General features: G+C 71.7%; 52 protein-coding genes and 1 pseudogene (1 of these 53 cut by a window edge). 20 read left to right on the forward strand and 33 right to left on the reverse strand.

The window, feature by feature from the left end:
• Nucleotides 1–310: 310 nt before the first annotated feature.
• The 3 genes from BCD48_RS02840 to BCD48_RS02850 are packed head-to-tail and all read right to left on the reverse strand — an operon-like array spanning nt 311 to nt 2,101.
• The gene (locus BCD48_RS02840; protein ID WP_071046656.1) at nt 311–643 is read right to left on the reverse strand and encodes a DUF2218 domain-containing protein; all 333 of its coding nucleotides are present in this window, start codon (nt 641–643) and stop codon (nt 311–313) included.
• Between the two features lies 1 nt (nt 644).
• Entirely contained in the window at nt 645–1,385 is a 741-nt protein-coding gene (locus tag BCD48_RS02845; protein ID WP_071046657.1) for an ABC transporter permease, read from the reverse strand.
• On the reverse strand, nt 1,382–2,101 hold the full coding sequence (locus BCD48_RS02850; protein ID WP_071046658.1) for an ATP-binding cassette domain-containing protein: 720 nt from the start codon (nt 2,099–2,101) through the stop codon (nt 1,382–1,384). The genes BCD48_RS02845 and BCD48_RS02850 overlap by 4 nt, the downstream gene beginning before the upstream one ends.
• A 265-nt stretch (nt 2,102–2,366) precedes the next feature.
• Between BCD48_RS02850 and BCD48_RS02855 the strand changes: the two genes are divergently transcribed.
• Entirely contained in the window at nt 2,367–3,551 is a 1,185-nt protein-coding gene (locus tag BCD48_RS02855; protein WP_241841466.1) for a sensor histidine kinase, read from the forward strand.
• Nucleotides 3,548–4,207 (forward strand): response regulator, encoded by a 660-nt coding sequence (locus BCD48_RS02860; protein ID WP_083418086.1) that lies wholly within the window; start codon nt 3,548–3,550, stop codon nt 4,205–4,207. Before BCD48_RS02855 ends, BCD48_RS02860 begins: the two co-directional genes overlap by 4 nt.
• Before the next feature lie 196 nt (nt 4,208–4,403).
• Here BCD48_RS02860 and BCD48_RS02865 read toward each other — a convergent pair whose 3' ends face one another.
• The 3 genes from BCD48_RS02865 to BCD48_RS02875 are packed head-to-tail and all read right to left on the reverse strand — an operon-like array spanning nt 4,404 to nt 7,921.
• A complete protein-coding gene (locus tag BCD48_RS02865) occupies nt 4,404–6,731 on the reverse strand; it encodes a heavy metal translocating P-type ATPase (protein WP_071046659.1) in 2,328 nt (775 codons plus the stop codon).
• A 33-nt stretch (nt 6,732–6,764) separates the two neighbouring features.
• Nucleotides 6,765–7,712: a DUF8832 domain-containing protein gene (locus tag BCD48_RS02870; RefSeq protein WP_071046660.1), complete on the reverse strand. Its 948-nt coding sequence runs from the start codon at nt 7,710–7,712 to the stop codon at nt 6,765–6,767.
• On the reverse strand, nt 7,712–7,921 hold the full coding sequence (locus BCD48_RS02875) for a heavy-metal-associated domain-containing protein (protein WP_071046698.1): 210 nt from the start codon (nt 7,919–7,921) through the stop codon (nt 7,712–7,714). Before BCD48_RS02875 ends, BCD48_RS02870 begins: the two co-directional genes overlap by 1 nt.
• Nucleotides 7,922–8,165: 244 nt before the next feature.
• Here BCD48_RS02875 and BCD48_RS45330 point away from each other — a divergent pair, with 244 nt between their 5' ends.
• Nucleotides 8,166–8,492 carry a DUF305 domain-containing protein gene (locus tag BCD48_RS45330; protein WP_241841467.1) on the forward strand — a complete coding sequence of 109 codons (327 nt, stop codon included), beginning with the start codon at nt 8,166–8,168 and terminating at the stop codon, nt 8,490–8,492.
• A 256-nt stretch (nt 8,493–8,748) separates the two neighbouring features.
• Here the strand turns inward: BCD48_RS45330 and BCD48_RS02885 are convergent, their stop codons facing one another.
• The 6 genes from BCD48_RS02885 to BCD48_RS02910 are packed head-to-tail and all read right to left on the reverse strand — an operon-like array spanning nt 8,749 to nt 16,677.
• On the reverse strand, nt 8,749–12,354 hold the full coding sequence (locus BCD48_RS02885) for a protein kinase domain-containing protein (protein ID WP_241841468.1): 3,606 nt from the start codon (nt 12,352–12,354) through the stop codon (nt 8,749–8,751).
• Nucleotides 12,321–13,691, reverse strand: coding sequence for a protein kinase family protein (locus BCD48_RS02890; protein ID WP_071046661.1), 1,371 nt, complete (start codon nt 13,689–13,691; stop codon nt 12,321–12,323). Before BCD48_RS02890 ends, BCD48_RS02885 begins: the two co-directional genes overlap by 34 nt.
• Complete coding sequence (locus tag BCD48_RS02895; RefSeq protein ID WP_241841469.1) at nt 13,688–14,497, reverse strand: hypothetical protein; 810 nt, start codon at nt 14,495–14,497, stop codon at nt 13,688–13,690. Before BCD48_RS02895 ends, BCD48_RS02890 begins: the two co-directional genes overlap by 4 nt.
• Complete coding sequence (locus BCD48_RS02900; RefSeq protein WP_071046663.1) at nt 14,494–15,336, reverse strand: vWA domain-containing protein; 843 nt, start codon at nt 15,334–15,336, stop codon at nt 14,494–14,496. The genes BCD48_RS02895 and BCD48_RS02900 overlap by 4 nt, the downstream gene beginning before the upstream one ends.
• 34 nt (nt 15,337–15,370) lie before the next feature.
• Nucleotides 15,371–16,042: a hypothetical protein gene (locus tag BCD48_RS02905; protein WP_071046664.1), complete on the reverse strand. Its 672-nt coding sequence runs from the start codon at nt 16,040–16,042 to the stop codon at nt 15,371–15,373.
• Entirely contained in the window at nt 16,039–16,677 is a 639-nt protein-coding gene (locus BCD48_RS02910) for a hypothetical protein (protein WP_241841470.1), read from the reverse strand. Before BCD48_RS02910 ends, BCD48_RS02905 begins: the two co-directional genes overlap by 4 nt.
• Before the next feature lie 230 nt (nt 16,678–16,907).
• Between BCD48_RS02910 and BCD48_RS02915 the strand changes: the two genes are divergently transcribed.
• Nucleotides 16,908–17,291 (forward strand): response regulator, encoded by a 384-nt coding sequence (locus BCD48_RS02915; protein ID WP_071046665.1) that lies wholly within the window; start codon nt 16,908–16,910, stop codon nt 17,289–17,291.
• On the opposite strand, the gene BCD48_RS02920 is transcribed toward BCD48_RS02915, so the two are convergent.
• Together BCD48_RS02920 and BCD48_RS02925 are read right to left on the reverse strand one after the other, a co-directional pair.
• A complete protein-coding gene (locus tag BCD48_RS02920; protein WP_071046666.1) occupies nt 17,183–17,974 on the reverse strand; it encodes a response regulator transcription factor in 792 nt (263 codons plus the stop codon). The genes BCD48_RS02915 and BCD48_RS02920 overlap by 109 nt on opposite strands.
• A complete protein-coding gene (locus tag BCD48_RS02925) occupies nt 17,971–19,845 on the reverse strand; it encodes a sensor histidine kinase (RefSeq protein ID WP_241841471.1) in 1,875 nt (624 codons plus the stop codon). The genes BCD48_RS02920 and BCD48_RS02925 overlap by 4 nt, the downstream gene beginning before the upstream one ends.
• Nucleotides 19,846–20,464: 619 nt before the next feature.
• Here BCD48_RS02925 and BCD48_RS02930 point away from each other — a divergent pair.
• Nucleotides 20,465–21,229: an IclR family transcriptional regulator gene (locus tag BCD48_RS02930; protein WP_071046667.1), complete on the forward strand. Its 765-nt coding sequence runs from the start codon at nt 20,465–20,467 to the stop codon at nt 21,227–21,229.
• A gap of 406 nt (nt 21,230–21,635) precedes the next feature.
• On the opposite strand, the gene BCD48_RS02935 is transcribed toward BCD48_RS02930, so the two are convergent.
• Nucleotides 21,636–22,622, reverse strand: coding sequence for a M56 family metallopeptidase (locus BCD48_RS02935; protein ID WP_083418088.1), 987 nt, complete (start codon nt 22,620–22,622; stop codon nt 21,636–21,638).
• A gap of 1 nt (nt 22,623) precedes the next feature.
• The gene (locus BCD48_RS02940) at nt 22,624–22,995 is read right to left on the reverse strand and encodes a BlaI/MecI/CopY family transcriptional regulator (protein ID WP_071046668.1); all 372 of its coding nucleotides are present in this window, start codon (nt 22,993–22,995) and stop codon (nt 22,624–22,626) included.
• 861 nt (nt 22,996–23,856) lie between these two features.
• Between BCD48_RS02940 and BCD48_RS02945 the strand changes: the two genes are divergently transcribed.
• From BCD48_RS02945 to BCD48_RS02970, 6 genes are all read left to right on the forward strand, one after another.
• Nucleotides 23,857–24,135, forward strand: a complete 279-nt coding sequence (locus BCD48_RS02945; RefSeq protein WP_131803741.1) for a hypothetical protein — start codon at nt 23,857–23,859, stop codon at nt 24,133–24,135.
• 13 nt (nt 24,136–24,148) lie between these two features.
• The gene (locus BCD48_RS02950; protein WP_131803743.1) at nt 24,149–24,667 is read left to right on the forward strand and encodes a DUF6153 family protein; all 519 of its coding nucleotides are present in this window, start codon (nt 24,149–24,151) and stop codon (nt 24,665–24,667) included.
• Between the two features lie 175 nt (nt 24,668–24,842).
• A complete protein-coding gene (locus BCD48_RS02955; RefSeq protein ID WP_071046671.1) occupies nt 24,843–25,472 on the forward strand; it encodes a DUF305 domain-containing protein in 630 nt (209 codons plus the stop codon).
• A gap of 666 nt (nt 25,473–26,138) precedes the next feature.
• A complete protein-coding gene (locus BCD48_RS02960) occupies nt 26,139–27,281 on the forward strand; it encodes an urease accessory protein UreH domain-containing protein (protein WP_071046672.1) in 1,143 nt (380 codons plus the stop codon).
• A gap of 54 nt (nt 27,282–27,335) precedes the next feature.
• A complete protein-coding gene (locus BCD48_RS02965) occupies nt 27,336–27,557 on the forward strand; it encodes a heavy-metal-associated domain-containing protein (RefSeq protein WP_083418090.1) in 222 nt (73 codons plus the stop codon).
• 260 nt (nt 27,558–27,817) lie between these two features.
• A complete protein-coding gene (locus BCD48_RS02970) occupies nt 27,818–28,498 on the forward strand; it encodes a hypothetical protein (protein WP_071046704.1) in 681 nt (226 codons plus the stop codon).
• A gap of 35 nt (nt 28,499–28,533) precedes the next feature.
• On the opposite strand, the pseudogene BCD48_RS02975 reads toward BCD48_RS02970, so the two are convergent.
• The 3 genes and pseudogenes from BCD48_RS02975 to BCD48_RS02985 all read right to left on the reverse strand — a co-directional run.
• Nucleotides 28,534–28,755, reverse strand: a pseudogene (locus BCD48_RS02975) (HipA domain-containing protein); the annotation flags it as partial.
• Between the two features lie 145 nt (nt 28,756–28,900).
• Nucleotides 28,901–29,467: a DUF421 domain-containing protein gene (locus BCD48_RS02980; protein ID WP_241841472.1), complete on the reverse strand. Its 567-nt coding sequence runs from the start codon at nt 29,465–29,467 to the stop codon at nt 28,901–28,903.
• Between the two features lie 177 nt (nt 29,468–29,644).
• Nucleotides 29,645–29,875, reverse strand: coding sequence for an SDR family oxidoreductase (locus tag BCD48_RS02985; protein ID WP_071046674.1), 231 nt, complete (start codon nt 29,873–29,875; stop codon nt 29,645–29,647).
• Between the two features lie 548 nt (nt 29,876–30,423).
• On the opposite strand from BCD48_RS02985, the gene BCD48_RS02990 reads away from it, so the two are divergent.
• Nucleotides 30,424–31,941: a carboxylesterase/lipase family protein gene (locus BCD48_RS02990; protein ID WP_071046675.1), complete on the forward strand. Its 1,518-nt coding sequence runs from the start codon at nt 30,424–30,426 to the stop codon at nt 31,939–31,941.
• Here the strand turns inward: BCD48_RS02990 and BCD48_RS02995 are convergent.
• The 3 genes from BCD48_RS02995 to BCD48_RS03005 all read right to left on the reverse strand — a co-directional run bounded on the left by BCD48_RS02995 (nt 31,892) and on the right by BCD48_RS03005 (nt 33,768).
• On the reverse strand, nt 31,892–32,536 hold the full coding sequence (locus BCD48_RS02995; RefSeq protein WP_071046676.1) for a hypothetical protein: 645 nt from the start codon (nt 32,534–32,536) through the stop codon (nt 31,892–31,894). The genes BCD48_RS02990 and BCD48_RS02995 overlap by 50 nt on opposite strands.
• A 165-nt stretch (nt 32,537–32,701) precedes the next feature.
• Nucleotides 32,702–33,130: a hypothetical protein gene (locus BCD48_RS03000; protein WP_071046677.1), complete on the reverse strand. Its 429-nt coding sequence runs from the start codon at nt 33,128–33,130 to the stop codon at nt 32,702–32,704.
• A gap of 47 nt (nt 33,131–33,177) precedes the next feature.
• Nucleotides 33,178–33,768 (reverse strand): P-loop nucleotide/nucleoside kinase family protein, encoded by a 591-nt coding sequence (locus BCD48_RS03005; protein ID WP_071046706.1) that lies wholly within the window; start codon nt 33,766–33,768, stop codon nt 33,178–33,180.
• A gap of 403 nt (nt 33,769–34,171) precedes the next feature.
• Between BCD48_RS03005 and BCD48_RS03010 the strand changes: the two genes are divergently transcribed.
• On the forward strand, nt 34,172–35,056 hold the full coding sequence (locus BCD48_RS03010; protein WP_071046678.1) for a hypothetical protein: 885 nt from the start codon (nt 34,172–34,174) through the stop codon (nt 35,054–35,056).
• 690 nt (nt 35,057–35,746) lie between these two features.
• On the opposite strand, the gene BCD48_RS03015 is transcribed toward BCD48_RS03010, so the two are convergent.
• On the reverse strand, nt 35,747–36,628 hold the full coding sequence (locus BCD48_RS03015; protein ID WP_071046679.1) for a helix-turn-helix domain-containing protein: 882 nt from the start codon (nt 36,626–36,628) through the stop codon (nt 35,747–35,749).
• Nucleotides 36,629–36,814: 186 nt separating this feature from the next.
• On the opposite strand from BCD48_RS03015, the gene BCD48_RS03020 reads away from it, so the two are divergent.
• On the forward strand, nt 36,815–37,591 hold the full coding sequence (locus tag BCD48_RS03020; protein WP_071046680.1) for an SDR family oxidoreductase: 777 nt from the start codon (nt 36,815–36,817) through the stop codon (nt 37,589–37,591).
• 88 nt (nt 37,592–37,679) lie between these two features.
• Here BCD48_RS03020 and BCD48_RS03025 read toward each other — a convergent pair whose 3' ends face one another.
• Nucleotides 37,680–37,895, reverse strand: coding sequence for a maleylpyruvate isomerase N-terminal domain-containing protein (locus tag BCD48_RS03025; RefSeq protein ID WP_071046681.1), 216 nt, complete (start codon nt 37,893–37,895; stop codon nt 37,680–37,682).
• A gap of 135 nt (nt 37,896–38,030) precedes the next feature.
• Here BCD48_RS03025 and BCD48_RS03030 point away from each other — a divergent pair, with 135 nt between their 5' ends.
• Nucleotides 38,031–38,861: a nucleotidyltransferase domain-containing protein gene (locus BCD48_RS03030; protein WP_071046682.1), complete on the forward strand. Its 831-nt coding sequence runs from the start codon at nt 38,031–38,033 to the stop codon at nt 38,859–38,861.
• 476 nt (nt 38,862–39,337) lie between these two features.
• Nucleotides 39,338–39,670 carry a hypothetical protein gene (locus tag BCD48_RS03035; RefSeq protein WP_071046683.1) on the forward strand — a complete coding sequence of 111 codons (333 nt, stop codon included), beginning with the start codon at nt 39,338–39,340 and terminating at the stop codon, nt 39,668–39,670.
• A 122-nt stretch (nt 39,671–39,792) separates the two neighbouring features.
• Here the strand turns inward: BCD48_RS03035 and BCD48_RS03040 are convergent, their stop codons facing one another.
• The 3 genes from BCD48_RS03040 to BCD48_RS03050 all read right to left on the reverse strand — a co-directional run bounded on the left by BCD48_RS03040 (nt 39,793) and on the right by BCD48_RS03050 (nt 43,619).
• Nucleotides 39,793–40,485 (reverse strand): flavodoxin family protein, encoded by a 693-nt coding sequence (locus BCD48_RS03040; protein WP_083418092.1) that lies wholly within the window; start codon nt 40,483–40,485, stop codon nt 39,793–39,795.
• A 177-nt stretch (nt 40,486–40,662) separates the two neighbouring features.
• Nucleotides 40,663–41,571 (reverse strand): sigma-70 family RNA polymerase sigma factor, encoded by a 909-nt coding sequence (locus BCD48_RS03045; RefSeq protein WP_071046684.1) that lies wholly within the window; start codon nt 41,569–41,571, stop codon nt 40,663–40,665.
• A gap of 86 nt (nt 41,572–41,657) precedes the next feature.
• The gene (locus BCD48_RS03050; protein ID WP_071046685.1) at nt 41,658–43,619 is read right to left on the reverse strand and encodes an MFS transporter; all 1,962 of its coding nucleotides are present in this window, start codon (nt 43,617–43,619) and stop codon (nt 41,658–41,660) included.
• A 446-nt stretch (nt 43,620–44,065) separates the two neighbouring features.
• Here BCD48_RS03050 and BCD48_RS03055 point away from each other — a divergent pair, with 446 nt between their 5' ends.
• The gene (locus BCD48_RS03055; protein ID WP_071046686.1) at nt 44,066–44,524 is read left to right on the forward strand and encodes an MEKHLA domain-containing protein; all 459 of its coding nucleotides are present in this window, start codon (nt 44,066–44,068) and stop codon (nt 44,522–44,524) included.
• A 115-nt stretch (nt 44,525–44,639) separates the two neighbouring features.
• Here BCD48_RS03055 and BCD48_RS53105 read toward each other — a convergent pair whose 3' ends face one another.
• Both BCD48_RS53105 and BCD48_RS03060 read right to left on the reverse strand, forming a co-directional pair.
• A complete protein-coding gene (locus BCD48_RS53105; RefSeq protein ID WP_241841473.1) occupies nt 44,640–44,792 on the reverse strand; it encodes an ArsR/SmtB family transcription factor in 153 nt (50 codons plus the stop codon).
• A complete protein-coding gene (locus BCD48_RS03060; RefSeq protein ID WP_241841474.1) occupies nt 44,789–45,448 on the reverse strand; it encodes a DUF5937 family protein in 660 nt (219 codons plus the stop codon). Before BCD48_RS03060 ends, BCD48_RS53105 begins: the two co-directional genes overlap by 4 nt.
• A gap of 305 nt (nt 45,449–45,753) precedes the next feature.
• Here BCD48_RS03060 and BCD48_RS03065 point away from each other — a divergent pair, with 305 nt between their 5' ends.
• Complete coding sequence (locus BCD48_RS03065; protein WP_071046687.1) at nt 45,754–46,053, forward strand: hypothetical protein; 300 nt, start codon at nt 45,754–45,756, stop codon at nt 46,051–46,053.
• 96 nt (nt 46,054–46,149) lie between these two features.
• Here the strand turns inward: BCD48_RS03065 and BCD48_RS03070 are convergent, their stop codons facing one another.
• Nucleotides 46,150–48,327 carry a protein kinase domain-containing protein gene (locus BCD48_RS03070; protein WP_071046688.1) on the reverse strand — a complete coding sequence of 726 codons (2,178 nt, stop codon included), beginning with the start codon at nt 48,325–48,327 and terminating at the stop codon, nt 46,150–46,152.
• Between the two features lie 1,156 nt (nt 48,328–49,483).
• Here BCD48_RS03070 and BCD48_RS03075 point away from each other — a divergent pair.
• Together BCD48_RS03075 and BCD48_RS03080 are read left to right on the forward strand one after the other, a co-directional pair.
• Complete coding sequence (locus BCD48_RS03075) at nt 49,484–49,948, forward strand: 2,4'-dihydroxyacetophenone dioxygenase family protein (RefSeq protein ID WP_071046689.1); 465 nt, start codon at nt 49,484–49,486, stop codon at nt 49,946–49,948.
• A gap of 5 nt (nt 49,949–49,953) precedes the next feature.
• Nucleotides 49,954–51,282: a cytochrome P450 gene (locus BCD48_RS03080; RefSeq protein ID WP_071046690.1), complete on the forward strand. Its 1,329-nt coding sequence runs from the start codon at nt 49,954–49,956 to the stop codon at nt 51,280–51,282.
• 121 nt (nt 51,283–51,403) lie between these two features.
• On the opposite strand, the gene BCD48_RS03085 is transcribed toward BCD48_RS03080, so the two are convergent.
• The 3 genes from BCD48_RS03085 to BCD48_RS03095 all read right to left on the reverse strand — a co-directional run.
• Nucleotides 51,404–53,971, reverse strand: coding sequence for an FHA domain-containing protein (locus BCD48_RS03085; protein ID WP_071046691.1), 2,568 nt, complete (start codon nt 53,969–53,971; stop codon nt 51,404–51,406).
• Between the two features lie 632 nt (nt 53,972–54,603).
• A complete protein-coding gene (locus tag BCD48_RS03090) occupies nt 54,604–56,112 on the reverse strand; it encodes a DUF2993 domain-containing protein (RefSeq protein WP_241841475.1) in 1,509 nt (502 codons plus the stop codon).
• Between the two features lie 352 nt (nt 56,113–56,464).
• Nucleotides 56,465–56,962 carry the 3' portion of an SDR family NAD(P)-dependent oxidoreductase gene (locus BCD48_RS03095; protein ID WP_083418095.1) on the reverse strand. It continues 270 nt past the right edge of the window, so the window shows 498 of its 768 coding nt (coding positions 271–768); the start codon falls outside the window, past its right edge — the gene reads right to left on this strand; the stop codon is at nt 56,465–56,467.

The following is a 56,962-nucleotide window of genomic DNA, read 5'->3' on the forward strand; positions in this document are numbered from 1 at the left end:
CCGTATCCACTCCGAACGCCAGCACCGCTGGGGCCACACCAGAAACGCCGCCTGATCAACAAGAACCGACCCGCATTCGCGGACAACGCACTAGCACCGTCGCCGCACGCCATCGTGCTGGCGGGGTGAGCCGGCCCCACGGGACTGATCGCCGACCTGTCCGACGCCGGTCCCTGACGTGGCACCCGATGCAGATGGTCGTCCAGTGCACGCGAATTCAGCCCGGAGACCCACGGGGACCAGAACGAAGCCCGGGAACTAGCTCGTAGGGCCAGATGCGGTGAGCGCCGACGGAGCGATCCGGCGGGGGTTAGTCCGCCAGCCAGGTCAGTCTGAGTCCTTCTCTGCCGCCGATGGTCTCCAGGCGGCGGGTGAGTGCCATCTTGATCTGTTCGAGGCTCTCTGTGTCCGCGGCGTCGGCTGACAGGACGAGGGCGTTGTCGGTGGCCTCGAGCCGGCAGGTTCCGCGGTCGAACTCGAGCAGGCCGATGTTTCCGGTCTGGGTCACGGTCTGGATCCGCGGCATGTCATGGCCGCTGTGGCGTGCCTGGTGGCGGTTGTGGATCGCGTCGAGGTGGCCGCATAGCTGGGTGAGGTAACGGGGCGCCCGGTCCGTGGCGATGCGCGCGTCGGCGGTGGGCATGTCAGGCGACGTCGCGTCGGGAGGTCGCCGCCGTGGCGGCAGCGAGCGTCACGACGGTGTAGGCCGCCAGGAGTGCGGCGGCCAGGCCGGGGGTGTGCAGTGCGCCGTCGCGGTTCGCGCCGGCCAGCGCCTGGGCGAGCGCGCCGGGAACGAACCGGTGCACCTTCGGGAGGTCCATCAGCAGGTTCTCCACGAACAGCAGCCAGGCGAACAGCGTGACGAGGGACGGTACCTGTGCGCGCAGGACCGTGCCGATGGCCAGGCCCACGACGGCGAGGAGTCCGCCGCCGAGCGCGCCGCCCGCGAGGAGCTGCGCGTAGTCGCTGGCCGTCAGTCGGATGGTCAACCCGCGCAGGTCCAGGGCCACCCAGCCGACACCCGCGACGGTGCCGGTCGCGACCAGCCCGACGAGCACCCCGGCGGCGAACACCGACAGCGCCTTCGCCCTGATCACGGTCCCTCGGCGCGGGGTCGCCAGGAACGTAGGACGGATAGTACCGCTGCGGATCTCGGCCGTGATCGACAATGCGCCGAGCAGGGCGGCGAACAGCGCGCCAAGATTGATGGCGACGTCGATGAAGATGCCACGCTGGTCGGGTCTCGTGGCTAGTCGGCTCGTCGAGAGACCGACGGCATGCAGCGTGACGGCGAGCGCGGCCAGCCCGACGAGGGCGACGAGAACGACCGCCAGCGTCGGTGTCGTGGTGAGCTTGGTGAGTTCGGAGCGTAGCTGCCGTCTCATGCCGTCGCCGCCGTGGTGAGCGCGAGGTAGGTGTTCTCCAGGGAGCCGTCCTGGGCGAAGTCGCCGATCGGCTGGTCGGTGACCAGGCGGCCGCGGTTGATGATAAGGACGCGGTCGACGGTCTGGGTGACCTCAGCCAGGACGTGGCTGGAGACGAGCACGGTCCCTCCCTCGTCGGCATAGGTGCGTAGGAAGGCGCGCAGCCAGTGCACACCGGCTGGGTCGAGCCCGTTGATGGGCTCGTCGAGGACGAGGAGCCGCGGGTCGCCGAGCAGGGCGGCGGCGAGCCCGAGTCGCTGGCGCATCCCGAGCGAATAGGTCCGCACCGGCCGTCTGCCCATCCCGGTCAGTTCGACGGTCTCCAGCGCCTCGTCGACCCGGACGGGGTCGATGCCCGCGGCGAGGGCCAGCACCCGCAGGTGGTCGCGGCCGGACCGGGCCGGGTGGAAGTCGCCGGACTCGAGGACCGCCCCGACGGTGCCGGCGGGATCGGCGAGCTCGGCGAAGGGCAGGCCGAGGACGTGGGCGGTGCCGCCGGACGGCGACGCGAGTCCGAGCAGGATCCGCAGGGTGGTCGACTTGCCGGCGCCGTTGGGCCCGAGGAACCCGGTGATCTGGCCACGGTCGAGGGTGAACGTCAGGTCGTCGACGACGGCCTGGCCGCCATAGCGCTTGGTAAGCCCTTCGACGGCAACGACAGGTGGCGTGTCGCTCATGGGCGCCGCCGCCGGACGACAAGAAACACCGCGAGCGCGACCACGACGACGATGCCGAGGACCGCGACATGGAGAACGGGGCGGTCCGCGAACCCGGAGGCTGTCGCGGATGCCGTCGAAGCCGAAGTCATCACCCGCCGAACGCTAGGTTCGCGGGCAGCTTCGGGAAACGCCCTGACGGCTGATCTCGGGGGTCCTCGGCGCGTCGACCGGCATCCCCCCGCGGGGGGATTCGGGAACGGCCTGGGCGAACTACGCTCGCGACGTGGCGACCGAGGCCGGTGTGTGGCACTTCTTCACCTCCTCCCCGGCCGCCGCGTCGGCCCGGCCGAGTCGTCCCCGCATCGAGGACGCGGTGATCGCCGGAGTGACGTTGGGCGGCTGGTTCGTCTTCCTCTCCCGCGGCGATCGTCTCGAGGCCGCCGACCTGAGCCTGTTGGCCGCCTCGACGCTTCCTTTGGCCGGGTGGCGGATCTCACCGCGCGGGGTGTTCGCCGCCAGTACGGTCGCGGCGATGGGACTGGCCGCGCGCGGCCTGGGGCTGTGGCCGCCGCTCGGACCCGCCGTCGCGCTCTACCTCCTGACGGCCGGCAGGGACGCGGCCTCGCCGTGGTCGCGGCGCGACGCGTGCACCGTCCTGGGGCTGCTGGCCGGCTACCTCGCACTCCTGGTCGTCAGCGCCGGGTGGGTGCCGACGAACCTGGGCCACACCGTGTTCGGCTGCGCGGCGGCGTGGTTCGCCGGCGAGCGCAGCCGCCTGCGCCGCCAGCAGATCGCCGACCTGCACGAACGCGCGCACCGCTCGGCCGAGTCGGCGGCGACGGACCTGCGGCTTGCCGTCGCCGAGGAACGGGCCCGGATCGCGCGCGACCTGCACGACTCGGCGGGGCATGCCCTGAACGTGATCACGGTGCGCGCCGGGGCCGCGCGGCTACGGGGCGACCCACGCCGCGCGCTGGCCGCGCTGGCGGACATCGAGACCGTCGCGCGCGAGACGGTCGCCGACATCGACCAGATCGTCGGCTCGTTGCGCGCCGTCGAGGTGCCCCCCGCGACCGTGGAGGCGCCGGTCGGCCTGGCTTCGGCGGACACGCTCGTCGCGCGGCATCGGGCGGCCGGCCTGCGGGTGACCATGTCTCGAGAAGGCAACCCGGGCTCCCTGGGCAGGGCGTCCGACCAAGCGGCCTACCGTGTCCTGCAGGAGGCGCTGACCAACGCCGCGCGGCACGGCGCCGGGTCCGCGGCCGTCATGATCTCGACTGACTCGGATGGCTGCGCGTTGACCGTGACCAACCCCGCGAGCGAAAGCGCCGACGTCACCGCCGGCGGCCACGGCATCGTCGGCATGCGCGAGCGCGCGAGCCTGCTCGGCGGCACGCTGACCGCCGGGCTCAGGGGCGGCGAGTTCCGGGTCGTGCTGCGGTTGCCGCGATCCGGGCGAGCGCCGTGACCAGGATCGTCATCGCGGACGACGACCATCTGATGCGGGCGGGGCTCGTCGAGCTGGTCACCGCCGACCCGTCGATCGAGGTCGTGGGCGAGGCGGCGACCGGCCGGGAGGCCGTGTCGCTGACGCGACGGCGGCGGCCGGATGTCGTGCTCATGGACGTCCGGATGCCCGACCTGGACGGCATAGCGGCGACCCGCGAGCTGGCCAGCTCCGTGCCCGATACCCGGGTCCTGATCCTCACCACGTTCGAGCAGGACGACTACGTGTTCGGGGCGCTGCGGGCCGGCGCCTCGGGCTTCCTGCTGAAGCGGACCCGCCCCGAGGAGCTCATCGCCGCCGTGCACACCGTCGCCGCCGGCGACGCGCTGCTGTCCCCGTCGGTGACCCGCCGAGTCATCGACCGCCTGGCCCGCCAGCCCGTGCCGGAGCTGACCGGGGCGCGGGCGCTGGCGGACCTCACCCCGCGCGAACGGGAGGTCCTCGAGCTGATGGCGCGGGGCCTGTCCAACCGCGAGATCGCGCGCCGGCTGGTGGTCGAGGAGTCCACCGTCCGCACCCACGCCAAGCGGGTCCTGGCGAAGCTCGGCCTACGTGACCGGATCCAGGCAGTGATCTTCGCCTACGAAACCGGGATCAACCAGCCGGGCAGGAAATGACCCGCCCAACACCACCAACACTTCCCGCACCATCGTCCGCGACGTCTCGACTGGGCCAAGGTGGCCGGGATTTCTGACCATCACCGGGCATTCGGTGATCTCATCACCGGCGACGGCCGCAAGCGGCGGCCCCGTGGTTGGCGGCGCCTGACCGCCGCGGCGCCTCGACAGGCGCTTCCTCGCGGAACGCTGTGCTTCACGCATCTACGAGGCGCGACGCGTCCGTGCGCGCTGCGCCCCTCGACAGTGAGCTGTCCGACGCCTGGCTGGTGAAGGAACGCAGGCGCAGACTGTTGCCGACGACGAAGACGCTGGAGAACGCCATCGCCGCGCCCGCGAGCATCGGGTTGAGCAGGCCCAGGGCGGCGAGCGGGATCGCCACCGTGTTGTAGGCGAAGGCCCAGAACAGGTTGGTCCTGATCGTGCCAAGGGTCCGGCGGGAGAGCCGGATGGCGTCCGCCGCGCTGCGCAGGTCGCCGCGTACCAAGGTGATGTCGGCGGCCTCGATCGCGACGTCGGTGCCGGTCCCCATCGCCAGGCCAAGGTCGGCCTGGGCCAGGGCAGCGGCGTCGTTGACGCCGTCGCCGATCATCGCGACGACCTTTCCCTCGGACTGCAGCCGCCTGACCACGTCGGCCTTGTCAGCGGGCAGGACCTCGGCGATGACCTGGTCGATGCCGACCTCGGCGGCGATCTGGTCGGCCACAGTCCGGTTGTCGCCGGTGAGCAGCACCGGCACCAGCCCGAGCGCCGTGAGCTGGGCGATCGCCTCGCGGCTGGTCGGTTTGACCTGGTCGGCCACGACCAGCAGGCCGCGGGCCTGGCCGTCCCAGCCGACCGCGACGACGGTCCTACCAGTCTGCTCGAAGCGGGCCTTGTGCTGGATCAGTTCGGTGGTGAGGTGTTGCGACCAGTCGGCCAGCAGCGCCTGGCGTCCGACGACGACGGCGTGGCCCTCGACGATGCCCTGGACACCCTTGCCCTCGACGGCCGCGAAGTCCTCCGGAGTCGGCAGGGCGCCAACCTCCTGCGTGGCGGCCTTCGCGATCGCCTGAGCGATGGGGTGCTCGGAGGCGTCTTCCAGCGCACCTGCCAGGCGTAGCACATCGGTTCGGTCCACACCGCCAGCGGTGACGACCTCGACGAGCGCCATCTTTCCGGTGGTCACGGTGCCGGTCTTGTCGAGGACGACGGTGTCGACCTTGCGGGTGGACTCCAGCACCTCGGGTCCCTTGATCAGGATCCCCAGCTGGGCTCCTCGGCCGGTACCGACGAGCAGCGCGGTCGGGGTGGCCAGGCCCAGGGCGCACGGGCAGGCGATGATCAGTACCGCCACCGAGGCGGTGAACGCGGCGGCCGCCGGGAACCCCGCACCCATCCAGACCCCGAGGACCGCCACGGCGACCGCGATCACGACCGGCACGAAGACACCGGCTACCTTGTCGGCCAGCCGCTGGACCTCGGCCTTGCCGGTCTGGGCGTCCTCGACCAGCCTGGCCATCTGGGCCAGCTGGGTGTCGGCGCCAACCCGGGTCGCACGGACCACAAGCCGTCCGCCGGCGTTCATGGTGGCGCCCGTGACGGTGTCGCCCTCGCCGACCTCTATGGGCACGGACTCGCCGGTGAGCATCGACTGGTCGACCGCCGAGCTTCCCAGGACGACGACCCCGTCGGTGGCGATCTTCTCGCCGGGACGGACGACGAACTCGTCGTCCACGGCCAGGTCCTCGACCGGGATCCTGGTCTCGACACCGTCACGCAGGACCGCCACGTCCTTGGCGCCCAGTTCGAGCAGGGCGCGCAGGGCGGCACCGGCCTGGCGCTTGGACCGCTTCTCGAAGTAGCGGCCGGCGAGCACGAACATCGTCACCCCGGCGGCGACCTCGAGGTAGATGTTGGCCGCGCCGTCGGTCGGAGTGACGGCGAACTCGAAGCCGTGTTTCATCCCAGGCGTACCCGCGGTGCCCCAGAACAGGGCGTACAGCGACCACGCGAACGCCGAGAGGGTGCCGATCGAGACAAGGGTGTCCATGGTGGCCGCGCCGTGGCGCAGGTTGGTCCAGGCCCCCCGGTGGAACGGCCAGGCCGCCCAGAGAATCACTGGCCACGCCAGCGCGAGGGCGGCCCACTGCCAGAAGGTGAACTGCAGCACGGGCACCATGGCAAGCACGATGACCGGGACCGCCAATACCACGGCCCCCACCAACCGGTTCCGTAGCGCGATCAGCTCGTGGTCAGGCTGCTCCCGCGCCGCATCGGCCGAGGTGTCGGCGGCCTTCTTCGGGGTGGGCAGCGTCGCGGTGTAACCGGTCTTCTCGACTTCGGCGATCAGGAGCCGCGGGTCATAGCCCGCGGGCACGGTGGCCTTGGCCTTCTCGGTGGCGAAGTTCACCGACGCCTCGACGCCGTCGAGCTTGTTGAGCTTCTTCTCGATCCGCATCGCGCACGAGGCGCAGGTCATTCCGCCGATCTCGAGCTCGACGCTCGTCGCGGGCGGTACCTCGTAAGCCGGGGAGGTGGCCATAGCGGTTCCTTTCTCCGTTCCGCGCCCGCCGGATCAGGCGCCGGGGTGGGCACTGGTCCCGGCGTCGCCCGCGGCGTCGGGAGCGGCGTCGACGACGAAGGTGGCGGTGTGGACCTGCCCGTCGACCTGGAAGTCGAGGTAGAGCAGGTAGCGGCCCGCGGTGGGCACGTCGGCCATGAAGCCGATCTTCGGACCTGACAGGTCGCCCTCGGCCGGTTCCTCGCCCTCGGGGTGGACGTGCAGGTAGGCCAAGTCCCCTGCGCGCAGCGCGACCAGGTGGCCAAAGGCGCCGAGATAGGGCTGCAGGGTGGTGACCGGCTTGCCGTCGTGGGTGATCTCGACGGTCAGGCCGGACATCGTGCCGGCGTGCAGGTCGCCATGCAGGGCCACCGTGAACCCGTCGACCTGCGCGGTGGTCGAGGTGTGGGTGGCCGGAGCCGGGACGAAGTCCCCAGCGACGCCGATTGTGCGGGTGAGGGTCACATCAGGGGCCCCGGACGCGTCCCGGCCGGCGGGCACGAAGTCCGCGAACACCCGGTAGGTGCCGGCAGCGGTCCATGTCCACGGGATCGACCAGGTCCCGTCGGAGCCCAGTGCCGGGTGGACGTGACGGAACTGGGTGCCGTCCGATCGCACCACGATGAAGTGGAGATCCCTGTCGTGCGACGGCGTGTACGCCGTCAGCGGGTCGCCGTCGCCGTCGCGCACCTGGAACGACAGGACACCGGCCTTCCCGACCACGTCGGGCGCGGCCACGTCGCCGAGCAGGTATCCGTCCTGCTCGAGCGAGAGCCCGCGGACTGACCCGGTCCCGGCCGAGGCCTGCGTCGTCGAGGTGTGGTCCATCGAGTTCTCCTGCGCCGTCTTCGTCCACGAGGCGACCGTCGAGTCAGGGATAACGGCCGAACCGGCGACGAAGGCGCCGCCGAACAGGACCGCCAGACCGGCGGCGTAGACGCCGAGCCGGGTCGGGACGTTCATCAGACCCGGACCGCCTCGTAACCGGCCTCGCCCACCGCGGCCAGCACCCGCGCGTCGTCCACCGGCTCGGTCACGGTCACGACAAGGCGGCCGGTCTGCGCGCTTACCTGGATGTCGTCAACACCGGTGATCTTGCCGACCTCGTCTCGAACCGCGGCCTCGCAGTGCCCGCAGCTCATGCCCGTCACCTGGTACTCACTCGTGGTCATCGCGCCCGCTCCCTCCCGAGTCAGATACCCCATCCGGGTATCTCCAGGTCATGTTTATACCCCCTAGGGGTACCCGTCAATGCGGGTTGGAGCGAGCGGGGAGACAGGCAGGCGACAGCCCCAGCGGTCGCGCGGGGATTCCGGAGCCCGGAGGCCTGACGGTCGGGGCGGCAACGCGCAGACGCGGCGAACACCGTCGATCCCCTGGGGGATGGACGGGATGCATACGGGAGGCGAGTCCACCATGCCCATGACTACCGGGATGCCGATGAGCGGCGGCATGAACATGAGTGGCATGCCGATGGCGACCACGACGCCGACGGCGAGTGGCCCATCGATGGACGGGATGATGAGCGCCCAGGACATGGCGAAGTTGGCCGCCGCGTCCGGGCGGGACTTCGACCGGATGTTCCTGACGATGATGACTGCCCACCACAACGGTGCGGTGGCGATGGCGACCACTGAGGAGCGCGACGGCCGGTACGGCCCCGCCAGGCAGCTCGCCACCAGCATCAGGACCAGCCAGACCGCCGAAATCACGGAGATGAACGGACTGCTGGCGAAGATCTGAGCTGTAGGCCGTCTGGCTTGCCTGGTGACTTGGCCGGCAACGCCGAGCGCGTCTGAGCTACTACCCGTAGCCGGCGGTGGGCGGTCCCCTGGGACCGCCCACTGAGCCTTTCCCCGGGATCCGTGCAAAGCGGATGCCGGCCAGGCGGGCGTGTGGCCCCCGGCTCGCGCTGTCATATCGGGATGTCGAGGAGCTACCGGCCGGGTTCGGGCCGTGCCGGGTGGGAATGGGCAGCGATCCGCTCACGGCGGTCCGGTCATCGGCCCTTCCGGGGGGACGACCCGCGGCGCAGGACGGGCCACGTCGCCCACGCGACGGCCGTGGTCAGCAGCAGGAGCGCGGCGAGGTCGAGCGCCCAGGTGCCGGCGTCGGCCGTCCACAGCGGATCAAGCTCGGGGTCGGTCGGCGTCTGGTGGTAGCCGGTGGTCGCCGCGACCATCGCGAACCCCCACCGGGCCGGCATGAGGTATGCGAGCTGTTCCAGTGGTGGGCGACCGTCCAGTGGGATGAGCAGCCCGCACAGCAGGAACTGCAGCAGCAGGACGACCACGAGAATGGGCATGCCGCGGTCGGCGTTCGCGATCAGAGCAGAGACCAGCAGTCCCTGGGCCATCGCGGCCAGCGCGACCGCGATCATGGCGACGGCGACCTCAGTCAGCCCGCTGCCCAGCACGAGCGGCGTGTCCGGGGCGGGTTGGCCGTACAGTCCGGCGACGGCAAGGATCACGGCCTGCGCACTGGTGATCGCGCCCAGTACGGCGAGTTTCGACCAGAGGTAGGCGCCGCGCGAGAGCCCGATCGCCTGCTCCCGGCGGAAGATGGAGCGTTCCTTGACCAGTTCGCGGAACGCTCCGGCGAACCCCGTGAACGCACATCCGAGGACGAGCACGAGCATGAGCGGCGCGATGTCGCTGTCGCTGTCGCGATCGGCCTGCGTGCCCATCCACGAAAGCCCGTGCTTGCCCGGCAGCAGTTGCGCGAAAAGGCTCAGTACCAGCGGCAGCGCCAGCAGGAACAGCGTGTAGGCCCGATCGGCCGCGATCACCGCGAGGTAGCGGCGGGCAAGCACGGCGAACTGGCGCAGCGCCGGTTGCTGTCGCGGCGGCGCGTCCGGCGCCGCCCGCGGCGCGGGCGTGGCGGGCTGCGCGACGCCGTTCGGCATCCCGTACTTCGCGAACTGCGGCGAGGCCCGGAACCGGGCCGTCCAGTCGACGTCCCTGGAGCGGTCGAGCAGCAGGAACATGTCCGCGAAGTCACGCTGGCCGAAGTAGGCGAGCGCCTCGCCTGGCGGGCCGAAGTAGGCGAGCCGGCCGCCCGACGCGAGCACGAGCAGCCGGTCGCAGAGATCGAGCTGCGCGGGAGAGTGCGTGACGACGACTACTGTTCGGCCGTCGTCGGCCAGCTTGCGCAGAGTCTGCATCACCGACTTGTCCATGCCCGGGTCCAGCCCGGACGTCGGCTCGTCGAGGAAGAGCAGGGACGGGCGGGTGAGCAGTTCCAGCGCGACGCTCGTGCGCTTGCGCTGCCCGCCGGAGAGAGTGGTGATCCGCTGACCGGCCTGGTCGGCCAGTCCCAGCTCGCCGATCACCTCCTCGACTCGCGCGTTGCGCTCGGCCGCCGGAGTGTCGGCGGGGAACCGCAGCGCGGCCGCGTACCGCAGGGCCCGGCGGACTGTCAGCTGCGGGTGCAGGATGTCGTCCTGGGGGACGAGCCCGATGCGCTGGCGCAGCTCGTCATAGGACGCGTAGAGGTCGCGGCCGGCGTAGCGGACCTCGCCGGAGTCCGCCGGACGCTGCCCGGTCAGCGCGCCGAGCAGTGTGGACTTCCCGGCACCGCTCGGCCCGACGACGGCCAGCAGGCTGCGCTGCGGCAGCGCGAACCCGACCCCGTCGAGCAGCCGCCGTCCGGAGCGGGTGACGACCAGGTCGTCGGCCTCGAACGAGATGTCGCCCGAGTCGGTGTACTCGACGAGGGTGCCGCCCTGCAGGTGCAGCAGGGCGTGCCCGATGCCGACGATGTCCCCGGCCCCGATCGTCGCCTGGTCGACCCGGTGGCCGTTGACGAACGTCCCGTTCCAGCCGCCGAGGTCGACGATCCGCCAGTCGGGCCCGACCCGGCGCAGCTCCGCGTGCCGGCGCGAGACGAGCGGGTCGGCGAGCACCACGTCGCACTCGGGCGCGCGGCCGATGACGACCGACGCCGCCCCGACCGGATGCAGCGCTGTGGCCTTGCGCTCCCACCATGTCCCACTCGAGACCGGCCTGGCAGGTCCGGCGCCCGGTACCTGGACCGTGGGCGGCAGCGTGGCCGGTGCCGGCTGGGTCATCTGGTAACGCCTGGTGGCGAGGAGGGGCGCGGGCGCGGTCGGCGGATCGGGCTGCGCCGGCGGGTTGGGCTGTGGCGGCGGAGAGCCCGCCCCCTTCCACCAACCAGGTCCAGGCGCGGCTGACGATGACGCCCGTGCCTGGGGCGGCGGTGAAGGTGACGGAGACGACGATGGAGCCGGCGGTGGCGGCGGAGACGGAGATGGCGGTGCCGGCGGCGGTGGTGATGCGGGCGGGGTGGCGGGTGCGGGCGCGGGAGCGGTCGGTGGATCGGGCTGCGTCGGCGGGTCGGGTCGCGGCGGCGGAGAGCTCGCCCCCTTCCACCAGCCAGGTCCAGGCCCGACCGGCGTCGGCGTCGGTGAGGGAGATGCCGGCGGCGGTGACGGTGGCGCGGGCGGGGTGGCGGGTGCGGGCGCGGGTGCGGGCGCGGTTGGCGGATCGGGCTGCGTCGGCGGGTCGGGTCGCGGCGGCGGAGAGCTCGCCCCCTTCCACCAGCCAGGTCCAGGCGCGGCCGGCGGCGGCGCCGGCGCCGGCGGCGGCGGCGGCGATGGTGATGGTGATGACGCGGGCGGAGCGGCGGATGCGGGCTTCGCCGCGGGGGCGCCGTTCGCCCGCGTCCACCATTTGCCACCCGCGGGCGGGGCGGCGGGAGGCGGGACCGGCGTCGCCGGGGTGGGCGGCGTGAGGGTCGCGAGGGCCTCGCGGGCCGCCTCCGCGAACGCGGACGCCGACGGATGCCGGTCGCTCGGAGCCTTCGCCAGACCCCGCACGATGACGTCGTCGAACACCGTCGGTGCCCCGGGCCGCGCGGCCGACAGGACGGGTGGCGGGTCCTGTATGTGCGCCATGATGACCGCGAGCCGTTCGGCGGTGACGAACGGCCTGCGCCCGGACAGGCACTCGAAGAGCAGGCAGGCCAGCGAGTAGACGTCCGCCCGCTGGTCGACCCGCCCGGACTGGAAACGCTCGGGCGCCATGTACTCCACCGAGCCGACCGCCACTCCGGTCGTGGTGATCCCGGTACCGTCGACCGAGCGGGCGATCCCGAAGTCCACGAGGTAGACGAAGTCGGTCGGACGGCCGCGGCCCGCGCACAGCACGTTGGACGGTTTGACGTCACGGTGCACCAGCCCGTCGGCGTGCGCGGCGTCCAGCGCGGAGGCGACCTGCCCGACGACGTCGACGGCCGTCCACGGGTCGAGCGGGCCGTCGCGCAGGACCGTGCCCAGGTGGGCGCCCTCCACCAGGCGCATGTCGATGAAGAGCTGGCCGTCGATCTCGCCGTGACGGTGGATCGGGATCACGTGCGGTTCCCGCAGCTGCGCCACGATCTCGGACTCCCGGCGGAACCGCTCGGCGAACTGCGGGTCCCCGGCCAGGCCCGGGAGCAGGACCTTGAGCGCGACCATCCGCTGCTGCCCGGTGTCGTAGGCGCGGTAGACCTCGCCCATCCCACCGCGGCCCAGCAGCGCCTCGATGCGGTACGGGCCGAACATCCGCTGTGTCATCGCGCCTTCCCCGGTGGTTGTCGCCGCCATCTCCGGATCATGAGGACGAGCACGATCAGCGCCAGCACGAGGGCGAGAAGCACGGCGATGACGGAGCCGTCGGCGGAGGGCAGGCCGGCGAGGCCGACGAGTACGCCCCTGATCAGGGCGGCACCGACGATCCAGACCAGCAACGCCGCGACCGTGGCGGACAGGGTTCGGCCCACAGTGCGCGCCAGCCGCCTGCCGCCGCCTGCCCGCGCCGGGGCCCGCGCCGGGGCCCGCGCCGGTCCGGGCTGCGTCGGGACCGGCCGCGGCCCGGACTGCTGCCACCACCCGGACTGCCCCGTCGGCTGGGGATCGGGCTGGGGACGGGGCCATGGCGGTGTGGAAGCGGTCGGCGTGCCGGCCGGCGAGGGGGCGGTGGTGGGCTCGGGAGCGATCGGCGCGCCGACCGTCGGGCGCGCGGCGGTGCGCGTCCACCAGGGAACGGGCCCCGTGATCAGCCCTTCCAGGTCGCCGGTGGCCGTCCAGCTCGGCGCGCAGCAGGCCCGCAGCCGGGCCGCGAGCTGATCGATCTGTGGGTCGCGCAACCGCTCGACCCACGACCACGCCTCGGTCCGATGCGGCGGCAGGTAGTCCTTGTGACCGAAGAGCAGGTTCTCGCCGTCGTTGAGCTGCTCCCACTGCCCCGGCTCGTGGGCGAGCGCCAGCAGCGAGAGGTAGATGACGAGCCCGGGGAAGGTGTCCATCCACGGGCCCCAGGGCCGGTTCTCGGGCTGGTAGTTGCGGTGCCCGCCCTCCGTCGGCGGCGGGAAGCCGGTGAACGGGACGATCCACGAGCTGTCGAAGTCGACCAGGCGCATACGGCCGGTCGCGTCGACGAGGACGTTGCCGTGCTGCAGGTCGCCGTGCGCGAATCGGGCGGCCTGCATCCGGCGCAGCAGGTCGCGCCACGAGTCGGCGAGCGTGCCCAGCGCCACGCGGTCGCCGGTCTCGACGAGATCCTCGACGTGCCGGTCGAGTGGGTGCCCCTCCACCCATTCCATCTGAACCATCGGCCAGCGCCGCCCGTTGACCAGGATCGCGTCGTCCACCCACCGACAGCTGGCGACGTCGTCGGTGAGGCCGCGTTCACTGAACCAGGTGTTAAGCGCGGTGTAGCGCTGCTGCGTGGAGGCGTCCTCGCGGGTGAAGAACCGCAGCGCCTGGGCGGTACCGCCGACCGTTGCCCTGAACACGACCGCGGTGCTGCCCGACGCCGGGACGGGGATGCCCATCATCGGGTGCACGTCGAAGCGGGCCTCGGTCAGCTCTGGCCGGTCGAACACGAGGTCGGGCCGCTGCACGGCCTTGATGTAGTCCTCGGCGGAAGGATGGCCGGTCACAAGGACACCACCAGGGCGCCGGGCTCGGCCGTGACGAGGCGGACACGCAGCAGCGTGACGTCGTCGTTGTGCATCCGCCCGGCCGCGCGCTGGTCGGCGACGATCGCCGCGAACGCCGCGTCGTGGTCCAGGCCGGCGAGTGCCGCCCACAGCGACGCCTCGTCGCGCGCGGCCTCCAGCAGCAGCCAGTGGGCCAGCGCGTCGGTGGCGATGAAGAGCACGTCGCCCGCGCGGACCTCGCCGCTGGCCAGCTCCAGACCGCGCAGCATCGGGCCGAGCGCCGCCGGGCGGGTGCCGATCCCGTCGGGCGACAGGCCGAAGCCGTCCACGCCGATCGGCGGAAAGTGCAGGAGCAGCCGGCCGGCCCGGACGTGGAACAGCACGGTGTCGCCGAGTGCGGCGGCCTCCCAGCGGGCATGGGGACCGTCGAGGCCGGTGAGGCGGCACCCCAGGAACGTCGCGAACGACCCCTCGGCATGGAACTTGTGCTCCTCGATGACCGTCGCGAACCGTGCGGGTGCCTCGGCGGCCCACAGCCGCTGGACCTGTTCGAACCAGGTGCGCAGCCCGGTCGGAGTGAGGTCGGGCCCGGTGTCGGCGACGAACGAGCCGGCGAGGTGCTCCACCCAGCGGATCGCGTCGTAGGCCTCGGTGGCGCCGTCCACGACCACGTACCGGGGCGCGACGCCGGCGGCCGGGTCGCCGTCGTGGTAGGCGGCGGCGTCCTCCCATTCCGTTGCCACGCTGCCCAGCTTCTCCAGCCAGAAACAGACGGAGCGGGCGAGAATCATCAGCGGTGTCCTCACCGGTCCCGGACGTCGGCTACCCGCGTGCCGATCTCCAGGAACCACATGAGCGTCGCCAGGCCGGCGTTGAACACGAACCCGCGACCGCCGTCGGCGATCTCCATCCGTGCGCCGCGCGCGTTCGCGATCATCGATGCCGGCAGCGCGCTGGAGATCGCGAACAGCTCCGGGCCTGGTTCGGGCAGCCCGGCGGCGGTGGCCGGGAACAGCACCTCGGGCGCGACTGTCGGCGACAGGAAGATGTTGAACAGCAGCGCCTGGCCGTCGCGGGTCTCGATCGAGGTCAGCCGGGCGGCCCACTCGGAGAGGTCCGCGCCGTCATAGGGGCTGTCGGTGACCATCCCGTCGGTGATGTTGATGACGATCGGCGGGAACGAGTCGGGGTGGCTCGCCGCCCACCCGAACACGTGCTCGCCCGCCGTCGCGATGGCCTGGCACATCGGGGTGCGGTAGCCGAACACCGGCTCGACCCAGACCGGGAGCCGGGAGCCGGCGACGGCGTCGACCGACGGGTCGGTCTCGACCCGCAGCGGGCTGTCGAACACCTGCGGGATCGGCACGATCGGCTGCCCGCCCAGCGCCGGCTCGACGCCTTCGCCGCCCGCCACCGGGCAGGCGCCATAGCCGAACACCCCGACGTCGAAATAGTGCCGGGCCTGGCCGCCGACCTCTTTCGCCGACTTCACGCACAGATCAAGCAGGATCTTGTTCACGGCCCGGGTCGCACCCTCAGCGAGGGTGCCCCCGCTGGACTGCCACGGCTGCTTCATCGAGTCAGACCGGTCCAGCAGGAACACGATGCAGCCGGGGTTGGTACGGGAGAAGGTCCGCTCGTACATGCGTCCATCCGTCCTGGTCAGCGCAGTCCTGGGTTCAGGTGGCATGCCGTCGGCGACTCGCGACGACGGTGACCGGCCAGGCGGTGCCGGGCCGCCAGGTCCACTCGTGGCCGTCGACGCGGCAGCGGAACGCGTAGCCAGTATCGAGGTGCCGGACGTCGATGCGGAACGCACCGCAGCGCGGACACTGCACGACGCGGGCGGAGTCGCGCAGCGCCGCGAGATCGCGGGGAGCCGGGCGGACCGGTTCGGTCGGGCGGGCGTCCGCGGCGGGCGCCGGGGACGCCCTGTTCCACCACTGGCCCGCCTGCGGGGTGCCGCCCGCCGCCCGCCCGACCGGTAGCACGAGCTGCGCGCTTTCCAGCCCGGCGCCGTCGGAGGCCGGCCCGGACCATCGGCTGTCCGGTCCCGGCGGCCGTTCACGGGCCGGTCCCGGCGGCCGCCCGCCGGCCGGCTCCGGTGGTCGCCCGCCGGCCGGCTCCGGCGGCCCTTCGCGGACGGGTAGCGGCCGCGCCAGCAGAGCCGCGACCAGCCAACCCACGGCGACGGCCACGAGGATCACGGCGATCGTCTTCCCGGGCGGCCGATCCTGGAACAGCAGGGCCCAGCCGAGCAGGGCCGCGGCCAGCGCCGTGACCGCGAGCAGCAGGTTTGGAACCCGACCCGCTCTCCCCGTCGCCGTGCGCTCCTCGGCTCTCGCTGTCACGATGCCTCCACACGGAACAGCACATCGGCGGCCGGATTAGTGACCGCCTGGCATTGCTGACCGTCCTTTTCCGCGTCGGCCTTCGAATCGACGAACTGCCAACCGGTCGGCAGGTCCAGACAGACCTCGGCGTTCAGCGGCAGCTCGGAAGGCGTGAACCGCCCGGTCTCGTCGAGAACCCCGCTCTTCGGCGTGCCCTCGGCATAACGGATGGTGACCTTGCCCCCGCTCGGGACCTGGTCGCCGCCGCCCGTCCTCTGCGCGATCACCTGAACCCGCTCGACATCCAGCTCGGTCGCCTTGTCGGCGGACAACGACTCCCGCCCGCACGCCGACGGCGGCTTCGACCCGGCCAGGCGCACCGGGCCGGCCGCCGAGACCACGCACACCTCGTGGTCGCCGGGAGCGACGTCCGCGGACCACGTGCCCTTCGCGTCGGTCGAGCCCGCGGCCAGCACCGTCGCACCGTCGCGGACCTGGACGGTCAGGCCGGTCAGGAGCCGGGCATCCGCCGCCGACACGGTGACAGTGACCTTCACCGCCGGGCCGGGATCCGACTCCCGCGGCGCCACGACAAGGCTCGATAGCGCGACGGCACCGAACGCGATCGCCGCCGCGTACCCGGGTGCCAGCACCGGGTGCCGCCACAGCGGCCTACGGCGCTCTGTCAGACGCATGTGAACGCGGCGCCGACACTCGCCGAGCCGGCGCACCCGCACGCGAGCACGCTCAGTACAGCCTTCATGGGAAGGAGTCTCGGGCCCGTCGGGGCGGGACACATCAGTGCCAACACCGGCTTGCGGGACGGGTTTTCCCAGTGCTGGCACCGAGGTTTGGGCCGAACGCCGGTGCTAGCGTCCGGAAGATGGACCGGGTGGCGGTCGGCCGCGTCTTCATCGTCGATGACAGCGCACCGTTCCGTGCTGTCGCCCGCGAGCTCCTGGAAGGCGGCGGCTACCAGGTGGTCGGCGACGCCGCTACCGGGGCCGGGGCACTGGCCGCCGTGCCCGCGGCCGGCCCCGACATTGTTCTGCTCGACATCGCGCTGCCCGACATGGACGGGTTCAGCGTCTGCCGGGCGCTACGCCGCTCGGCCCCCGCCGTCACGGTCGTGTTCTGCTCGGTCCGCGACGCCGAGCACTACGGTGACGCGATCGAGCAGTCGTCCGCCGCGGGGTTCCTCCCCAAGTCGGCGCTGTCGGCGGCCGCGCTGGCGCTGATCATGGCACGGCGCGCCGAGCGCAGGTAGGCGAGTACCGCGAGGACGCGGCGATTGTGCTCGGCCTCGTCGGCCAGCGCGAGCCGCTGGAAGACGCTGCGGACATGCGTCTCAACAGTGCGCGTCGTGAGGTGCAGCTCGTCGGCGATCCCGTTGTTGGACCGGCCCTGTGCCATCAGGGCGAGGACCTGCCGCTCCCGTGAGCTGAGCTCGGCCAGCTCGTCGCGCCGCCCCGTGCCGCCGCCGAGCCGGCCGCCGGCGAGCATCCGGACGACCTCGGGGTCGAACGCGCAGCCATCGGCGGCCACCCGGCGCACGGCGTCCAGGAAGTCGGGCCCGGTGACCCGATCCTTGAGGAGGTAGCCCACACCGCTCGCGGTCTGCCCGACCAGCTCGTCGAGGTGCGCGACCTCCAGATGCTGGGACAGGAGAAGCACGCCCGTCCCGGGATGGCGCCGCCGCAGCAGCACGGCCGCGCGCAGACCTTCCAGGCGGTGGGTGGGCGGCATCCGGATGTCGACGACCGCGAGGTCCGGACGGTGCCGCTCGACGGCGTCGAGCAGCTCGTCCGCGTTCCCAGCCTGCGCGACGATCGCGCACCCGTCACGTTCCAACAGCTCGGCGAGCGCCGACCGGAAGAGCGACGCGTCGTCGGCGAGGACGACACGCGTCACCGTCGCGGCCGGGTCGGGCGCGGTGGTGACGGTGGTCACGGCCCCTCCAGGGGTAGCTCGGCGTGGACGGAGGTCCCGGCACCGGGAAAACTGCGCACGACCAGCTTGCCGTCGAGCGCGGCGACCCGGTCGCGCAGCCCGAGCAGGCCCGTCCCCGCGCCCATGTCGGCGCCGCCGACGCCGTCATCGGCGACAGTGACGAGCAGCCGGTTCCCGGACGCCCGGACGTGGACCTGGACCTGGTTGGCGCAGGCGTGCTTCGCCGCGTTCGTCACGGCCTCGGCCGCGACGAAGTAAGCCGTCGCGGCCACCCCGTCCGCCAACGGCGGCAACGCGGGTCCGTCGACGACCTGCACCGGGTACGCCGAGCGGGCGGCGAGCGCCCGCAGCGCGGGCAACAGCCCGGCCTCCGTGAGCACCGCAGGGTGGATGCCGCGGGCGAGTTCGCGCAGCTCCGCCACCGCCCCCGCCAGCCCGTCAGCGGCCCGCCGCAGGAGCGCGTCTATCTCGGGGTCGGGCTGCGCAGGACCGAGCCGGTCGCGTGCCAGCCGCAGGACCAGCGCGGCCGTGACGAGCTGTTGCTGAGCACCGTCGTGCAGATCGCGTTCGATCCGCCGGCGCTGCTCGTCGGCCGCCGCGACGATGCGGACCCGGGACGCCCGGGCCTCGGCAAGCTGAGCCCGCACCTCCGCGGCGAGTCGCTGGTTGTCCAGCTCCAGTGCCGCGACCGCCGTCACCGCGTGCAGAACATGCGGGTCGGCGCGCAGCGCCGGGTCGTGCAGGAGCACGGCGACGACGCGCGGGCCGCGCCGGACCGGAGTGATCGCGTCGTCCGGGCGGGGCGTGACGAGCTGCCCGGCGGCGTCCATGTACCCGGTGGTGGAACCGGCCTCGTCCGGGCGAGGGTAGGCGATGCGCAGCGCGGGGTCGCCGAGCGCGCGGGCCAACAGGTCAGGCAGGTCGGCCGGCGATATCCGCGGCAGCTGGAGCAGGAGATCCGCGACGGCCGTGCGGCCGAGCCGGACGCGCAGCGCGCCGGCCAGGAACGCCACGGGGAGCCCGAGCGTGGCGAGGTGAGCGACCTCGTTGACCAGCAGCGCGCTCGAGTCGGGCAGCGCCGGGTGGAGCAGCGACGCGACGCTCCCGACGAGCCCGACGCCGTACACCGGCGCGAGCACCCGGCGGGCCGGCGGGGTGGCAACGAACCAGCGCCGGACCAGCAGGCCGCCGACGATCATGGCGAACACCACCTGCACGCCGTCGATCAGCATGTCCTGCAGGTCGGCCAGGTCGGCGACAAGCAGCAGGTTGGGCGTCATTGACTCGTAGAACGGCACGCCCAGCGGCACGACGACAAGCACGAACACATACACGGCGCCGGTCACCACTCGCTCGGTGCGCGCCCGCAGCCGCCCGTCCGGGAAGGCCAGCAGGACGTGCACCAGACACGCCGAGGCCACGCACCGGACGAGCATCCCGACGGTATGCGGCACCGGATCGATCGAGACCCACAGGTCCTCGGCGAACCAGGCGATGCCGACCGTCACCATCCGCAGCCCGAGCCGACCCGGCCGGCGTAGGTGCGTGACGGAGCCGGTCAGCAGGTAGAGCCCGCCGACGATGCCGGAGAACAGGGTGCTGGTCGTGTCCGGGGTCCGGCCAGAGTCGGCCAGCCAGAGGACCACCGCGCCAAAGGCCACGCCCGCCACGGCGAGCGCCGGGACGCCGTAGCGGCTGCGCGGTCCGCTCCCCAGCCTGGCTGTGAACGCCGCGGGATCGCCCGCTGTGAACGCCGCGGGATCGCCCGCTGTGAACGCCGCGGGATCGCTCGCTATGAACGCCGCGGGATCGCCCGGGGGCGCCGCCTCGGGGACGGCGTCGATCGCGATGGCGCCGAGCCCGCCTTTCACGGCCGCCGCCCCGGGACGAGTCGCCCACCCGCATGATCCCGCACGGCGCGCTCCTCCCTGGACCATTCCGAGCTGACTGCGGGATCGGCCACGTTACTGATCGGATATTCGCGAGGTAATGCCAACCGGCGAGGGAACGGCTCACTCGGAAGAACATGGACAGTCGAATTCTGTTGGGACCGGTTCGGGAACGGCCGTGGGTGCCTGAAACGTGTCCGAGGGTCCCGGGCAGGGTTTCTCTGGCCGGGTCCGTCGTATTCGGAGAGCGGAGGCGTTGGCGGGTCCGACGATCAGACCGCGGCCGCTGGTTCGATGAACGCGGCCAAGGGCCGCGGTCGTGGGCCGGTAGCCTTGGCGGGGTCGTAGTAGCCGCGGTCGCCGCGGACTCCCGCCGCCGCGCTCCGCCCCAAGATCGCGATGCTGCTCGCGCCACGCGAGGCGCAGCGAAAGGCCTGCTCTTCGCGGCCCGTCGTCGTGTTCTCGACCGTCGACAGGTGTCCGCCCCCGCCCCCCGTATCCGATGCTTGGACCACACTAGCCGCCGGGGATCGCGGGTTCCAGGCTGCCGAGTCACTGAGTGACCCGATATCGCCACCCTCGTTGGGTGGCGTGCGGGAGCATGGGCAGCATGGACGATCACACGGTCACGGGGCGGGTTGTTGCCGTCCTCGACGCGGTCGCGGCCCAGGCCGACGCCATGACCCTGGCGGAGCTGACCCGCGCCACCGGCATCCCCAAGCCGACGGTCCGGCGCATCGCGGCTGATCTCGTGGCCCGGCGCCTCCTGGAACGCCGCGATGACGGTTTTCGGCTTGGCAGCCATCTGTTGGATCTGGGTGCGCGTGCGGCCAGGCATCACGGTCTCCGCGATGTGGCCACGCCATACGTTCAGGAACTCTTTGCGCGCACCGGGGAAGTTGCCTGGATCGCCGCGGCAACCGAGAGATCCCTCACACTCGTGGACAGCGCGTTCGGCACGAACCGGGCACAGGCGGTGCGGCAGGGGGAAGGGACGCTGGAATTCTCCGGCCCGGCCCTTCTTATGACGGCTGCCGGCCGGGTTCTGCTGGCCGACCGCCCCGACCTTGTCGAGCAACTGCGCCCGCAGTCACTACCGAAGGCCACCGCCCGTACCACCACCTCGTGGCCACAGCTCATCGCCGCCCTCGCGGTCGCCCGCGACACCGGAACGGCCATAGAGCACGAACAGTCCAGGTTTGGATACAGCTGTATTGCCGCCGGGATTCGAGACCAAGAAGGCTCCCTCGTCGGCGTCCTCGGTATCACCGGACGCATCGGCAGTTGGGCGCCCGAGCGTATAGCCCGTCCGCTGGTCGCCGCGGCGGCCAGCATCGAATCTTCGCTGAAGGCCCTGACACCGTGAACCGGGGCGCACAGTCGCATCGCGGAAATCAACGGGATACCGAGTCCTCGGGAGACAGTCTCGCCACTGTTCCGTGCCAGAACTCGGGTTAAAGGGTTGGCCGGATGGTTCCGCTCCGGATCTCCGCCGTGATCGAGAGGGCTCCCAGCAGGGCGGCGGGATGGCACCCACATCGATGAAGACGCCGAGCTGGTCGGATCTGGTGGCGAGGTGTCTGGCGGCCGGGCCGTAGCCATGCAGCGCCAGGCGAGCGCGACCAGTCCGGCCAGCGTGGCCGGGAGGCTCGCCAGCATCGGCGTGCTGGTGAGCTTGGCGATCTCGGAGCGCAGCTGCCGCCTCATGACGCCCTACCGAGGTCACCGGCGATCAGGCGTTCGGCGCCATGCGCTCGTGCCGGGCCGCGAGATCAGAGCGTGGGGTGTGGTGCGGTGTCCGCGGCAGCGGCAGGAACGGCCGGGGGGCAGTGGGTGGCGTGGTCGACGAGGGCTGGCACCGTCGGCACGGCGACGGGCAGGAGTAGCAGCGCGGCGGCACCGGCGGCGGCGAGGTAGCGCGCGGCCCAGCTGAGGGGACGGCCGGGGGCGAGCAGACGGCGCACCCGTTCCGCGGCGCTGCCGCCGGCCATCCCGAGCACGGGCGCGGGCGGCTGGCCGGCGACCAGGTCGAGCAGGGCGCGGGCGACGGTATGCGGGGTGGAGCGGCGGGCGGCGCTGTCGTCGGCGGCCATCTCGACGAGTTGTCGTACCTCGTCGTCGGCGGTGGTGAACAGCGGCAGTCCGGGGAAGGCACGGGCGAGTACCGCGGTGACGGTGGTGATCAGGTAGTGGTGGCCGCGTAGGTGGGCGTACTCGTGGGCGATCACCGCGTCGAGCAGCGGCGGGTCGAGCAGCGAGAGGGCACTCTCGGAGACCACGACGAGCCGGCGGCGGGCGGGCAGGCAGTAGACCGCCGGCACCGGGTGCTCGACGACAAGGACGTCGCCACGGGTGGGGTGGCGATGCCCGAGTGCCCGCAGCACGGCGGCGTGCCGGCGCCGCAGTTGGCGCTGCGGCAGCGCGACGGTTGCCGTCGCGTACAGGATGCGCCCCGCGACGATGGTCATCACACCGAGCCCGGCCGCGTCCATGGCCAGCGACACGGCGGTGCTGGAGACATGATGCGGCGAGATGCCGCACGCCATGATCAGCGACATGATCGCGTGGCCGACGGTCAGTAGCGGCACAACCAGCAAGGCTCCGAGGAGGCACACCGCGGCGACCGTGGACAGGCAGGCGGCGACCCACAAGCCGATGCCCAACCTCGGCGCCCTGCGGGTCCAGCCGGCGCCGCGCAGTAGCCGCGGCGCGAGGAACAGCATCGCCAGGATGTAGCCGGTCAGCAGCGGGGCCGTCACGTCAGTCTGCGCCCTTCTCCTGAGCGCGCCAGCGCAGCGCGTCGCCCAGCGCCTCTACCTCGGCGGGGTCCATGGACCGGACGAAGTGCAGCAGGGCCATCCCACGGTTGTCGGTGCTGGACAGCACCTCGCTCAGCTGCCGCGCGGTGTACTCGCTGCGTGAAAGTGTGGTGGCGTAGACGTACCCGCGGCCGATCCGCTCCCGGGTGAGCCAGCCCTTCTGGAAGAGGCGGTCCATCACCGTCATGACGGTGGTGTACGCGAGCGGGCGGACCTGCTGCAGATCCTCGAGGATGTCGCGTACTGTGGCCGGCTCCACGCGAGCCCACATCCGGTCCATCACCTCGGCCTCGAGGTCGCCGAACAGCTCCATCCCACCTCCCCTCGCCCTGCCCTGTGCGCCGGGTCAGAGCGGGCCGGCTTGTGACAAGGCGATGGTGCCACGTCTCGCCTGTCGCCAGCCGGCGGGGATGAAGCGCCCAGTCCGGCTGCGTTCAGCGGGCAGCTGAGTGCCGCTAGTGGTCGACAGGGCCGCGAGACCCGGCATTTTGCCGCGGCCCCGCGCCTCACCGCCCGCGGCCAGCACACCCCCCTTCTCTACTATGCAGCGTAGTGGTTAGCGTGTACCCGCCAACGCCGCCGGACTGCACGCCGAATCCTGCCCCCCGGTCCGGCGATGCCCTCCAATGCAGCCGGGACAGGAGCGACAGGACGGAGACTTGCCGACTCCAGCTCCAACGACCAGTTGTCGCGGTGCGGCCCGGGTGCCGAGACCGTTCGACAGGCCCGCGCAGTCGATCGAGACCCACTCTCTACTACAATCGATAGTGGATTAGGGGCGTGTCGTCGTCAGCAGCACCGAACCGCGTCAGTCCGGTCTCCGTCATCACGGCCGGCAGGAGTAGGAGCAGGAGCCCGCCCGCGCAGCCCTGCCGGTGCGCGACGACTCGCCCCTCGCGAGGGGCGAGCGTCCGGTTTGGCGAGGTTCGGTGGCGGGTTCAGGAAAGGATGTGCGTTGCCCGTAGCTCACGGTGCTGATCGTCTTCCTTGGGACGAGACGCGGCGTCGGTGTGGGACTCCCGGTGGGCACCTACCGGGCGAGCCGGCCCGGCGCGCTCCTGGGTGGCGTCGCCGTCCTACCCGGCGGCAGTGTCAGGCCGCCGTGATCGCGGTCCCGACGGCGGGAGGCCTCGCTGCCTCGACCGCCGGGTTCGCCGCGGCCGCCGGTTCACCCGTGGGCGACGTCGGTGCGGCTGACGGCGGTGCCGTCACCCGCACCGATGACAAAGTCGCGCGGACCGGCGCACAGTTCCTGCCGACAGCCATGGTCACGGCCGTCTTCGACGGTATGGACGCGCCACGCCCCTCGCTGGCGCCTGCCGCCACGGTCACAATGATGAATCCTGCCGTCAACGGCGGCTCAGGGCTGGTACGAGCTTTGGGTCACGCGGCATGGAACGGAACGCATCTGGGCAAGGACGCATTGACGTGTCTGCCTGGCGCAGGGACCTGAGAGCATGAGGTCCGTGACCGGCCCGATTCATCGGGATGGCGGCGTTCCTCTTACCCGCGTGGATGTGCGCGGTCTGCTGCTGGTCATTGCGGTGTTGTTTGGCGTCCTGGCGATGCACGGCGGGCTTGGCACATATCTCGATTCAGGCCATGCGGCGATGACCGTGTCCACGGGTGGCACGGCTGCCTCGAGCATGGATCTCGGTGTTGATCGCCCCGGGCTGCCGATGAAGCCCCACGAACGGGGATCCACCCCGATCGGCATCGACCCGGGCAGCCGGCCCATCAGCCCCACCGAACTACTCGGCGCGTCGATGTCTTCCTGGGGACACGACAGCCATGTCGGTGAGGTATGTCTGGCCGTGCTGCGCTCCGCGGCGCTGTTGGCCGGGTTGCTGCTGATCCTCCTGCTTGGCCGTGCGCGGCGTGACGTCTCGCGGCCGGGACTGCTCGCCGTCGGCCAGCCTCCGCCCGGACACCAGCCGCGCGCGCGGGGGCCGTCGTTGTCCTTCCTCTGCGTGCTTCGACTGTAGATCGACGCCCTCGCCCCACGCCGCGCGCTCCGGTGACAAACGGCGCACATCGCGGCCGCCTCCCGCCTACGAGGCTGGCCGCCGCTGTGCCGCGCTCCGGAGCCGAGGTGTGAGCGGTGCCGCGTCCCTGTCCGTTCCGGACATCACACACGACCTCACGCGAGGAGCCCGAGCAATGAAACGACTCGCCCTGTTGGTGGGCGCCCTGCTCGCCGCTGTCGTGCTCGCCGCCTGCGGCAACGACTCCGGCAGCACCGGAACCAGCGCAAGCACGAACACCGCCACGGCCACCAGCGCCACCGGCAGCGACGACCACAACTCAGCGGACGTCGCCTTCACCCAGAGCATGATCATGCATCATGGGCAGGCCGTGGAGATGGCCGATCTCGCCCCCACTCGCGCCTCATCTGCCGAGGTCAAGACGCTGGCCAGGCAGATCCGCGACGCTCAGGCACCGGAGATCACCATGATGACCGGCTGGCTGACCGCATGGGGTCAGCCGACCATCAGCTCCGGCAGCGGGATGGACATGGGCGCGGGCCACGACATGACGGTGATGCCATCGCACTCGATGGCCGGAATGATGAGCGAACAGGACATGTCGAAGCTGCGTGCCGCGTCCGGCCGCGACTTCGACCGCATGTTCCTCACGATGATGATCGAACATCACCGCGGCGCGATCGAGATGGCCACGACCGAGCAGCGCGACGGGTTCTACGGTCCGGCCAAGGAACTCGCCGGCTCGATCGTCACCAGCCAGACCGCCGAGATCACGACCATGGAGAAACTGCTCGAGAATATCTGACAACCGTACAGACTGGGTGGCGGTCCCGGCCAGGCCGGCGACCGCCACCCAGCCGACGCCGGCCGCTGAGAACCGCCCGAACCGAGACGTACCTACGGCTACCGCCGGGTACACGCCGACCTGGCCGCCCGGTGCGGGCGATGAGGCGGGCGACGAGGCGGGCGACGTTTTCGGCGATCTCGCGGGCGAGTTCGCAGCTCACTTCTCTTTCCGCTCGCGGCCACGACCAGCCCGGACATTGGCCGTCGCCGAGCGTCCTTGATCTATTCGTGGTGCGCCCCGCTGGTTGGGTGTCTGGCGGTTGGTCGTGGCGTTGTGTCGTTCACCGCGGACCCCGTTCTCTACTACACCGGGTAGTGGTTTACCGTGTGCTGCGACCACTGGCGCCGGGCCGCTTGCCGATTCCTGCCCTGGTCCCGGCGCTCTCTCCATGGCAGGCAGCTGGGGCAGGAAGGGGGGTCCGGGCTTGGTCGGGGCGCCACCTCTGGCGGCGTGTTCGGTGGAGCCGGCTACGGCGGCCGGCGTGCGCGCCGCGGCCGGAGAGGGAGTCCTGAGGCGTCATGACGTCGCCCGCTGGGGTCATTCGGAGGTGGTGCGTGCCCGGTGCTCGGCGGGCAGACCCTCGCGCATCCTTGTCCACTCTCGGTCCGCTCTCGCGGAGGCTTGGTGAATCTCGCATCTGTTCTGGTGACTGGCCTGTTCGCGGGTGGTGTGTCCTGCGCGGCGGTGCAGGGCGGTCTGCTGACCGGTCTGATCAGCCGGCAGCGGGCCGCGGCGGTGGGGTCGGCCGAGCTTCCTGGTCACGAGCCGGGCGGTGGTCGCCATTCGGTTCGCCATACCCACCGCCGGGACCCCGGGGCGCGGACCCGCCCGGGGAGCGGGTCGGCGCGGGTACTGGAAGCGGGCTGGCGTGCTCGGCTTGGTGATGACCTTGCCCCGGTCGGGGGGTTTCTGGCGGGCAAGTTTGTCTCGCACGTGCTGCTGGGGGCGTTGCTGGGCGCTGTGGGTAGCGCGGTGGAGCTCTCGCTTGACGCGCGTATCTTGATGCAGCTCGGTGCCGGCCTACTGATCATTGTGTTTGGACTCTCCCAGCTCGGTGTGCCGGGTTTCCGCGGCATCGTCGTCGAGCCGCCGGCGTCGTGGCTGCGGATCGTGCGCAGACGCGCGCGCTCCCAGGCCGCCCTGGCACCGACGCTGCTCGGCCTGGCGACCGTGCTCATCCCGTGTGGAGTGACGCTGTCGGTGGAGGCGCTCGCGCTCGCGTCCGGGTCCGCGCTGGCGGGTGCGGCCACGATGGGGGTGTTCGTGCTCGGCACCGGCCCGCTGTTCGCCGTTCTCGGCTACGCCGCCCGCAAGGCCGCGACCGCGTGGCGCAGCCGGCTGGCCGTGGTCACCGGGCTGGTCGTGCTGGCGATGGGGCTCTACACCCTCAACGGTGGCCTGCAGCTCGCCGGTTCGCCTCTGGCCGCCGACCGGCTCGCCGAGGCCGCCGGGATCATCTCCCCGGAGCCGGTCGACACGTCCGCCGCCTCGACCGTGGACGGACAGCAGACCGTGGAGATCACGGCCGACGCCGACTCCTACAGCCCAGGCAACGTCCAGGCACAGGCCGGTGTCCCCACGACGCTGGTCGTGCACTCGGACAACGTGCAGGGCTGCATCCGGTCGTTCGTCATCCCGGACCGCGACATCGAGGAAATCCTGCCGGTCGAGGGCGACACGGCGATCGATCTGGGAGTGCTGGAACCCGGCCAGCTGCGCTACACGTGCGCCATGGGGATGTACACCGGCGTCGTCACCGTCGTCTGACCACACCGTCCTTGGTCAACCAGGAGAGTCAACCAGGAGAAAGGAGCACCGAAAGTGTCCGCCACCACCCACACGTTCCGGGTCGAGGGGATGCACTGCGGAAGCTGCGCCCTGCTCATCGACGACGCCCTGGAGGACCTGCCGGGCGTACGCAGCACCCAGACCACCTTGAAGCAGGGCCGCACCACGGTCGACCTGGACCTGAGCCAGAACAGCCCCCAGGACGTGGTCAAGGTCATCGAAGAACTCGGCTACCAGGCCTCGCCACTGCCGTGACGGGCCGGGCAGGGATGCGCGACTCACAACGCCCACCGCCAGGAGGCTGGCATGACGACCATGCTGTTCTACATGAGCGGGTGAGCCGAGCAGTGGACGGTCCACCGACCACACCGATCGTCATCCGCCGGCCGGCACGCCACGAGCGAGTCGAGGGGCCCCAGCCGGCCGCGACGGCGTACGTCGACTCGTCCCCGCTGCAGGCCGAGGCCGCGGGAGCCGGACATACGGCGGGTCGGGGAAGATCCGAGGCTCGGATCATGACTGACGTCGGGGCGTGCACGATCGTGGCGGCGTTCGCCTCGCTCGGCGCCGCCGCTACGCATTTCGCGGTCGCGCCAAGCCACTTCACCAGCTGGCCGCTGTCAGGTGTGTTCTTCCTCGCGACCGCGGCCTTCCAGACGGGCTGGGCCCTCGCCGTGCTGCGGGGCGCCAGCCCACGGACGATGAAAGCGGGCCTGCTGGTCAACGCGGGGGCAATCCTGTTATGGGCCCTCAGCCGGACCGCCGGGTTCCCCGTCGGCCCCCACGCCAACGTGCCCGAACAGGTCGACAGAGTCGACCTCACCACGGTGGCATTCGAGGTGGCGGTCTGCCTCCTTGCTCTGTGGAGCTTCCGGGCGCGGCACGCGCGCGGGTTCCGCTCCTCGTTCAGTGCGGCCGTGATGATCGGCGTCGTCGGCGCCGGGGTCACCGGCTTCGCCATGCCCGCGGTCGAACTCGCCGGATCACACGGTCACAGCCACGGTCCCGAGGTGACAGATGAATCCGTTCCGCATTCCCATGGTTCCGACGAGGAGGACCCGGCGGTGCCACACGGCAGCGTGGGTGGGACCACCAACTCGCCTCCACCGGCGGGCAATACGCCCGAACAGGGGCAATCACCCCAGCCCGCTCCTAGCCACAGCCATGCCCCGGGCACCGCGCCTCACGACGACTGAGTTCCCGGTGCTTCGGCCCGAGCTCCTCGCGCCGGTCAACGACGCCCCCGAAAGGCGGCTTGGCCTCGTACAACACGCCGCGTGGACCTGCGCAGGCCCGGGTCGCCGTCGTAGGGGAGGCCGGTCGCGAGGTCGTAGAGCGGGGCGACCTTGATCTCGTTCGGAAGCAGCAGGAGGGACACGTTTTTCGAGTGGCCGTCAGGCGCGCCGGTGACGTAGTTGATGGCGGCGAAGTCGCCGAGTGCGGCCAAGCCGGCGGCGGCGTGGGTGTGAGTTCTGCTCGATGATCCGGACGCTCTTACCTCGGTAGGTCGTCCCGCTCAGCGGCATACGCACACCCAGGGGAGTACTGGGCCTAGAGCTGGTCCAGCCCGCTGCGCCGCGGTGTCGCGACGGCGTCGGTCACCGCAGGGCCGACTCGATCGCGTCCAGGCGGGCGTCCAGGTGGCGGCGCACGGCGTCCAGGTCCGCGCGGGAGGCGTTCTGGTCGCCGGCCTTCAGCTCGACGACGATCGCGCCACCGGGAGACAGCGTCGCTGTGGCGACCTCGGTGATGTCGTCGGCACCCTGGTTGCGGATCGCCCGTTCCAGGTCGCCGCGACGGATACCCTCGTGGCGCAGCGTCGCCTCGTCGAAATGGCCGTCGTGCGCCAGCACCGTCGGCGTGCCCTCGAACAGCCGCTCGACCGTGGCGTTGCGGCGCAGCCAGCGGACGACGACCGCGTTCACGGCGAACAGCGTGACCGCTCCCAGCACCCCGCCCCAGAGGCTGTTGTCGGCCCCGATGATCGCGTTCTGGACGACGTTGGAGACGAGCATCATCACCACGAGGTCGTGACTGTTGAGCTGGGCGAGATCCCGCTTACCGAACACCCGGATCAGCAGGCTCAACGCCGCATAGACGGCAACGGTCCTGATCACCTTCTCGGCGACGGGCACACCCATCGTGAACAGGTCCGACACGATCACGTTCACCTCCGCTGGCGGGACAAGGTCGGCGCGGCCGACCAGTCCCCCAGTCTGGTGCGTCCCAGGGGCTGTGGCCCCAGGGGACATATCGCCGCTCCGCCGGTGTCGTTGCCGAGGAGGTCGACATCGTGCAGGCCAAGGGCGCTCGATGAACTCGGTGACGGCCCCGGAACGCCGCTACAGGCCGGGCGGGCGGCTCTGGTCGCACGGGAGGTGCTGGCCGCCGTCGACGTGGATGGCCTCGCCGGTGACGTACCGAGCGTCGTCGCTGGCCAGGAAGACCGCGACCGGCGCGATGTCCTCCTCCGGGTCGCCGACCCGGCCAAGCGGGTTGTTCGCCGCCGCGGCCGCGGCGCATGAGCGATTTCGGCCGCCCGCCAGGAGAAATACCTGATCGGGCAGCCTCAAGGGGGCCTACAAGATCAACACGGAAGATAACCGGCGGGCACCTTCAGGAGATCTACACAATCTTCGAGGGCACGAGCGAAATCCAGCGTAAAGCGCGGCCCCTCGGTGTTCGGCCCGGCGGCTACCTGAGGCCGGCAGTTGGAATAGGCCCGCTAACGCCACTGACCGCGATGGAGGTGCCGGACATCTTCGTGGACGACGTGCGGGCATTCTTCCGGCCGCTGCGGTAGCTCCTGACTCCGCGGGCGTGGTGCCCTGACGCTCGTCTCTGGTCAGCCCGAGGCGCTGGCGGCCGGCGTCGTGCCAGCGCGAGGTCGGCACCGGCGCGTCGGAGTCCGGCGAGCACCTGCCGGACGGCCGGGCGCACGGCGCGCCCGCGCGAGCGCCATCTCGGCCTCTCCCGCGGCACGTGGGCCCGGGGCGCGGACGGCGTCACCAAGATCCGCGATCGCCCGAAAATCGTTGGCGGGCGGTCCCGATGCTGCACGATGATGCCGCCGTCCGTGGCCACGCGATGAGGCGCGCCCACTATCGGCTCAGGGAGATCCATGACCGCCATCGCCGCACCCCAGGTCCGCGTGGCGGGTGGCGCGCTCCACGGCACGATGGAGTCGGGTGTGGCGGTCTTCCGCGGCATCCCGTACGCCGAGCCGCCGATCGGCGAGCTTCGCCTCGTCGCGCCCCGGCCGGCTCGCAGGTGGGACGGCGTGCGGCCGGCCGTCGAGTTCGGTCCGCCGCCGCCACAGTCCAACGCGCTCGGCGGGGACGCGTGGTCGCCGACCGACGCGGGCGACGGCTGGTTGACGGTCAACGTCTGGTCGCCCGCGCTCGACCCGGCGGCGAAGCTGCCGGTGATGGTGTGGATCTACGGCGGCGGCTACGTGATCGGCGCGTCCAGCGGGCCCGAGTACGACGGCGGCCACCTGGCCCGCGACGGCGTCGTCCTCGTGACGTTGAACTATCGCCTCGGGGCCGAAGGCTTCGCCCACATCGAGGGGGCACCTGCCAACCGGGGCCTGCTCGACCAGGTCGCCGCCCTGGAATGGGTACGTGACAACATCGCCGCGTTCGGCGGTGACCCGGACAGGGTCACGGTCTTCGGCGAGTCGGCCGGCGGCGGCCTGGTCGGCGCTCTCCTCGCCATGCCCCGGTCGCGCGGCCTGTTTCGCCGCGCCGTCGTGCAGAGCATGCCGGGAGCGTTCTTCTCGACCGAGCTCGCCTCCGACATCGCCGCCGCCTGCGCCGCCGAGCTCGGCCTACGTCCCCGCATCGAGGACCTGGCCACCACGGATCCGGCGCTGCTCGCCGTCGCCGCCGACACCGTCGCCGCCATGATCACCGAGCGGGCGGGGCGCTGGGGCCTGCCCGCGCGCCGGTCGATCCTCTTCGCGCCAGTCGTCGACGGCGACGTGCTGCCGATCACGCCGTGGCAGGCGGTGGCCGACGACGCCGGCCTCACCGTCGACCTGCTCGTCGGTCACACCCGCGACGAGCAGCGGCTGTTCAGCCTCATCGAGGGCCAACTCGGCCAGGTGACGTCGGCGGACGCCGCCACGGCCCTGGCGGCCTTCGCCCCGGGGCCGGACGGCGCCCGTCGTTACCGCGACGCCTTTCCGGCGGCGAGCCCCGACGAGCTGTACGAACGGGTCATCTCGGACTGGCTGTTCCGCATGCCCAGCCTGCAGCTCGCCGAGGCGCGGATCGCCGCTGGCGGCAGGGCGCACGTCTACGAGCTGACCTGGTCCGCTCCCGGCCTGGGCGGCGCGCTCGGCGCCTGCCACGGCCTCGACGTGCCGCTCGTGTTCGGGAACCTCACCAGCGGACGGCCCGCCATGCTGATCGGCGAGAACCCCACGGCCGAGGCGATCGCGCTCTCGGCGCAGATGCGCGCCGCGTGGACTGCCTTCGCCGCGGACGGCGACCCAGGCTGGCCCGCGTACGAGCCCGACCGCCGCCTTAGCCAGATCTTCGACACTCCGTCAACGGTGGCCGCCTATCCGGAGGAGAAGAGTCGGCTCATCTGGCAGGACTACTCTTTTCCGGTTCTGCCGCTTCTCGGCGAATGACCTCCGAACCCGCTGACCCCGGGTGCCGGCGGCGCCGGACCGCCAGAGCTGGCACGGCTGGCAGGCAGACGGCGAACGACGCGTCGGCGGCGATGCCGCGCGGCGCCGCCGACAGGCCCGACGCGAGACGGTCGGCGAGCTGGCCGAACGGGCAGGGCTCGACACCGCGGCCCTCCCATCGCGGCATCCCGTCGGGGCCGAGCCGCGGTTCGAGAACGACCGGCCGCCCGTCGACGGCCACCTCGGGCCAGGTGGTGTTGAGGTTGTCCATGACGTGGTCCTGGAGCGTCGAGGCGATCTCGACTGCTAGACCCCGCGGGTCGCCTGCGAGCCAGTCGAGGCCCTTCAGGTTCATGGGCTCAACGCCCTGCTCGACCGGCATCCCGACCTTCAGCGGCAGCTGGTGGGCGTAGGGATCGGCGGGGGCGACCCCGGTGGCGCGGATTTGGTCCTCGACGGTCGGAACGAGCCCCGCGAGGTCGCCGGGTTGAGCCGGGTCGAAGTCGATCAGTCGCACATCGAAGTCCGCCACGGGCGTGCCGGCGAAGTCGGCCAGGATCACGGGCAGCCATGCAGCCACTGAGGACTTCGCCATGCAGCGATCGTCGCCAGTCTTCCTCGACGGTTCAAGGCCGGCGAGTCGGCGAGAGCGAGGCGGCACCATCCCCACAGCCGGTAACGATCAACGGCCGTGATCTAGGGAATTCAGGAACACGCGACTCTGCCAGTCAAGGGTGCGACACCGTCGGGGGCGTCCGCCTCACCACTGGATCCCAAGGCCCTGCATGAGCGCGGCCAGCAGCGCGACCGCCGCTCCGGCGCCGACCCCGACCAGCAGGTAGCTGCGTAGCCAGGATGGCGGGCGTTCGCCGCGCAGTTCCACCGAGTAACCAGGTCTGCGAGGCAGGTAGAGGACCACGAGCTGATAGCCGATCGGCAACGCACGCCGGACGATGATCTCGTGTGTCCGGCCGCCGGCGTCGGCGTAGACGCAGACGGTCTCGGTCCGCCAGAGGTCAAGCGCGCGCACGCCGTTGCGCCGGACGAGCACCTCCCGGCGACTCCGCGCGACGGCGACCGTCCGAACGCCGTGGCGTAGGAAATGCCCGTAGGAGCCCACGTCCACGGCGCCAAGAAGGCCAAAGGCGAGGACAATCGCGCCGAACACAACCAGCGGTACCCAGATCACCGCGTCACACCTCACCGTCAGTGACGACCGCCGGTCTGACCACTGGATTACATGTCGGTCGAATACACGACTCTGCCAGTCCGGTCGGTGCCAGCTGGGATAACTGATGACACGGATCCGAGTCGCTCGGCAGTGAGCTGCTTCGTCACGGCTGCGGCGAGCTGGCCGACGCCGACCCGGGACATGGTGTCAACGCGGATCACCGGGCCGATTCCCAGCGGCTGAGGATCGGCGGCCCACGCAGCCCAGGAGTCGGTCAGGTGACGGGCATCGTCGTATACCGGATGTCGATGTCGTTCCGCGTGGCGCTGCCGTGCCACCGCGGCCGGGACGTCGCACCAGACCTCGACCACCGGAGGGTGCCCGCAGCGGGCCAGCCCTTCGACTGCGAACTCCAGGTCGCGGGGGCGGAACCACCACGAATCCAGCAGCGCGTGACCGTCCATCGCCGCGGCGACGGACCACAGCACGTCCATCGCGATCGCTCCGAGCCTGGCCGCCGGCACGGCATCGCTCACGAGTCCGCTCAACGCCTCCTTGACGACGTCCTTGCCGAGCGCAGGGATCGACAGCTCAGCCGCCAAGCCGGCGGCAAGCGTGCTCTTCCCGGACCCGGGAAGGCCATTGACAAGGATCACTCTCTTCGGCAGGTACACGGAGCCAGTTCGATCACTGGATCAGTGCCAGATCCAAATTTCAGGACCATTGACATATTCCTGGCGTAGACGGGACCATGGCGGCGAATCGGCCTTTCGCACCGACACGGACGGACCGCTGCCGGCACCCTACGGGCGTGCGGTGTGACAGCCCGGCGTCCCCCAGGGGTCACGGCGTCGGTTACCAGCCGACCCGCCGGGCAGTCGCGCCCACCATCCAGACCGGCAGCTCCAGATACTCGCTCCGCCAGCGTGCTCGCTGGGCGGGCGCCTCGGTTGGACGGGCGCACGGCGGACGGCGAAACGGAGTTGCCAGGTGGGGGACGGCGCGATGACTCCCGCAGGCGGCGGTAGAGGCGCGACACCCGCGCCCGGGCCACCGCCCGTGGCAGCGGAGACCCTCTTCCTGCACCACTGGCTGGCAACCCCGATGCGCCCACGCCCCAGGCTTGGGCCGTCCCGCCGCGCGCTTGTCGTCATCGGCGTGTCCGCCCTGCTCGTCGGTGGCTCCATCACCGGCCTCGCGGTGAGCAGGAACGAGCCGGGCGGCATGACGTCGGCGGCGGACACGCCCGCTTCCACCGCACACCGCACACCGCCCGTCCTGCTGAGGCCCGGCCCGAGCGACGGCGGCGAGGATCAGAGCGCTCTCGGTCCGGTGCCACTGCCGACCGCCGCCGCGAAGGGCAGCGGCCAGTCCGACGGGCCAGCCAGCCCGCCCCCGTCTCCCGGGGCCGCCGGCGGTGGTGGGGCGCTGGCTCAGACCGCGCCGCCCCGGGGGCCGGCCAATGCCGGTGCGGCCGCGGGACAAGCCGGCCAGCTCGGCGGCGCACCGGCCGCGACGCCGGCGCCTCCGCCGAACGCGGTACCGAACCAGACCGCGTCCGCCGCACCGCCGCCGCCCGCCACCGTGACCCTCGTCCGGTACAACAACGGCCCCGACCACGCGGCTCTGACCGGTCCCGCGCCGGCCGGCTACCAGAGTGAAGGCGTGCTCGGATCGGTCTACCAGTCCAGTGGTGTGCCGGGCACGCGCCCGCTCTACGCCTGCTGGGCCGGGAGCGACTCGTTCACCTCGGCGGCCTCGAACTGTGAGGGTCAGCAGGTGGCGGGGGTCCTCGGCTGGATCTACGGCTCGGCGCCGTCGACGCCGGCCACGAGGGCGATCATTCGGTGCAACACGGGGCGTGGCGACCACTTCGTGTCCCTGGACCGGGCCTGCGAGGGCCTGGTGGTCGAGGGCGTACAGGGCTACGTCATCGTCGGCTGATCAAACCGGCGCCAGTCGGGCTCCGATTCAGACCACCGCCTGACGGGCTCTGGCCGCTTTCGGTCGCCACGGCCCGCGCCTGGAGGGCGACCTGCTCCAGAGGTCCTGGCATCGACGCCGTCGTGGGTCTGTGGGGCGAGGGCTGAAAGGCCCTCACCGTGGATCGCGTGTCCGCGCAGGTCAACTGATCGTTTTCAATCGTGTTCCTGTGACAGCGGCGATGGCGAGGCGGCGGGCGAGCGCGGGGTCGCTCGCGGCGACGGTTACGGATTCGGCGGCGAGCCGCCGCGACCACGCATGGGGGTCGGCGAAGGGGGAACCTCGCGCCCGTCGTGCTGGGCGCCGGGACGCCCCTGTTCACCCGCGGAACGTTCCGCACGCTGGTGCAGCGGAGCGTGACCCCGACGTCGACCGCGACGCACCTGACCTACGACGTCGCCTGAGCTGACTCCGCCACCAAAGCCAACTCCGTGGTGTTGCTTTTGTGCTGCTCACCACCAGCTGGCGGACGGGGTAAGGCTCCGCCGGGTGACGCCGACGCCCATGTCACGGGATCGGGCGCCCGCTTTCCCGTGCCACCCGAGCAGCCTGCGTGGGCCGCTGAGCGACTCGGACGCCCGCGAGGACGCGGCGGCGTGGATACGGATGCGTCGCGTGGTCGGCTGGTGCGGGAACGGGTCAGGTGTCCGGTCAGGCGCTGCTGTCGGGTGCCGGATGGTGCGGGGCCGGCTGGGCCTCGGGGGCGGTCCAGCTGCTGAGGAGCTGGAGGGATTGGTGGGTGGGTGAGCCTGGTTCGGCGTTGTAGACGCACAGGGTCTGGTCGCTGTCGCCGGGGGGCTGAAGGGATTCGTAGGCGAAGTAGAGGTCCCCGACCAGGGGATGGTGGTAGTGCTTGGTGCCGTGGGTACGGCGCAGGACATGGTGATCGTTCCACCAGGTAGTGAATTCCGGCGAGCGCAGGGTGAGATCGCCGACGAGGTCTGCGAGCTGCCGGTCCTGGGGGTACCGGCCGGCTTCGAGGCGGAGCATCGCGACGGTTTCTGCGGCGATGCGCTCCCATTCGCCGGTGCGTTCGCGGGCCTGGGGGTCCAGGAGGTAGTAGCGGGCGAGGTTGCGCTGCCGGGCTGGCAGGGCGTCGAAGTCGGTGAGGACGGCGCGGGCCAGACGGTTGGAGGCCAGGACGTCGGTGCGCCGACCGAGGACGAAGGCGGGCACGTGCTCCAGGGTCCGCAGCATGAGGTGCAGGCCCTCGCGGACGCGTTGCGGGCGGGCAGGGGCCCGTCGGGCGCTGGTGGGGCGGGCGAGGAGGTCGGCGAGATGTTCGCGTTCGGCCGCGTCGAGCTGGAGGGCCTCGCACAGCGCCTGGATGACCTCGGAGGAGGGGTTGGTGGCGCGACCCTGCTCGAGGCGGGTGTAGTACTCGGTGCTCACCCCGGCCAGGCGTGCGGCTTCCTCACGGCGCAGGCCCGGCACGCGCCGCCCACGAGGGTCGCCGGGTAGCCCGGCCTGGCCGAGGGTGATCCGGGCGCGCCGACTGCGCAAGAAGTCGGCGATCTCGCGGCTTCGGTCCACACACCCAGTGTGACCGGTCGTTGAGTGAGGCAGGTCCCTGTAGGTGGTCCCGGCGGTACCTGCCTTCGCAGGGCCTGCTATCGGGCTGCGGGAAGGCCGGTGCGGTGGTGCGCTGGAAGGGAGAGGGCAGCTCCTGGCCGCCGTCCCGAGTCTCCCGGTTTCGTTCGCTCCTGAAAGGTGCGCCGCATGTCCACCGAAAGCTCAGCCAGGCCTCTGAACGGCCGTACCGCCGTCATCACCGGCGCCTCCAGCGGCATCGGCGAAGCCTCCGCCGAGCACCTGGCCTCCCTGGGCGCCACCGTCGCGGTCCTGGCCCGCCGCGCCGAGCGCCTGGACGACCTGGTCGCCCGGATCAGCAAGAACGGCGGCACGGCCGTCGCGATCGCCGCCGACGTGACCGACACCGCCGCGGTCCACACGGCCGCCGCCCGGGTCGACGCCGAGCTCGGTGGCGCGGACCTGCTGCTCAACAACGCCGGTGTCATGCTCCCGGCCCCGATCGAGGAAGTGCGCACCGATCAGTGGCAGCACCAGATCGACCTCAACATCACCGGTCTGATGAACGTCATCGGCGCGTTCGTCCCCCAGCTGGTGAAGGCCGCCGACGAACGCGATGTGGCGGACCTGATCAACACCTCCTCCATCGCGGCGCAGAACATCTTCCCCAACTTCGCCGTCTACTCCGCCACCAAGGCCTACGTCACCCACCTGTCCCGGCACCTGCGGGTCGAACTCGGCCCGAAGAACGTCCGGGTCGCCGCGATCGAGCCCGGCATCGTCGGCACCGAGCTGCAGCGCCACGTGACGGATAACGGCGCCCTGGACTGGCTGGCAGGTTCCAAGGAGACCATGGAGTGGCTCACCCCCGAGGACATCGCCCAGACCATCGGCTTCATCGCGACACTCCCGCCCCGCGTCAACCTCCAGCAGGTCACCATCATGCCCACCGCCCAGACCAGCTGAACCGCACGGATTCGATCCAGCCGCTCACGCCCACAGCGCCGCCAGCCGAGGCGCGATCACGGCGGGACCGATGCCCCGGATGACCAGCTCAAAGGGGGCGGCCTCCGGTCGCCGCGGGCTCGATCGGATGATCGACGCCCAGCGCGAGCGCGGCGTCGACCCGGTGGACCACCGACTCGTGCAGCAGCCGCCGGACCCACCAGCGCGCCGGCTGCGGGCCGGTGCCCGTCCACACCGGCGCATCCGGGTCGGCGGCGACGGCCTCCAGCAGCGTGATGACGGACAACAAGGTCGCCGCCAGCATCCAGGCCTTCGCCCAATTTTCCCTGCCTTTCTAAGCTGCGCGGGCGCGGGCACGGGCGTGCGGGCGCGCATGACCGACGTCCGCGGTCGGCGCAAATCGTTCGGTATCGGTCGAAATGTGTGGGATGGTCGGGGCATGTCGGCGACCGCGGCGCACACGGAGTACGGAAATCGGGATCTGGCGTTGACCGGGGAGATCCTGCGGACCGTCGTGGGCTCAGGGCTGCACGGGATCGCGATCGCGGGAACCGATGACCACGACGAGATGGGCATCTTCGTCGAGCCGGCCAGCCACGTCCTGGGCATGGCCGGCCGGTTCGAGCACTACGTGTACCGAACCCAACCGGAAGGCGCGCGTTCCGGCCCCGGCGACACCGACCTGGTGATCTACTCCCTCCGCAAGTACCTGCGCCTGGCGACCCAGGGCAACCCGACCGCCCTCCTGCCGCTCTATGCGCCAATGGACGCGGTCCTGGTCCTGACACCGCTGGGCGAGGAGTTGCGCGCGCTCGCGCCAGCCGTCCTCTCCCAGCGGGCGGTGCGCCGTTTCCTCGGCTACCTCGCCGGCCAACGAGCCCGCATCGGCGGCCAGGCCACGCCCGCGGGCAAGCGCCTGGCGGCGCGACACGGTGGGTGGGCACGCCCGGAACTGGTCGCCAGGTACGGCTACGACGTCAAGTTTGCCTCGCACGCGCTACGGCTCGCGTTCCAGGGCCGCGAGGTCGCCACCCACGGCCGCCTCACCCTTCCCATGCCCGACGATGAACGCGAACGCGTCCTGCGGGTCAAGCGTGGCGACGTCCGCGATGTCACCAGGGTCCTCGACGAGATCGCCGCCGTCGAAGCCGAGATCACCACCCTGCTCGAGACCGGCCGCACCCCGCTCGCCCCATCCCCCGACCTGACCGCGATCAGCGAATGGTCCACCGAGGCCCACCGCCGCCACTGGGGCTGGATCTCCGCCTGAGAATGCAGCTGGCAGCCAGGCCCGACAGCGACACCCGAAGATCACCAGAAGCCGAGTCCCACCACCGCCCCTCAAGCGATACACCGTCTTCAAGGGCACGCCGGAGATCCAGCACCTGGTGATCGCCCGCGCCATCTCTGAAGCACGCATTCACCGAGAACCCGCAGGTGGAAGGCCCGTTGGTGCCCCGGCTAGATATCGGCCAGGGCACCAACCCCCACCCCAGGCTCTTGGTCGACCTCACGCCGGGCCGCGCCCCCATGCGGACGGCTCTCGCGGGAAGTCGGCTGCTTCGGCTCGAAGGACGCAGAAACGTCGTCGATGGCGCGCTTGCCACCGGTACTGCTGGCGACGATGGGATAGCCAACGCCCAGTCCAGTGGGCAATTATTGCCGCTACGATCACACGCGGGAGGCGAAAAAGTTATTGACAGCGTCGCCAGTACGTGCCCCAGCGTCGCGGCTGAGCTGTACGGAATGTTCGTTCCCTTCTACCTGGCCCTCGAGATCTATTACCGCGCCAACGCGCCGCAAGTGGACGCGACCCGGTCGCACTACCGACGCATTGGCTATGGTGCGGCCATTCTGCTCGTCATGGTGGCGCTCGTTTTTATATGCGGGAAGGTAGCCGCGCTGATGGCGCGCGACAGGTCCCGACCGGCCTACCTCGCCTGGGACCTGGCCCTGACCGCCTCCGTCCTCCTCATCGCCTTCTGGGGAATCGTCGCGACGTTCCTGAAGCTCGCCGACCACCAGCTGTGGTACGGCTATGGCTTCCCCAGCCTCGACTGGCCGATGTTCCTGCCCTGATCCCCGCCGCGCTTCCGCGGCCAACACAGCAGCCAAGGCTCGCGCGTGAGCCCGGTGCGGTGCGTGCTCCTTCCGCGCCCGGGTCCGCCGCCGCGCCACCGGCGACGGTGGCGGGCGGGAGGTCAGCTGGTCAGGAGGGTGCCGGTTCGCGCGGGCGCGACGCGGCGTCCGCTGACGAACTGGAGCGTCGTTTCGGCGACGCGCCGGCCGAGGTGTTCACCCGTCCGCAGGTCCGCGTCTGGGGGTGCCAGGTCGGGTCCTTGATCGACATTGGACTGGGAAGCGGCGCCGAGCCAGAAGCCAAGACGATTCAGCTCGTCCTCCGACCCGGTCGTGGAATTGTTCGCCGGTGGCAGGGCGAGGCTGACCCAGTGCATGCCGTGCTGAGCGGCGAACAGCGCGATCTGGATCAGGGTCGACAGCTTGTCCCCGGATCGGGAACCCGAGTTGGTGAAGCCCGCCGCGATCTTGTCCTTCCAGCCCATTCCGTCGGTCATGACGGCCCGCGAACTGGCTTCCTCGAACGCCTTGAAGGCCGCGGAGACGCCGGCGACGTACGTCGGGGAGCCGAAAATGATCGCGTCGGCCTCGGCGAGGTCGCTCCAGCGTTCCTGGGCCTCCTCGACCGGGATCAGGACTGCCGCGACGCCGTCCACGGCGGTCACACCCCTGTGCACCGCCTCGGCCAGTCGGCCCGTGTGACCATGGCCGCTGTGGTAGACGACGGCGGCCCGGGCGAGCGGCGTGGAGCTCGCCACCGCGCCCTCCGGCCGAGCCGGCCGCGTCGCCGTGTCGGCCAGAGTTGCTTCCACCATGGTTTCTCCCTCGTACGTCTCGGTCGCCGGGCATCGGCGTTCAGCCGAGTGACCACGTGAGCTGACACCGTCCTGACGTCCGTGGCCCGAGGAAGGTGACCGAGCCGCGAACCACGAGGTACGAGCCCGCGGGCAACCCGCGGGCCACGGGGTGCCGGCCGGCAGTACGTGGCCGGCTTACGCCTCCGGATGGGCAGCCCACGGGATGGGATCGACGACGGCGAGTTGCAGACGCGCCAGACTGGCGGGGTCGTTGACCACGGTGATCTCGCGGATCCGGCCGCCCTCGATCGTCAACGCGAGGACGAGCAGCAGCCGCCCGCCCGGCGCCACCACCGCGCCGACCGTGCCCTTGACGAGCGCGGGCCGGGCAAAGCGCGCCCGCCCGGCGTTGGTGACAGTTTCCTCCGCCACCCGACGTGCGCCGCGCATCTCGCCGGCGGCACCGGGGTGGAGCACGGCGGGATCGGCCCGCCGCACCACGTCGGGCGCGAGCACCGCGAGAAGACCGCCGACATCACCGGCGCGGGACGCGGCGAGAAACGCCTCGACGAGGGTGCGCTGGCGGGCGACATCCACGCCCGGCGCGGGCGCGCCCCGTACCCGGGCTCGGGCGCGGCTCGCCAGCTTCTTCGCGGCCACCGGCGACCGCTCGACGATCCGTGCGATCTCCTCGAACGGCATCGCGAACAGGTCGTGGAGCACGAAGGCGACCCGCTCGGCTGGTCCGAGCCGATCGAGCACGACGAGCAGAGCGAGCCCGACGGAATCGGCCAGGACCGCCTCGGCTTCCGGATCCCGGGCATCACCCGCCCCGGCGAGCACGTCCAGGCCGGCCGTGTCGGCGAACTCCTCACGCCGGCGTTGACGGGTCCGCAGCATGTCCAGGCAGATACGGCTGACGATCGTGGTCAGCCAGGCGGTCACGTTGACGACATCGGCCGCGTCGGCCCGGCTCGCCCGCAGCCACGCCTCCTGGACCGCGTCATCCGCCTCGTCCGCCGAGCCGAGGAGGCGGAACGCGACCGCCCGCAGACGGTCGCGGGACCGGCCGAACTCGTCGACCAATGTGGGCTTCTCGCCCATGTGTCACCTCTCCTCGTCCTTGTTCGTCGTATCGGTGGGAAGTCCGACGACGATCCGCGAGGGAAGGAGACCGATCGGGACTCTAGTCAGTCCGCGCGCAGCTGGTCCACCAACCAGCCGACCGGGCTGACGCGGATCGCGAGCCGCAGCAACGTCGCCGACCAGCCCGGGAGATGCCCGTCGTCGGCGCGGCGGTCGACGGCATGGTCGAGGCCATGCCGGACGGCGGGTGTGAGTTCACCGTTCGTGAGGGGCAGCCGCGGCTGGCCGCTTTCCGGCAGCAGTGTCAGCAGCAGCGCGGCCCGGCTCGTCCTGAGCTCACAGGCCGCCCCATCGAGGGTGTCGAGCGCGACCTGCTGGACGAAGCCGTCGGCGCCGCCGAGCGCGAAGGCGGGCTGGGTCGTGCAGGGATCGGGTATGGACAGCGCTCCCCGCCCACCGGAGCGGAGGGTCGAAACGGCAAGGCCGATCGCCAGTACGGGGGCGAGGACGACGGCGACCGCCCTCGCCGGCCGCCCGAGTCGGGCGGGGCCGGGTGTTGGCCCGCGCGGTGCCGGTGCCGACCACCGCCCCGGTCCGATCCGCGACGCCGGTACCAGTGCGATGAGCGCGCACAGGGCGCACAAGACAAACGAGTTCCGGAACGCACCGGTGACCGCCGTCGTGATGATGCCGGACAAGGTGTGTTCGAGGGCGTCAAGGCTGCCGTCGGGCGCCACCTGGTCGAACACCTTGTCCAGGTCGGGCAGCTCCCCAGCGGGCGTGTTGCCCAGCGCCTCCCCGAGCGAGCGAGCAAGTGAGACCTTGCTGGCCAGCGGGACAGGTTCGCTCAGCCCGGCCTCGGTGCCGGCCACGACCGCATGGTCGAGCCGGCTGGACAGCGAGGAGGCCAGCAGCGGGGTGACGGCGGCGAGGGCGAGCACGAGACCGGCGTGGCGCGCGGCGACCGAGAGGGTGCCGTCGAACGCCAGGCGCGGGCCGAGCCGGATGGACGCCTCGGTGAGCGTCGGGACCGCGAGCCCCAGGCCGAAACCGGTCACGGCGAGCGCGGCGGCGGCCGTCGTCCAGCCTTTGTCTGGGACCAGGGCCAGGCTGGCCAGTCCACCGGCAACGGTCAGGCAACCGGCGAGCGCCAGCGTGCGCGGCCGGCGCCCGGCCGTGACGTAGCGGCTGGCAAGGGTGCCGAGGGGGAGCACGGTCGCCACGGCGGCGGCGGTCAGCGGCGTCGCGCCCCAGCCGTTGATCATCAGAAGGATGACGAGGAACAGCGCGCCGACCAACGCCGCCGAGACCAACGCCAGCGCCACGTGCGCGGCCACCAGCCGCGCCGGCCGCACCTCCGACGTCGGCGGCACCTCCACGGGGCGCGCCGGGCCGAGCGGCCCCGGTGAGCCGACTAGGCCGGTTGGGCCGGCCCGGCCCTGTGGGTCTGCCCAGCCCTGTGGGTCTGCCCAGCCCTGTGGGTCTGGGGCCGCGGCCCGCGCGGCGCGCGGCAGGGCCACGATCGCGGCCGCGGCCAGCGGGGCCTGAACGTAGAAGATCGCCCGCCAGCTGAAAACCTCGGTCAGCAGGCCGCCCGCGGCGGGGCCGAGCGCCGACCCGACCGCGGCCGCCGCCGACCAGGCCGCGAGGCCCGCCTGGTCCGAGCCGGCGAGCCGCGCGAGCAGCGGGAGCGAGCCGGCAAGCAGCAGCGCCGCCCCAGCCCCCTGGATGACGCGCAACCAGGTCAGTGACCCGAGCGAGCCAGCCGTGGCGCACCCCAGGGACGCGAGGAGGAAGACGACCAGGCCCAGGGCGGTCAGAACCAGCCAGCCGCGCCTGCGCACGAGCAGCAGGACGGGTACCACCGCGAGCACGATCGCGACGTTGTAACCAGTTACCACCCACGAGACCGCGGACACGGTCGAGTCATATTCGGCGAGCAGCTCTGGTGCGGCGAGCACCACGATCGAGGCATCCGCGAAGGCGACCGCCACAGCGAGCGCCAGCAACCAGCCAGCCAGCGGCAGCGCCGCCCCACCGGCACCGCCGCGCGGCGGCCGCGTCATGCGTCCAGGCCAGGGAACCGAGACCAGGCGGCCGCGTGGCGAGCCCACGCCCGCGGCCCGCGACCGGTGGTGACCATCGCCCGTCGACGTGGGCCCGCGGACGCCGTCCGGTCCGGGGGAACGGTGACGGCCGCGAGGGTCACGGCCGGCGCCCCGCCTGCGGACAGGGCACGGACTGCGCGCGTACGCCGCGCGGGGCCGTCGTCGGTGGTCACGGGAACCAGCGTCCCCGCCGTCGGCGTCCCGGTCACTGGTGCTGACCCGAGATGTCGCCCTGTTAACACCCGTAACACCCGCGGGGCGCGTTGTGGTCGACATCGTCAGGATGTGCCTACCGGACTGACCCACGCCCGCCCGGCGGCGGCCAAAGGATGGGAGACGGACATGCCCGACCCGGGTCGAGGACGACGCGGCGGCCGTGCCGCCGGCCGCCGGCGGGGTCATCGATGATCCAGCCATACGACACCGCGTTCGCCGAGCTGCTGACGGACAGCTATCAGCGGGTCGTCGGCACGCCGATGCCGCGGGCCGCGGGCCCCGCCGGGCTGGCCACCGCGCGCTGGCTCCATGACGACGCCCCGTTCGGGGTGCTGGCGCACGACGGCGCGGCCGACCCGCTGTTCGTGTACGCGAACGCCACGGCCCAGCGGCTCTTCGAGTACGGCTGGGACGAGATCGTCGGCCTGCCGTCGCGGCTGTCCGCCGCCGAGGCCGACCGCGACGAGCGGGCAGCGCTGATGAGCGATGTCCTGCTGCGGGGATACACAAACGACTACCGCGGCCTGCGCGTCGCCCGGTCTGGGCGCCGCTTCTGGATCGAGGACGCGACGGTCTGGAATCTCGTGGATCGCCATGGCGAGTTCCAGGGGCAGGCCGCGCTGATCCGCGCCTGGTCTGACGCCTGACGAGACCCGGAACCGGCTTCCTGGCGGGTCCGGCGCGACGGGCTCCGCGACGGGCGTCGATCGTCGGCCGCCAGGCGCCGGCGGGTCGGCCTCCGAGCTCGCCGGGCGGCCGGTGTCAGAACTGCAGGGCGGTGGCGAGGTCGTGACCGATCCGTCCGACCACCGCGAGATCGAGCCGGTAGTGCGCGTAGCGGCCGCTGCGCTCCACCCGCGCCAGTCCCAGGTCGCGCAGGACCCGCAGGTGGCGGGAGACCTGCGGGCGGGTCATCCCCCAGCCGGTCCGCGAGGTCGGCGGTGGTCATCGCCTGGCGGGCGATCAGCCGGCACAGCCGCACCCGGCTCGGGTCGGTGAGCGCGAGCAGGCGGGCGGGCCAGGGTCACGCCCACCGCCGGGGCGTCGACCGGGAAGTGCGCGACGGGTGGCAGCCCGGGTTCGTTCTTCACCAGCAGGTGTGGCGCGCCGTACCGGGTCGGGATGAGCAGGACCGGCGCGCGCGCCGGGCTGATCACCACGTGGTGCACCTTGTCGAAGACGACCCGCGCGGGGCCGCCCACGCCCGGCCCCGCGGAACATGTGAGGCGCGCGCTGGACGGGCTGAGCGAGACTAGTGCCGCCGCCGGGCCCTCGTCGGCGAGCAGGCGACGCACCCGGTGCGCGGCCCGGCTGAGGGCTGGTTCGGTCTCGGCCCACAGCGAGCCGAAGAAGACCTGGCGGCACAGGTCGAGAAAGCGCAGCACGTCGGCGCGCAGCAGCTCGGCGTCACGCAGCAGGTCGTCGGCGAGCGCGAGATGGGGCTCGGGCAGCGCGGCCGCGGTCTGGCGGAGGACGGCGGCCTGGCCGGTGTCGCCCAGCACCCGCCCGAACCGGCCGCCGCCACCTGCGGGGCGACACGTCGTCACGTGCGGTGAAGGTGAATTCGTCACGCGACGTCGATACTGCGGCCTCCGCCGCACGAATGACCTTCGGTTACCGCGACCACGGCAACCAGCCGTCCGGTCATCGCCACGCTCGTCGTCGTTCTGGTCCGCAACCACTACCGGCTGGACGGGGTCGTATGTAGCCGCCTGTGTGGTCCGGCCGCCCGCCCAGATGAGGTATCGACGGAAGCCGCTAGCATCTCGGCGCATTCCCCAGTGATTCGACGGGCCCAGCCGTGAGGCGGTCCGGTGGGCAACCTGCCCGTCGGTCAGGACGTCGGTACTGGGAGACCTTCGAGCGGCGGGGACAGATGACGAACGACATCGGAATGGCGATGACCGAGCAGCGGCAGGTCCGTCACCTGGCCGGGCGGCCGCTACGGGTGGGACCGGCGTTCGCGCGTCTCGCGCGCCGGTCCGGCCAGGTGGTGCTGGCGGCGGGGGCGCTGGTGCTTCTGTCGGCGGGTGCCGCCTCGGCGGCAGCGCCGGTGGTCGAGGCCAAGAAGGAGCGCGACGCCTCCGACGTCACCATCGGCGCCGTCATCATCGTGGTCCTGCTCGTGCTGCTGTTCCTGATCTACCGCGTGATCCGCAGGCGCACGCGCGGCTGACCGAAACCGCCGTCGGCCCAACCGGGCCTTATACAGCCGCCGGCCGGCCGGGTGCTCGCGCATCCCGGCCGGCCGGTGGCTAGCCCAATGCCAGGGTCAGCCGGCGTTCCAGCGGGGCTGGCCGTGGTAGCCGGATTCGGTGGTCAGCTGGCGGGAGCCGGCGCCGAGGTTGTTCGGGTTCACCACGAAGATCTGGCGGTCGCCGTTGTCGGGGTTGACCTTGGTGAAGATCAGATCGTTGTTGGTGGCCCAGGCCGGGTCCTGGTTGTGGGCCTGGCCAGGGCTGTCGTTCGTGATCTGGGTGACCGTGCGGCTGCCGACGTCCATCACGAAGATCTGCTGGTTGTTCTCGTCGCCGGCGATCTGCCGCTTGAACGCGAGCCGCTTGCCGTCCGGCGACCACACCGAGTCGGCGTCGACGTCGGGCGACCGCCCCTCGTCCTGGGCCTTGAGGAACTGGACCTTGTTGAGCGGCTGTGGCTTCGCGTCCACGAAGTCGGAGACCACGACCAGGAAGCCGCCGTCGCCGCCGGTGTTGTTCGACCAGTAGGCGATCTGCTCGCCGACCGGCGAGTACGAGGGGTCGGACGCCTGCGGCTCGGTGTTCAGCCGCCGGACCGTCGAGCCGTCCATCGCGACGAGGTAGAGACCGGCCTTCGACTGGCCGTCCACGGGCGGGCCGCTGGTCGACCGGATCACCAACGACCTGCCGTCCGGCGCGATCGAGGGACGGGAGTCCTCCGGAATCGTGAGCTGCTTCGCCGGCCCGGAAGTGAACAGCACGACCGGCTCGCCGCTGCCGTCGGCGGCCTTCGCCTTCAGAATGTTGCCACCGGCGCTCTTGTCGAGATAGAAGACCGTCTTCCGGTCCGGGCTGATCGCCGGAACCGTGAGGTCGTCCTGGTCGTTGGCGGCCACCGTCCTGACGTTGGACAGCAGGCCACCGGCCGCCGGCACCTGGGCACTGACGATCTGGTAGTGCGCCTCGCCGGGCTTCTTCTGCGTGAACACCAACGTGTCCAGCCCGAGCGGAGCGGCCGAGCGCGGCAGGAAGGCGGCCACGTCCCCGTTGCCGGCGCCGCCCTTGTCCTTGCCCAGAACGTTGGGCAGCACCGCCGCGAGGATCGCGATCACGATCACGGCGGCGGCGGCGCCGATGATGAGCGGGCGCCGGCTGCGCTTCTTCGCCGGCGGGGCGGGAGGCGGGGGCTGGCCATAGGTCGGGCCGGTGCCGACGGATGGGGCGCCTGCGGCCTGGGTGGCCACCTGCGTCGGGACGTAGTTCTCGTTGTAGCCGGGGCGGGTGGCGGCAAGGGTGGCGTAGTCGCCCTGGCCCGCACCACCGGTGGTGGACGGGACCGTGCCGGGCGCCGGGTTGGGCAGCCTCCAGTCGGCGAGCACGTTGGTCACCTGCTCGCCCTGGTCGGCGGTGTCACCCGTGTCGCCGAGGAGGCGGTCCATCAGCTGGCTCGCGTTCGGCCGCTCGTACGGGTTCTTGCGCATCGCGTCCCAGACGATCGGGTGCAGCCCGGGGTCGACGCCGTCGAGCCTCGGCTCCTCGTTCAGCGCCCGGAAGAGCAGCACCTGCGCGCTGCCCATGCCGAACGGGTAGTGACCGGTGGCCGCGAAGGTCACCAGGCCGCCCCAGGCCCAGATGTCGGCCTTCGAGGTGATCGCGTCGCCCCGGATCTGCTCCGGCGACATGAACGCCGGGGTGCCGAGCTGCTGGAGGTCTCCGGTCAAGCCGGCCCCCGAGTCCAGCGCCCGCGCGATGCCGAAGTCGATGACGCGCGGCCCGAACGGGGAAAGGACCACGTTCGACGGCTTGAGGTCGCGGTGCACGATGCCAGCGGCGTGGATGGCGCGCAGCGCGGCGGCGACGCCGACTGCGAGCTGCTCGAGGTTCGCGTCCGCCAGCGGGCCACCCCGGCCGACGAACGACTGCAGCGTCGGACCTTCGATGAACTCGGTGACCAGGTAGGGCTGCTCGGCCTCCGGGTCGAAGTCGAGCACCTCGGCGGTGCAGACCCGGGCGACCCGGCGCGCGGTCGCCGCCTCCTGTCGGAACCGGCTACGGAACTGCGCGTCGTCGGCTACGTCGGCGCGCACCACCTTGATGGCGACGAGCCGACCGAGCTCCGACCGTCCCAGGTAGACGGTTCCCATCCCGCCCTGGCCCAGCTTGCCCAGCAGCGTGTATGTGCCCAGCGTCCGCGGGTCGTTCTCACCCAGCGGTGTCGCGCGGCTGCTGACGTTCGCCTCTGACGACGCCATCGCCCACCTCTCTCCCCTAACGGACGCCGGCCACGCGACGGCCCAGAATGACAATCCCGTGCGGGCAGAATGCTACCGTCTGGCGATTTCCACCAATGGGCGGGAAACCAGGCCGGCGTAGTCGTGGCCGCGACAGCGGCGTAGGAAGGCCCGTCGGCGACGATCCGCGGGCGGTGCCGGCCGACGCTCCCGCGCCAGCCCGCGCCTGGCAGGCGGCACGATCCGTCCGCCAACCCGTGACACCGCGGGGCGGCACGAGCGGCCGCCGGCATCCGGGTAGCGCAGAATGTCCATTTTTTGACAGAACGTCTACCGTGACGTCGCGGTTTGCCCGCGCTCGGCGGTCCGATGGGCGGCGGGAAGGCCTCCGTCCGAGATCTCGGCGCCAGCCCACGCGGGGCGTCCCGGGTCCCGCCGGATCGGCGATGCCCGGGGCTCCTGCCGGAGGCCCGCGATTGCCGGGAGGCCAGCGATCCGCCGCTCGCCGCCCGAGTGGCGGAGTGGCGGAGCCTACGGATCGGCACCTTGCCGGGCACCGGCGCGGATCAGCACCGCACAGCGGTCGGCCCCGCGCGGCGGCGGTCGGCGGTCGGGCGGCCGCGACCACGCGCTTGCACGAGAGCCAAAGGCCCCCACCGATCCGCCGCTCGGCCACCTGGCGACACCGAACCCGTGGGCCTGTGCCCGCGGGGCAAGGGCAGACCGGTGGGGGAAGGCTGGACCGCCGGCCGCTATCCCGAACTGACGCCCCCCGCGTGCCGGTTCTGGGTGACGGTCCAGCCAGTACCAGCACACCGCATCCCGGCCGCGCGGACCTCGTATCTTTACGGGTTTCCGAGTATTCCTCGAAAGGTTGGCCTGACGGCCGCTCTCACCGGCCTCCGGCGTGCGTGCCCCGGCGCCGCGCGGCGCGGCCCGACGCGCTGGCCGGGGGTTTCCCATCCCACCGCTGGTGACGTGCTCCGTACGGTGGCGTGCCGCGGCCCGCTCGCGTGGCGCCACAATACGTGTTTGCACAGCGCGAAGAAACAGCCTCGGGCCGTGCCGGAGCCCGTGGACCGTCCTTTGTGCCGCGGGTGGGTCCCTTGACCGGCCTTTGTCGCCCACGTAGCGTCCGCTGCCAATCCCAAGTCCACGGCGCGGAAAGGCATATGCCATGGCAGTTCTTGACAGCACGAGCACCCCGCCCGCGATCCACGTCGGCGCCGGCGACCTGCCCTTCGTCGAGATCGGCGGCGGGAACAAGCTCAAGGTGATCCAGGTCCGCGCCGGCGAGAGCTTATGGATCGTGGAGAACATCTTCCAGGCCGGCTACGAGGTCGCGACCCACCGGCACACCGGTCCGGTGTATGGCTACACCATCTCCGGCGCCTGGAAGTACAAGGAGTACGACTATGTGAACCGTGCCGGGTCTTTCCTCTACGAACCCGCGGGTTCCGTGCACACCCTGATGTGCGTCGAGGACGGCACCCAGGCCTGGTTCCAGATGTATGGCAGCAACCTCAATCTGGGGCCGGACGGGCAGGTCGAGTCGGTGACCGACGGCCCATCGGCGCTTGCCGCCTACGTGGCGCTCTGCGAGGCGCAGGGCTTCGGCCGCCCGAACGTCCTCGTCGGCTGATCGCCATGACGACCAGCGCTCTCGTCGACCTCTACGACCCGGACACCTACCTCGCCGGCCCGCCGCACGAGGCGTTCGCCGCGCTGCGGCGCGCGTCGCCCGTCCACTGGCAGGAAGTGCCGACGGGCCCTGCCGCCCCTGGCTACTGGGCGGTGCTCGGCTATGCCGAGGTCGAACACGTGCTGTGCGCACCTGAGCTGTTCAGCTCGGAGGAGGGCGGTGTCGTGCTCGACGACCTGCCACCCGACCGACTCGCCCAGATGCGGGGCATGCTGCTGGCGATGGACCCGCCGCGGCATCGGGACTACCGCCGCCCGCTCGCGCACCGGTTCACCCACCGCGCGGTCGCCATGCTCGAAGGGCGGGTGCGGGACGCCTCCCGGGTGATCATGCGGGAGGCCGCCGAGCGCGGCCGGTCCGGCGGCGAGGTCGAGTTCGTCAGCGAGGTCGCCGGCCAGCTGCCCACCCGCGTCGTCGGTGAGCTGATGGGCCTGCCCCGCGAGGACTGGGACTACGTCCATCGGCTGGCCGAAGCCCTCAACCGCGGCCAGGACGCCGGCGACGCGGACCGAGCCGGCGTCGAGGGAGGCGAAGGGGACAAGGGCGGTATGGACGGCGTCGGACCGAGCCGCGGTGGGCCGGGCGGGAGCGAGCCGGGCGGGGGCGGCGCCGAGGGCGCGGCGGCACCCACCGTCGAGATGGCGATGTACGCCGCCGGGTTCGCCGCCCGCCGGCGCGCGCAGCCGCCCCGCGACGACCTGACCGGACTGCTGCTGGCCGGCGACTTCGGCGGCCGGACGATGTCGGACCTCGACTACGGCAGCTTCTTCGTCCAGCTCGTCACCGCCGGCAACGACACCACCCAGACGATGCTGTCCTCCGGGCTGCTCGCCCTGCTCACCCACCCCGACCAGCTCGCCGGCCTGCGGGCCGACCCGTCGCTCGCTCCGGGCGCGGTCGAGGAGATCCTGCGCTGGGCGAACCCGCTGCACTACTTCCGGCGAACGGCGGCCGCCGACGCCGGGGTCGGCGGCGTCCGGATGCGGGCGGGTGACCGGCTCGCCACCTACTTCACCGCCGCCAACCGGGACGAGACGGTCTTCGAGGACCCGGACCGGTTCGACATTCGCCGCTCCCCCAACCGGCATCTGTCGTTCGGCAAGGGCGAGCACTTCTGCCTCGGCGCCCACCTGGCCCGCCTCGAGGGGCGGGTGTTCCTCGAGGAGCTGCTCTCCTCGTTCGCCAAGATCGAGCTGGCCGGCACGCCCACACGGGTCCGTTCCAACCTGAACAACGGACTGAAGTCGCTCCCGGTCCGGCTCACCCCGGCGTAGGCGTCCCGCGGCCGCGGCCGGGGCATCGGCTCGCGGGAACAGGCGTCACGAAACGCCGACGGCGGCGGACCGCCCTCCAGGAGGAGGGGCCGTCCGCCGCCGCCAGCGGTGAAGACCAGGGTTAGGTGGTTGCCGGTGCCTTGCGCTTCTTGCTCCTCTTCGGGTCCAGCCGACGCAGGAGCCACGACGTGATGCCGATGAACACGACGCTGACGAACAGGCCGAGGGCGATGTCGGTCACGTACTGCTTCTTTGTGTGGTAGAACAGCGCGTCCGGCTCCGGCGCGCGCGGGTTGACCGGCACGAGGCTGTTCGGCACGACCTGGCCGTTCTTCGTCTCCGGTCGTTTCTCCCCGGCACGGGTGATCTTGTTGAAGTCCGCGTCCGCGGCCATGGCCGCGAAGCCCCACCGGGCCGGAGAGATGACGGCGACCTGCTGCAGGCCGGGCTTGCCGGACACCGGCACGATGCCCGCGCTGAACACCAGCTGGATCATGGTGACGATCACCAGCAGCGGCATCGTCTTGTCGGCGTTGTCCACCAGCGCGGAGATCGTCAGTCCGATCATGCCGGAGGCGAAGCCCACCACGAACACCGCGAGCATGCATTCCAGCAGTGAGTTGCCGAGGAGCAACGGGTCTGGTGGCGTCCGGCCTGCGAGCGCGATGACCGTGAACGGGATCGACTGCAGAACCGTGATGACGATCAGGACGAGGACCTTGGAACCCACGTACGCGGACCTCGACAGACCGATCGCCCGTTCTCGGCGGAAGATCTCGCGTTCCTTGACGATCTCGCGGACCGAGTTCGACATGCCCATGAAGCAGGCACACAGCACCATGATCAGGAAGATCGTGGGCGCGTCGGAGTTCGGTGAGAACTTGTCGCCGGTATCAGCGAAGCCACCGCCGATGGCTCTGGGGATCACGCCGAGCACGAACGGGAACGCGATCGCCAGCCGCAGGTAGCCCTTGTCGGACGCGATGACGGCGAATGTTCGCCGGCTCAGCGTCACCAGCTGCTTCCCGACCGACTGCTGCCGGATGCTGGGCAGCTCCTCCGGCGCCGGCCGCGCCGACGGCGCGGTCACCGCCGACGGGACGTAGTGCCGCGACTGGCGGAACTTCGCCGCCGACTCGGGGCCCGGCGTCGCCTCCAGCCCGCGGAAGACCCGGGGGTAGTTGCTCTCGCCGAAGAACGTCAGCGCGTCCCCCGGCGGGCCGAAGTAGGCGACGTAGCCGCCGGGAGCAAGGACCAGGACGTAGTCACACAGGTCAAGCTGCAGCACGGAGTGCGTGACGACGATGACCGTGCGGCCGTCGTCGGCGAGCGTGCGCAGCGACTCCATGACGTTGAGGTCCATGCCCGGGTCGAGACCGGAGGTCGGCTCGTCCAAGTACAGCAACGTCGGGCGGGTGAGCAGCTCGAGCGCGACCGAGGTCCGCTTGCGCTGACCGCCGGAAAGCCGGGAGACGACCGTGTTCGCGTGCTGGGTGAGGCCGAGCTCCCCGAGCACCTCGTCGATCCGGGCGGAACGCTCCTTCGGCGTGACGTCCGGCGGGAAGCGCAGCTCGGCGCCCAGTTCGAGCGCCTTCCGCACGGTCAGCGAGGTGTGCAGGATGTCGTCCTGCGGCACGTAGCCGATCCGGCGGCGCAGCTCGTCGTACTCGTCGTACAGGTCCCGGCCGGCGTAGCGGACCGTGCCCTTGTCCGCCGGGCGGAAGCCGGTGAGCGCGTTGAGCAGCGTCGACTTGCCGGCGCCCGACGGGCCGACGACGCCGAGCAGCGCCCGCCCGGGCAGTCGGAACGTCATGTCGTGCATGAGCTGCTTACCGCCGCCGGGCGCCCACACGTTGAGGTCGTCGGCCTCGAAGCTGACGTCGCCGGAGTCGACGTACTCGACGAGCAGGTTGCCCTCGAGCTGGAAGACGTGGTGCCCGACGGCGATGACCTCGCCCTGGCGGACCGGGCCGCGGTTCACGCGGCGGCCGTTGAGGAACGAGCCGTTCGCCGAGTCGAGGTCGACGAGCTCGACGTTGCCGCCCCGGACGGACAGCTGGGCGTGGTGGCGGGAGGCGAGCAGGTCGGTGATGACGATGTCGTTGTCGCGGCCGCGGCCAATCGTCATCGTGCCCTGGCGCAGCGGGTAGGTCTTGCTGCGCTCGTGCTCGCGGTCAAGCCGGGTGTGCCCGCTCTGCTCCGCCTGGGCGTAGTCCGCCTCGGGGTAGCCGCCGGAGCGGGCGTCCTGGTAGTCGAAGTCGTCGCCTCGGGTCGGCCGGGTCGGCCGGTTGGCGCCGGGCGAACGCGGCGGGGTGTAGCCCGCCTGGTTCGGCAGCATGGTCTGCATGTCCGCGTCGCCGCCGTAGTCGTACGGCGACCGCTGCGACGGGAACTCGGTGAGGATGACGACCTCGGGACCGGTCGGCGTGCCCAGCCGGAACAGCGTCTCGCCGTGGACCTGGACGGTCTGCAGCATCCGCTGGCCGCCGAGCCAGGTGCCGTTGGAGCTCACGTCCCGCACGGCCCAGCCGTCGGGCGTCTCCTCGATCATGAGGTGCTGTCGGGACACCCGGCTGTCCGCGATCACATAGTCCGCGTTGCGGGCCCGGCCGATGATGAACCGTGGCTGCCCGGTCGGTACGACTACCTGGCCGGCCTCGCTGCTGATCCTTAGAACGGCCGTAGACACGTGTCTCCCCCTCCAAGACGGGACGCTGGCCGGGCTGCCCCGCCGAGCTCGTTCTGTCCACCAACCGTCTGCCCACCGGAGGCGGGCGCGCCCACGGCCCGGGAAACCCCGGGGACCCAGGACGGGTAGCTCGACGGCGTCACTACCAGACCAACCTCGTCACGAAACGACCGATCTTGTGGCAGATCGTAGCGTCGCACTCCGGGGCCCACCCAAGCCGGGTGACCGTGCGACCCGCTTGTCGGACATCTCATCCCCGGTATACCGGGAAACACAGACCTGTTGGCGCGCAACGACCGCGGCCGGCCACGCGCCGTGAGGCCAATGACCTCACCAACCACCATCCGGATTCCGCTCCTCCATGCCGGGCGACCGGTCCGACGAACGCTCCCCCGAGGGCCGCGCACGCGCTCCGACGACGGTACCGATCCGTGGACTGGCTATCCGGATCGGACCGGTTCGAGCATCCTCTCCTCGCGGCTGGTCGGCCCGGGTCTGTCGTTGACCTGACCTTGGTCCGTCGCCGGACCGACCCCGTGACCACGGCGAACCCCGTCCGCCGTCACGGACCGTCGCCAGGATCGGCCCCGCGGACATGGACAGGCCGCCGGATCAGGCTCCAGGGAGCAGCGCTACTTGGCGGACTGGGCGGGCAGCACGACGTCCTTGGCCGTGGCCGACACCGACAGGCCGGTCGCCGTCGTGCCGGCGCTGACGATGGTCAGGTCGAACGGCAGGTTGTCCGGCAGCGGCAACGGGACCGGGATGGACGCGTTGGACACCAGGTCACCGAGGTCGGGAGTGCTGAGGCCGTTCACCGAGCCGCTGACCTCCGACGGGGTGATCTTGAGCTGGTTGTTCGCCACAGTGAAGGACCCGACGCCGGTCAGCGTTACGTCGACCTTTGTCCCGACGACGGGAATCGTGGTCTGGTCCTGGCCGGTGATCTGTACCTTCTTGCCGCCGTCGGCCGGGGCGAGCTGCCAGTGGAAGGGCTTGTCCTTGAGGAAGGCGTTGATCTCGTCGTAGTTGATCCGCACGGTCGCCTCGACGTTGTCGACCGGGACCTTGCCGACGTTGTTCGAGATCGCGTCACCGAGCGGGACGTGCGCGCCCTTCAGGTGCGCGTCGACGCCGGCGATCTTCGGCCCGTCCGCGGTGGTCGGGATGTTCTCCAGCGTGACGCCGATGTCCTTGAACTTGCCGAACAGGATCTGGGTGAGGAACGGGAAGCCGCCAAGGCTGACCTTGCGCACGATCGGCGGCTGCTGCCCCTCCTTCATGTTCTGGGCCACGGCCACCTCGACCTGCTTGCGCATCTGGCCCACCGCGATGTGCGCGACGACGCGGTCGAGCGGGATCGCCAGGATCAGCAGCAGAACGACCACGATGAGCGCGATCAGCCGCCCGCGCCTGCGCCGCTTCTTCGGTGGCTTCTCCCCGGCCGCGCCGCCGCCAGGCACCGGCGGGCCGCCGGTGCCTGACCCGGCCGCCGGCAGACCGCCCGTGCCGTCACGCCAGCCGCCGCCGTCCGCCCGGGCGGCCTGCCAGCCTACCGCGGGGACCGGGGAGTAGGGCTCGCTGTGCTCGGTGACGGCCGCGGGGTCGACGTACTCGTCCTCGTCGTCGAGCTGGCCGTAGCCCAGCTGCTCCGTCGGCTTGCTGACCCCACTTCCCTGGCCCGGCGTCCTGGCGCCGGCGCCCCCGCCGGAGCCGACCCGGCCGATGTACTCGGTGGGTCGCTCCCCGCCTGGGCGTTCCTGGGGCCTGGGCGTGCCACCGGACGCCGGCGGCTGGGTGCGGCGGGTCGGCGGGACCGGCGACGGGAACTCACCGGGACGCGGAGTCGGGTACCGCTCGACGGGGATGCCGGGCTGCGAGGTGTAACCGGTGCTGCCCGGTCCGCCGGCGTCGCGGCGCGACCGTGCCGTCTCGTCGGCACCGGCGCCGCCGGAAGCCGGCTTGAACCAGTCCGCCGGCGGCGGCGGGCCGGCCGGCCGGAAGGACTCCGGGGGCGGCGGCGGTGCGCTCGGCGCGCCGGGGCGGTTCGGGCCCCTGCGCCCACGCCTGTCCGCGGAGTCGCGTCGGACCCGGGCGACCTCGCCGGGTTCGTACGCCTCGTCGTCTGTTGGGTTGTTCACGGGGTCATCTCCCATCAGGGCCGCGCCGACCCACGCGCGCGAGGACTTCCCCACCCCGTCGGCTCATCCACCGGATGGTCGCACGTCCAGACCCTCCCTGGAGCGCCGAGGGGGTGATCGTTGCCACGGTGCGGGTGTCCAGTTTCCGACGTTTCCCAGCGTCACGACGCCGCCGCCGTCCGCGAGGTGACGTCCGCTCCCGAGGACAGGCGGAAGCGGGCGCCCCGCGGGCCGTGAACGGCCCGTGGCCCATGGATCGCGCCCCACGGGCCATATCGCCCGGCCACGGATCGCGCCCGCGGCCCGCGGGGGCAACCGGCGAGCGGCGGCCCCAGGAGCTCGAGGCGGCCCGTCAGACCTCGAGCGGTAGCGTGGCGGCGGACCGGCGGGGGCCGGGCGGGGCGAGACGGAAGACCGCGCCGCGCGGTGACGCGTACGCCTGCCAGAAGTGGTCGGCGACCACCTCCGGGCGCAGCGGGCCGCCGGGCCCGACCTTGCCGTCGAGGACGACGGTGCGCATCCGGACACCCTGGTCGGCGAGCGCCGGGCCCACGGCGGCGGCGAGCGCCGCGAGCCCCGCCTTGCCGACCGCGAGCGCGAACCGCCCGGCGGGCGGCTCGGTGCGGCTGCCGGCCACGGTCACCAGGATCGTCGCGCCGACCCGGTCGACCAGCAGCGGCGCGGCGGCCTGGACCGCGGTGAGGGCACCGGTGACATTGACGGCGAGCGTCTGGTTGAGGACGTCGGCGGGGACGGAGAGCGCGCTGCCGCGGATAGAGAGCTTGGCGTTGTAGACGAGCACGGTCAGGCCGCCGAGATCCGCGGCGAGCCTTTCCAGCGCCGCGGCCAG

The organism is Pseudofrankia coriaricola (assembly GCF_001854805.1).
Lineage (GTDB): Bacteria > Actinomycetota > Actinomycetes > Frankiales > Frankiaceae > Pseudofrankia.

Bases quoted from the DNA above. Each gene is read 5' to 3' on its own strand.
- BCD48_RS02915 (WP_071046665.1), top strand. From the start codon at position 16,908: ATGGACCGGGTGGCGGTCGGCCGCGTCTTCATCGTCGATGACAGCGCA.
- BCD48_RS03035 (WP_071046683.1), top strand. From the start codon at position 39,338: ATGTTCGTTCCCTTCTACCTGGCCCTCGAGATCTATTACCGCGCCAAC.
- BCD48_RS02885 (WP_241841468.1), bottom strand. From the start codon at position 12,354: ATGGCGGCGACAACCACCGGGGAAGGCGCGATGACACAGCGGATGTTC.
- BCD48_RS03045 (WP_071046684.1), bottom strand. From the start codon at position 41,571: ATGGGCGAGAAGCCCACATTGGTCGACGAGTTCGGCCGGTCCCGCGAC.
- BCD48_RS02990 (WP_071046675.1), top strand. From the start codon at position 30,424: ATGACCGCCATCGCCGCACCCCAGGTCCGCGTGGCGGGTGGCGCGCTC.
- BCD48_RS03070 (WP_071046688.1), bottom strand. From the start codon at position 48,327: ATGGCGTCGTCAGAGGCGAACGTCAGCAGCCGCGCGACACCGCTGGGT.
- BCD48_RS03020 (WP_071046680.1), top strand. From the start codon at position 36,815: ATGTCCACCGAAAGCTCAGCCAGGCCTCTGAACGGCCGTACCGCCGTC.
- BCD48_RS03065 (WP_071046687.1), top strand. From the start codon at position 45,754: ATGACGAACGACATCGGAATGGCGATGACCGAGCAGCGGCAGGTCCGT.
- BCD48_RS02995 (WP_071046676.1), bottom strand. From the start codon at position 32,536: ATGGCGAAGTCCTCAGTGGCTGCATGGCTGCCCGTGATCCTGGCCGAC.
- BCD48_RS02955 (WP_071046671.1), top strand. From the start codon at position 24,843: ATGAAACGACTCGCCCTGTTGGTGGGCGCCCTGCTCGCCGCTGTCGTG.
- BCD48_RS03025 (WP_071046681.1), bottom strand. From the start codon at position 37,895: ATGCTGGCGGCGACCTTGTTGTCCGTCATCACGCTGCTGGAGGCCGTC.
- BCD48_RS02865 (WP_071046659.1), bottom strand. From the start codon at position 6,731: ATGGCCACCTCCCCGGCTTACGAGGTACCGCCCGCGACGAGCGTCGAG.
- BCD48_RS03030 (WP_071046682.1), top strand. From the start codon at position 38,031: ATGTCGGCGACCGCGGCGCACACGGAGTACGGAAATCGGGATCTGGCG.
- BCD48_RS02845 (WP_071046657.1), bottom strand. From the start codon at position 1,385: ATGAGACGGCAGCTACGCTCCGAACTCACCAAGCTCACCACGACACCG.
- BCD48_RS02900 (WP_071046663.1), bottom strand. From the start codon at position 15,336: ATGTACGAGCGGACCTTCTCCCGTACCAACCCCGGCTGCATCGTGTTC.
- BCD48_RS02970 (WP_071046704.1), top strand. From the start codon at position 27,818: ATGACTGACGTCGGGGCGTGCACGATCGTGGCGGCGTTCGCCTCGCTC.
- BCD48_RS03055 (WP_071046686.1), top strand. From the start codon at position 44,066: ATGATCCAGCCATACGACACCGCGTTCGCCGAGCTGCTGACGGACAGC.
- BCD48_RS03080 (WP_071046690.1), top strand. From the start codon at position 49,954: ATGACGACCAGCGCTCTCGTCGACCTCTACGACCCGGACACCTACCTC.
- BCD48_RS45330 (WP_241841467.1), top strand. From the start codon at position 8,166: ATGCCCATGACTACCGGGATGCCGATGAGCGGCGGCATGAACATGAGT.
- BCD48_RS03040 (WP_083418092.1), bottom strand. From the start codon at position 40,485: ATGGTGGAAGCAACTCTGGCCGACACGGCGACGCGGCCGGCTCGGCCG.
- BCD48_RS02850 (WP_071046658.1), bottom strand. From the start codon at position 2,101: ATGAGCGACACGCCACCTGTCGTTGCCGTCGAAGGGCTTACCAAGCGC.
- BCD48_RS02840 (WP_071046656.1), bottom strand. From the start codon at position 643: ATGCCCACCGCCGACGCGCGCATCGCCACGGACCGGGCGCCCCGTTAC.
- BCD48_RS02940 (WP_071046668.1), bottom strand. From the start codon at position 22,995: ATGGAGCTGTTCGGCGACCTCGAGGCCGAGGTGATGGACCGGATGTGG.
- BCD48_RS03075 (WP_071046689.1), top strand. From the start codon at position 49,484: ATGGCAGTTCTTGACAGCACGAGCACCCCGCCCGCGATCCACGTCGGC.
- BCD48_RS02875 (WP_071046698.1), bottom strand. From the start codon at position 7,921: ATGACCACGAGTGAGTACCAGGTGACGGGCATGAGCTGCGGGCACTGC.
- BCD48_RS02870 (WP_071046660.1), bottom strand. From the start codon at position 7,712: ATGAACGTCCCGACCCGGCTCGGCGTCTACGCCGCCGGTCTGGCGGTC.
- BCD48_RS02930 (WP_071046667.1), top strand. From the start codon at position 20,465: ATGGGCAGCATGGACGATCACACGGTCACGGGGCGGGTTGTTGCCGTC.
- BCD48_RS53105 (WP_241841473.1), bottom strand. From the start codon at position 44,792: ATGACCCGCCCGCAGGTCTCCCGCCACCTGCGGGTCCTGCGCGACCTG.
- BCD48_RS03050 (WP_071046685.1), bottom strand. From the start codon at position 43,619: ATGACGCGGCCGCCGCGCGGCGGTGCCGGTGGGGCGGCGCTGCCGCTG.